The organism is Streptosporangium carneum, from assembly GCF_027922005.1.
GTDB lineage: Bacteria > Actinomycetota > Actinomycetes > Streptosporangiales > Streptosporangiaceae > Streptosporangium > Streptosporangium carneum.
Genome location: NZ_BSEV01000013.1, coordinates 114,924 through 172,594 on the forward strand (window position 1 = coordinate 114,924; position 57,671 = coordinate 172,594).

A 57,671-nucleotide genomic window follows, 5' to 3' on the forward strand; every position below is an offset into this window, starting at 1 on the left:
ATGGCCTCCTTCATCGCCTCGACGTACTCGGCTCGCGTCCACTGGCGGACGCTCGCGTGGCCGTCCGGCACGTCGGTGGCCACGTTCATCGGGAAGACCGCCAGGTCGGCCAGCTGCTCGATCGCGCCCTGCTCGGCCAGCGTGTCGTAGTCGGCGAACCATTCCTCGATGCTCTTCAGTTCCTCGGCGCTCGGCTGGTACATGCTGCCCCTCCTTGTGTCGTACGGCGTACCGTACACTATACGGGACGCTGGCGCTCGTGTAGGACGACGTACCTGTCGATGCGCCAGAGCCGACCCGTCATCAGCGGCGTGGTGCCGAACACCGTCGGCCAGAGCTCCAGCACGACCAGCCCGTACGCGATCAGCGCGAACCCCGCCAGGCCGGTACGGCGAGCGGCGACGTCGGTGTCACGGGAGGCGTGCGTCGGGGGCGCGGGAACCGGGGGAGCGGTGGCCGGTGAGGCCGTTCAGGTGGGCGTATACGACGGCGTGGACGCGGTCGCGCAGGTCGAGTTTGGCGAGGACGCGCGACACGTGTGTCTTGACGGTCTCCTCGCCGACGTGGAGGAGGGCGGCGATCTCGGCGTTGCTGCGTGCGTCGGCCAGCAGGAGCAGCACCTCGCGTTCCCGGGACGTCAGCCGCTCCACTTCCGGAGGGACCACCGGAGGTTCGATGCTGGTGGTGAAGCGGGCGATCAGGCGGCGTGTCACGGAGGGGTCGATCAACGCGTCGCCGCGCGCGGCCACCCGGATCGCGGACGTCATCTCCTCGGGCGGCAGGCTCTTGAGCAGGAAGCCGCTGGCTCCAGCGCGCAGCGCGCGGTAGACGTAGTCGTCGGTGTCGTAGGTGGTCAGCACCAGCACCCTCGTGACGTTTCCCGGCGTGGACAGGATCGTCTCGGTGGCGGCCAGGCCGTCCAGCTTGGGCATTCGCACGTCCAGGACCGCCACGTCGGGGCGGAGTCTCGCGGTCTCGGCCACCGCCTCGTGGCCGTCGCCGACCTCGGCGACACAGTGCAGATCCGGCTGGGTTTCGAGGACCGCGCGCATACCGGAACGGAACATCGCGTGGTCATCGGCGAGCAACACGCGCAGCGTCACGGAGTCTCCATCTCTCGCGGGCAGGAATCGTCTTCCGGACAGGGAACGTCTCACGGACGGAGATCGTCTCGCGGACGGGGAATCGGTTCGGGGCGGAGCGGGTCTCCGCTTTCAGGAACACGGCCGTTCCAGGGGGAAACTCACCTGGACCCGCCAGTGTCGGCCGTCGGGCTGCACGCCGTACGTGATCCGGCCACCGAACAGCGCGACCCGCTGCCTGATCCCGGCCAGGCCGCGGTGCGGTGAGTTCCGCCTCTCACCGTGCCAGGACTGCTCGGCCAGCTGGTTGGTCACGGTCACGACCGCCTCGGTCTCCCGATACTCCAGCTCCACGCCGACGCTCTCGCCCCGGCCGTGCCGCAGGGCGTTGGTGAGGGCCTCCTGCACGATGCGGTACAGCGCGACGTCGAGCGAGCCCGGCAGCTCACGGGGGAGACCGTGAGTGGTCAGCGTGATCGTCGTGCCCGCCGCCCGCACCCCGTCGAGCAACTCGTCGAGGTTGTTCAGACCCGGCTGGCGTCGCGCGGTGTCGGTGTCGTCTCCGTGCAGGATGTCCAGCAGCCTGCGCAGATCGGCCATGGCCGATCGGCTGCTCGACTCGACGGCGGCCAGCGAACGGTGCACCCCGCTGTCAGTCACCCCGCCATCGGCCACCCCGCCATCGGCCACTCCGCCGTCAAGCGGCGCGCCGTCGTGCGCCGTGCCGTTGGAGACCGCGTTCTTGGAGACCGCGTTCTTGGAGGTCGTGCCGTTGGGGAACGTGCCGTTGGGGAACGAGCCGAGCCCGAGCCTGGCCGCGCCCGCGTGCATGCCGATGGCGCTGACGTGGTGGGAGATCATGTCGTGCAGGTCACGGGCGATCGCGCTGCGCTCCTCGGCGACGGCGCGTTGCACCGCCGCCTGCTCGCTGTGGCGCCGCAGCTCGGCCTGCCGCTCCAACTCGGCGATGTGGGCGCGCCTGGCGGTCGTGTACCGCCCGACCAGCCAGGGCAGCAGCGCCTTCCCGACTATCTCGATCAGCAGGCCGGACAGGGCGGGCAGCCCGGCGACGAAGATGAAGTGGTGGCTGGTCAGCAGGTAGTTGCCGGTGAGTCCCGCGGCCAGCGCCGCCAGTGCCGCAAGCGCTTGGGGCGAGCGCAGCCACGCACCGGCCCGGTACCCGGCGACCATCAGGCCGGCCTCGGTCACCTGCCAGGTGACGCCGGGTGCGTTGGTGAACAGGAACGGGGTCACCAGGCAGGCGAGGCCGTGGAGCAGCGCGACGACGCCGGACAGGCGGGCGGGCGTGGCCAGCGCGGCGTCGATCAGCACGATGAGGGCGAGCGCCGTCCAGCTCTGCCAGCGGCCGCACGAGTAACTGTCGATCAGGAGCAGACCGGTGTCCGTCACGACGCACACGCCCGCGACCAGCAAGGACTGGCGGGTCAACGACCGACTGGTGTCGCTGGTCTCACGCGTCATGTCACCTCGGTTCTCTCAGGTCACGCGTGTCCGCGACGTCGACGTGGTCACGCGTGTCCGCGACGTCGGCGTGGTCATGCGTGTGCGCGACGTCGGCCTGCGTTCTCCACCGAGACGGCGTTTTCTCGGAAAGGCGCTTTTCCGAGAAGTGCGCCTTTCCGGGAAAACAGCGTGTCGAATCGCAGGCTACTGCTCCGAGGACGCACTGGCGCGGCAGGCGGGATCGCCGCCCGCTTCGGAGGCGTCGTCCGGCGCTGTTCAGCGCTGTTCCGTGTTGTTTCAGTGTTGCTTCAGAGGCCGTTCTGAGGCCGTCGTGTCCCTCGTACGGGGGATTCGGGTCCCGCCTTCAGGTGACGAAATCCTGAGGCCCGCTGATTAACGTCATGCGGGATGAGAACCTACGGAAACGGCACGCGCGCCCGCGTGGTGCTGCTGGTCCTCGTGGCCCTGCTGACGCTCGGAGGACGGTCCGCGCTGGCCGACGGCGCGCCCACGGGTGAGGACCTCCACGTCGCGCAGACCCTGGGCGCGCGTGAGCTCTCGGTCGTCCTGCGACGTGTCGACGAGGTGCCGGGCCCGTTGCGCGTCGACGTCCTCACCCACGTGGGCACCGCCGCCGGGGCCCTCACCCTGCGGTTGACCCCGACCGGTGTCAGCGCCCGGGCGGACGGCCTGCCGCCCGCGGGCTCCGTGGTCAGCGAGGGCGAACTGGTCCTCGGCTCCACGCCCGGCTCGTACGGGACCACGTTGCGCGTCGACCGCCCAGGGCCGTGGGAGCTGACCGTCGACGACGGTCGGCGGAGCGGGCGGATACCGTTCATCGTGCCCGCTCCGGTCAGGTCGCCCCCCGACCTGGTCGCCTACTCGGGGTTCTCCGCGGCGGGAGGGCTGCTGCTGGTCGCGCTCGGCGTCGCGGTGTGGTCGCGGCGGTGGTGGCCCCCGCTGATCCCGGCCTGCGGTGTGGTCGCGGCCGTCGCGGTCGGGGTGACCGGCGCGTCGCTGTCCCCGCTCACGCCCCTTCCTCCGCAGCCTGGCCTGCAGATCGACGCGACGGTCGACAACGTCGCGGCGCCCTACTCGGGCGGGCCGCCTCCCGCGGCCGGCTACTCGAGGCCGCCGGTGAACATGCTGGTGCGCGCCTCGAAGGCGAGCGCGGGACGCTCTGTCGACCTCGATCTCCTGCTGTCGGACGGCTCGACGGGACGCCCGGTGGACGACCTGCTCGTCCACGACGACGCGCTGATCCACCTGCTGGTCGTCTCGCCGTCGGGCCGGTTGTGGCACCTGCACCCGGTCCAGGCCGGTCCGGGCCACTACCAGGTCAGCCTGGTCGCGGCCGAGCCCGGCCACTACGCGATCTCGGCGGAGCTGGCCAGGCGCGGCGGCGGAGTGCAGCTGATCCGCTCGGCGACCGGGCTCGACGTCGGCGAGGGGCTCCCGACCGCCACGGCGCTCCCTGCTCCGAAGGGCCTGGGAAGCAGGGACGTCGACGGCATCCGGGTCGACCTCGCCGCCTCGACGCTGTCCGCGGGCGTCGCGGGCACGATCACCGCCAGGATCGGCGAGACCGCGGACCTGCAGCCGTGGCTCGGCATGGTGGGGCATCTCATCGTCGTCGGCCCGCTGCCCGACTCGGAACCGGTCGGCGTCGCCGCGGAGTCCGCCCCGATCTGGAGCCACGTGCACGCGATGGCGGCCGTTCCCAGGGGTGTCGGAGGCCGCCCTGACGAGACCGTCGCGGCGTTCGGGCCCGTCGCGCGGTTCACCCACACCTTCCCGGCGCCCGGCCGATACCGGCTCTGGGTGCAGGCGGAACGCAACCACTCGCTCATGACCGTGCCGGCGGTGCTCGACATCACGGCACCGGAAGAAGGAGGACGGCCATCGCCATGACGTCGACGGTCGACGGCCGCCGCCGGACCCTGTGGACGGCCGCCTGCCTCGCCGTCCTGGCGGGGGCGGCACTGTGGCTGCTCTGGCCACGCGGTGACACGGGCCCGACGGTGCTGCGCGGCGGGACGACGCACTACCGGGTGCAGCTCACGGTCGACGCCCCCCGCGCGGGGGCGAACCCCGTGACGGTGAACGTGACGGACCTCCAGGGGAGGCCGGCGACACTGCGGAAGGTCACCGTCGAGCCGGTGATGCCGAACATGGGGCACGCCGCCGAGCCCGTGGACGCCGTGGCCGAGGGACCGGGGAGATACCGGGCCGGGAGCCTCTCCCTGCCCATGAGCGGAACCTGGGCGCTCAACGTGCTCCTGCACGGGCCCACCGGCACCGACCAGACCGCCTTCCCGATCCTGGTGACGAGATGACTCCCGGTGACCGGACGACGCCCCGACGCCCGGCTTCCCTGTCGCCACCCCTGTCGCCACCCTGTCACCCGTCGCTTCCACCGTCGCCCCGGCTCCTTCCGCCACTTCGGCCACAGAGACCTCACCGGCACCACGACCACTGAAGAACCAAGGACCAAGGAGGAAACGATGACCGTCGCCGCCGACGGGGCGCTGCCCGCTCGCGGGCGCGCCCCCGCGTCAGTCCGCACCGCGACCGTGTCCAGGGGGTGGATACCGGCTTTCCTCGTCCTGCTGGGCGCGGCCTTCTCGCTGACCGCCGCGAGCTGGGACATCCAGTGGCACATCGACGTCGGACCCGACACCTTCTTCACGCTGCCGCACCTGGTCCTCTACGCGGGCAGCGCCCTGTCCGGACTGGCCAGCCTGGCCGTGGTGCTGATGACCACCGCGGCGCGGCGGGCGGACCGCGAGGTGGACACCACGATCGGCGGGCGGGCCGTCCCGGTGCTGGGCGGGACCTTCGCCGCGCCGCTCGGCTACCTCGTCTCCGGCGCGGGCTCGGCGGGCTTCCTGCTCTACGGCCTGTTCGACCTGTGGTGGCACAGCCTGTACGGCTTCGACGCGGTGATCGCGTCACCCCCGCACATCGGCCTCATCCTGTCGATCGCGTTGAGCATGGTCGGGGCCGTGATGGTCTTCGCGGCGGCCTGGGCCCACCGCTGGGCCCGCCTCGGCGTCATCCTCGCCTTCACCGTGACGCTGGCCTTCAGCCTGGTGGCCACGCAGGGCCTGGCCGAGATCGACGGCGGCGTGGTCGACCCCGTCTCCGTCGGCGTCACCTTCCTGACGGTGCTGGTGGTGTTCATGGCCGTGGGGTTCCTGCGGGACATCCGCCTCGTCCTGGGGTTCGGAATCGTGTTCGCGGCGGCTCAGGCCCTGCTCTGGTGGTTCTCGCCATGGGCGACCAGGGCCTACGCCGTGGCGGTCGGCCTCCCGATGCGCGACTACGTCAGCCCGGTGCCGCTGGTGCCCGCGGAGATGCCGATGTCCCTGCCGGCGGTCGCCGCGCTGACGTGGTGGGCGGTGTCGTCGGTGGGACGCGACCGGCCCGGGCGTCTGGTGGCGTCGCTCGTGGGCGGCCTGGCCGGGCTGGTCGTGACGGTCTGCGGGCTGACGCAGGCGTCCCTGGTGTACAGGTCCACGCTGCCGACGATCGGGGAGATGCCGCCGACCGTCGTCGCGGGCGTCCTCGTCGGGGCGCTGGCCGGGTTCCTCGGCCGGCGTTTCAGCGCCATGCTGCGCGCGGTCGTCCCCGCCACGCCCCGGGAGGCGTCCGCCGCGTCCCAGCAGGCATCCGCCCCGTCCCAGGAAGGTCGGTGACCCATGATCGCCTTCGGCCGGGTCCCCCGCCCGTCACGCTTTCCCCGGTCAGGGCGAGCCTCCGGCCCGTTGCGGGCGGGTGTGGCGCTGCTGACCGCGATCGGCCTGGTCTTCGCGAGCGCGACGCCCGCCCTGGCCTACCCGCCGGTCGAGACCGTGCACACCGAGCGCGTCCAGGCCGGGCCGTACAGCCTGACCGTGGGGTACAGCACGTGGCCCCTCAGGGCCCTGAGCTCGCTGGACTTCACATTCACCCCCGACGGCGGGATCGACGGCAAACGCGGCGTCCTCACCCTGGTCGGCCCGGACGGGAGCGAGGAGAGAGCCAGGCTGGCCAGGCATCCGCGCAAACGCGAGGTGTGGGGCCTGGACACCTTCGCCGTGCCCTCGGAGGGGAACTGGGTCCTCAGGTTCACCGTCGACGGTCCGGCGGGGCGGGGGGAGGGGCGGACGGCGAGCATTCCCACGCTGCCGCAGCCCGGGCCGCCGCTCGCCCTGAGCTGGGCCGTCGGAACCGTCCCCCTCTGGGCGCTGGTGGCGCTGATCGTGGTCGCCTGGCGCCGTACGGGCCCGGGACGCCGCGATGGGCTACCCGCCGGTAGTAACGCCCGGACTGAGGGGGTAGGTACCTGAGGCAAGCCGGTGACCCGTACCCCAGGGGGATGCACAATGACGGCGCGAATGGGCACGGCGAGGCTCGGTCCTGCCGAGCGGACCGCCGCACTGACGCAGATGACCGCTCAGGAGCTCGACGTGGTGGTGATCGGCGGCGGCGTCGTCGGCGCGGGGGTGGCGCTCGACGCGGCGACGCGAGGGCTGAGCGTCGGGTTGCTCGAAGCCCGTGACTTCGCCTCCGGGACCTCGTCCAGATCGTCGAAGCTGATCCACGGCGGGCTGCGCTACCTGGAGCAGCTCAACTTCGACCTCGTCAGGGAGGCGCTCCAGGAGCGGGCCCTGCTGCTCCAGCGGATAGCCCCCCATCTGGTCAGGCCGGTGCCGTTCCTGTTCCCGCTGACCCACCTCGGCTGGGAGCGGCCCTACGTCGGGGCGGGCCTGGTGATGTACGACTCGCTGGGCTTCTCCTTCGGGTTCACCCGGGGCGTTCCCGGGCACCGGCACCTGTCGCGCAGGAGGGCCCTGCGGCTCGCGCCCGCGCTGCGCCGTACGGCCTTCTCCGGCGCGGTGCAGTACTGGGACGCGCAGGTGGACGACGCCCGCTACGTGATGACCATGCTGCGGACCGCCTCGACCTACGGGGCGCACGTCGCCTCACGGGCCCAGGTGGTCGGCTTCCTGCGGGAGGGGGAGCGGGTCACCGGGGTCAGGGTGCGCGACCTGGAGGGCGGCAACGAGCTGGACGTGCGGGCCCGGCAGATCGTCAACGCCACCGGCGTGTGGACCGACGACATCCAGGAACTGGTCGGAGGCCGGGGACAGATCCACGTCCGCGCCTCGAAGGGCATCCACCTCGTCGTCCCGCGCGACCGGATCCACTCGCTCACCGGGATCATCCTGCGAACCGAGAAGTCGGTGCTCTTCGTCATCCCCTGGGGCCGTCACTGGGTCATCGGGACCACCGACACCCGCTGGGACCTGGACAGGGCGCACCCGGCCGCCTCCCGCTCCGACATCGACTACGTGCTCGAACACGTCAACCAGGTGCTCTCGGTCCCGCTCTCCCGGGACGACGTCGAGGGCGTCTACGCCGGGCTGCGGCCCCTGCTGTCGGGGGAGTCGGAGGAGACGTCCAAGCTCTCCCGCGAGCACGTGGTGGCCCACCCGGTGCCGGGGCTGGTCATGGTCGCGGGGGGAAAGTACACCACGTACCGCGTCATGGCGCGGGACGCGGTCGACGCCGTCGCCCACGGGCTCGACCAGCGGGTCCCGCCGTCGTGCACCGACCGGATCCCGCTGGCGGGAGCGGAGGGCTACCAGGCGCTGTGGAACTCCCGGCAGCGCCTCGCCCAGTCCTCGGGCCTGCACGTGGCGCGGATCGAGCACCTGCTGCAGCGGTACGGCTCGCTGATCGACGAGGTCATCTCGCTGATCGAGAAGGACCCCTCCCTGGCGCGCCCGCTGACCGGGGCGGACGACTATCTCAGGGCGGAGGTCGTCTACGCGGCCACCCACGAGGGCGCGCGGCACCTGAACGACGTGCTGTCCCGGCGCACGCACATCTCGATCGAGACCTTCCACCGGGGGCTGGTGGTGGCGGAGGAGGCGGCGCAGCTGCTCGCGGGACCGCTGGACTGGGACGACGACCAGGTCAAACGCGAGGTGGGCTACTACACCAAGCGCGTCGAGGCCGAGCGGCTCTCCCAGGAGCAGGACACCGACCAGGAGGCCGACGCCATCCGCCTGGGCGCCCCGGAGATCGTCCCGGTCGCCGGCTCCGGGCCGAACCCCGGGTGAGACGTCGCCGTCCTTCTCGGGGGTGTCAACCAGGACGCGCCGACGTCCGGCCGCCAGCCGGAGGCTTCGTCGAACGACCGTTCCCGTCGGTCCGCGACGCCCCGTTCCCGGCTGTCTCAGCGCGTCTCGGGGTGGGCTCGCCGGGCGTAGGCGCGGGCGGCGCGGGCACGGTCGCCGCAGCGGGTGGAGCACCAGTGGCGGCGGCCGTGGCGCAGCAGATAGCGGTTGCAGGGAGGGGAGCCGCAGGCGGTGAGACGCTCGGCGTCGGGGCCGGTGAGAAGGTCGGCCGCATTGGCCGCGAGGGTCGCGAGAGCGTGGTCCAGGATCTCGTGGACGGGACACGGGACCGCGCGGTACGGGCCGTTCTTCTCGTCCCAGTGCAGCAGGGCGGTCGTGGGGACCCTGCTCAGCGCGTCGTTGACGGCGGACAGGGCCGCGGGCAGGGCGGGAAGCGCGGCCACGCGCGCGGCGAACAGCGACCTGAGGTGTTCGCGCAGCGAGCGCAACTGCGTCGCGCACATCTCCTGCACCCCGGCGTCGGCCGGAGCGAGACCGTGCTCCGTGAGCCACCGGTTCGTCGTCGCGGGGGTGCCGAGGAGGTCGACGAACTGCCCGCCGGGCAGCGCGACGGAGCTGTTGACGAAGTCGAGGGCGGGGTACCGCTCCGCCCCCGGCGCGGGCGGCGGCACGGACCCGGCGATCTGGAGCTCCATCATGACTCTCATGGTACGGCTTGCGCTCATCCGTGAGGAACGGCTAGCGTCACGTCACGGATAGATGAGTCTTCATCCGTGAGGAGTTTTTTCGTGGCCGTTGCCCGCACAACCGACGAGCAGTTCTCCGTCCGCGTCCTCGGTGGCCCGACCGCCTTCTTCGAGTACGGAGGGCTGAGGTTTCTCACCGACCCGACGTTCGACGCTCCCGGCGACTACTACGCGCCCGACGACCACCAGAGGTCGGGACGCCCGCTCCTGACCAAGACCGCTCCCTCCTCCGTCACGCCCGCCGACCTCGGCCGTGTCGACGTGGTCCTGCTCTCCCACGACGAGCACCCCGACAACCTCGACACCTCAGGCAGGGCTCTGCTCGCCGACGTCCCGCTCACCCTCACCACACCCGAGGGCGGGCGGCGCCTGGGGAACGGGGCCAGGGGACTGGCCGACTGGGAGCCGGTCGAGCTGGACCGCCCCGGCGGCGGCACGGTCACCGTGACGGGCGTGCCCGCCGTCCACGGGCCCGGCGCACGCGAGGAGGTCGAACCGGTCACCGGCCAGGTCGTCGGATTCGTCCTGACCGGGGAGGGGCTGCCCACGGTCTACGTCAGCGGCGACAACGCCTCGCTCGACGTGGTCAGGGAGATCGCCGAGCGCTTCGGCCCGGTGGACACCGCCATCCTCTTCGCCGGAGCCCCCCGCTTCCCCGTCCTCTTCGACGGTGCGTTGATCGTCCTCGACAGCGCCCAGGCCGCCGAGGCCGCCAAGATCCTCGACGCCCGCCGGGTGGTTCCCGTCCACTGCGACAGCTGGGCCCACTTCACCGAGGGCCGCGCCGAAGTGGTGGCCGCCTTCACCGCCGCCGGGCTGGCCGAGCGTCTGGACCTGGGCGACCCGGCCTGACCGGGCGGGCCGACCGAAAGACCTCTCCTGACGACTTCCGTGCGGGACGGCGTCGTGTTCCGTGCGGGACGGCGTCGTGTGGAGAGGCCTCGGCGACGGGGGCGGCGCCGAGGCCTCTCCTCTCCCGGCTCCGCCCGCCTCGCCGTGGGGAGCCGGGAGCGGGCGTCGCGGCGTCGGGGTGACGCCGTGGCCGGGAGAGCGTGAAGGTCAGACGCTTTCGTCGTCCGTGGCGGAGACGATGTCCAGGGCGGCCCATACGGCGCGGCCGAGTGAGCCGTAATCCCTTACGCCCCACCGATGAGAATGACGGGCGACCAGCCAGAGACCGCGACCGTTTTCCTGGTCGACCGGTATGTCTTCGGGCACGACCGGATTCCACGGCGGTCCGCCGGGATCGACGACCTGAACGTATATCCGGTCCGCCGACGAGGTGACGGTGAGGGTCACCTTGTTTCCGTACGGCCTGCCTTTCGTCGAGTGGACGACCGAGTTCGTCACGAGTTCGGAGACCACCAGCTCCGCCTTCTCATAGGCGGGGTGATCCTCCCCCAGCCATTCACGCAGACGGAAACGGGCCTGGGAAACGACTTCCGGCGCAAGTTCGAAGGTCGCCGCGCCCAGGAGCGTCCAGCGATTCTCTACACGGGACTCCTCAAGATCCATGGATTTCCCTCATCTGGTAATCCGCGTTTTCGGATTCGCCTGACCAGGATGGCAGCGCCTGGTTACAGTCGGTAGTCGAACGAGTTGGAGAAGCAATCAGCGGCTCTGCTGTAACCGCACTTGAACCGCAGGAGGCTCGGATGCCGAACCCCGCCAAGCTCGACCCCGGCAAGTCCCCGATCGCCTACTTCGGCTATGAGCTGCGGAAACACCGCATCGGCGCGGACCTGTCCCAGCGGCAGCTCGCCGCGCGCGTCAACTACTCGATCGCCATGATCAGCAGCGTGGAAAGAGGACAACAGTCGCCAACCATGGGTTTCGCCCAAAAGTGCGATGAAGCGCTCAAGCTCGACGGGGCGCTGGCCCGGATCAAGGAAATGATCGACAACGCGACGGCGAAGCTGCCCACGTGGTTCAGAGCATGGATCGAGGCCGAGCAGAATGCCGAAGTCCTGCGCACGTGGGAGCCCATCATCGTGCCAGGACTGCTCCAGACCGAGGACTACGCACGGGCCGCCATCAAAGGAAAGCCGGGCATATCCGTGGAAAGGCTGGAGCGGAGCGTGGCGTCTCGTATGGAACGCCAGCGGATTCTTCGCCGCGACGATGCCCCCTCCCTCTGGGCGGTTCTCGATGAGAGCGTGCTGTCTCGTCCCATCGGGGACGATGCGGTTGTGGCCGAACAGCTCGATCATCTACTGGAGTGTGCGGATGCACCAAATATCGTGATTCAGGTGCTGCCGATTGAGGCCCGTTCTACCACCGGCCTCCTGGGTGGTTTTATGATTGCGCAAGGTCCGGGAGTCCCGGACACCGTGTACCTGGAATCGGCCATTCGTGGACAGGTTTCGCATGAACCAGCCGATATCAAAGCCGCGTCGATGTGGTACGAGGTGATCCGCGCCGAGGCTCTCCCGCAAAGCAGTTCGCTGAAAATGATCGAGGAGAAGAGGGACCAATGGAAAAGGACGACCTGAGCCGCGAGCTCACCGCCGCCACGTGGGTGAAGTCCTCCCTCTCGGGGGCGAACGAAGGCAACTGCGTGGAGGTCGCCAGGCTGGCCCAGGGCCGGGTGGGGGTCCGGGACAGCAAGGACCACAACGGTCCGGCGCTGGTCTTCGCCCCCGGTAAGTGGGCCGCCTTCGTCGACGGCGTCAAGGGCGGCCACTTCGGCTGACCTTCTGGATCGAGACCTGAACCCTCCTGCGGCCGTCCTCGGTCGCAGGAGGAGGGCCGGGGATGCGGCTGGCGCGAGGCCGGGTCCTTTCGGCGGGTTGCGCGCCGTTCGTCAGCGCCGATCCTCCTCGCCTCACTGCTCGCCGTACCGGCGCTTGGATGGTCACGAGCGTGGGGCGGGCATGAGGGTGGGGCGGGTATGAGGGCTCTTCGAGGTCAAGCGGGGTTGAGACGTCCACGGCTCTTGCGGGTGGTGGCGCAGCGCCCCGCCACCGCTCACGGCTTCAGCTTGAGCCTCTTCCTCGACGCCCCCGGGAACACGACGACCAAGTGCTGTTCCTCCCCTGCGTCGTCGACCCGCACGTAGACACGGAGCCGGTAGCGGCCCTTCCCCGCGGTCGCCAGGTTCGGCATCGGGGCACCCGCGCCCACCTCTCCGCCCTCGCCCCTCTCCGGCACGGTGAGCCGGCCGCTGCGGCTGATGATCGGTACCTCGCTGACCTGATCCCACCCGGCCGTCCGCCGTGGCGGCGCGGTGCGGAAGGCCTTCACCGTGAGGCACAGATTAACGACGTCTGCGACGTGCCCGACGAGCACCGCGCTGCCAGCCACCCCGATGAGAGTGCTGTCGTCGTAGACCTTGTCCATCGCCTGCTCCGCCGCCTCGTCGGCCGCTTCGTCCTCGGGGTCGTGGACCAGATAACCGTGGTCGCCGTCGACGAACAGGAAGTATTTGGCGGTGGCCTGGACGACACCCCTCGTCCGGGGCCACGGATCGCGGCACTTCGCGTTCTCCTCGGCGACGTAGGCGGTGTTCGCCGCCTCCGTCTCCGTGGTCGACCGCAGCAGCTCGGGATTGGTCGCGCCGATGATCTCCGGGCAGACGTAGACGAGGTCCCACGGGTCCGCGCCCCAGGCGGGCCGCGCGCTCCCCGCCCGCGTCAGAATCGCCTTCTGCCCGTCGTGCTCCTTCGTACGGCACAGCGCCCGCCCGTACGCGAGGATCTGCTGGTCCGACAGGCTGTCCGGGAACATGGGCGGGACTCCGCCCTCTGTGCTCCGCGCCCGGCACAGGAACGCGGCGTCGCGTTCCGCGGGTTTCAGGTCGCCGAAGTTGGGCCGGTCATAGCAGTCCATCGACCAGCCGGTGTAGGTGAGGTGCGGAGTCTGCTCCGGGTGGATCAGTGCGATGATCGGCAGTACGGCCACGGCCGCCACCGCGACGCGGATCACGCGCCGCCGCGCGGGCGGAAGGCCCGCCGGGAGGCCCTCAACGGGCAGTTCACGGGCGGTCGCCGCGATCCACACGGTGCTGACGAGTCCCACCGCGTCCACCAAGACCGGCATCGCCAGATTGCCGCTGAAGATCCCTCCGGGGAGAGCGTTGAGCGGGATCACCAGCGCGTAGACACCCACCGACAACCACCCGGCGGCCTGCGTGCCGCGGCTCCACCGGCCGTCGCGCCGCTGCCCGACGACCGTGACGACGGCCGCCGCCACTCCGCTCAGCATCCAGCCCAGTTCGACGATGCCGCCCGATCCAAGCTCGAGGAGGTCGAGTTCGTCGAGCAGTTCGTTGGCCGTCCCGGCCAGCTGGACCGCGAACATCGCTCCGGCCGCCGCGCGCAGCACGCGGGACCGCCAGCGGATGACGAGCAGGTAGAGGACGTCGATCGCGGTCCACAGCGCGAGCTGGAATGCCGTGCCGACCGCGGCGGGGAGCAGCATGATCGAATACCACAGCACGAGGGCGTACGCCACCGCCAGATACAGCAGTCGGCGCAGCGCCTTCGCCCGGCGGTCCAGCGGTCCCCGCGCGGGGGCACGCAGGATCAGCCACAGGAGCGCGGCCTTCACCGGGGCGGCGGCGATCAGAGCCACAGTCGTCGGGGTGTCAAACCCGTCGCGCGCGTAGAACTCCACGTACGCCGACGGCGACCATTCGACGGCCATCCAGAGCCAGGGGTCGCCGAGCACCAGGCCCGCGACCGCCGCCGCAAGGACCAGACCTACTAATCCAATCCTGATAATTCGCCATGAACTATCCGAAAACACGGAACGCGATCTTAGCGCGGCACCGCCGTGCAGGCGGACACAGCGGAATGAGCGGTCCCAGGAGGGATAGACGCTGGGGGGGCCAGGCTCCTCGAACTTGATCGGGGTTGAGCGCCGGAGCGTGCTGCCGATGGGGCGAGGCCGATGTCTTGGGAGAGCTCGCGGCTCTCATCGATCATTCCTGTCGTCGAAGCGAGGTCTCACAGCAGAAGAGCCGCGAACTGAGTTCGGCTGGCCCCTTGGGGCGAGGTGTGAGACCTCCGGCGGCCGTTGGAGGCCGCCGAAGGGTTTGGACAGTACGGCTGACGCGGTGAAGGGGCCTTGAGGAGGTCCCGGAGGATCAGAACAGGTAGGGGAGGCGGCCTGACGTGCCGGGCGGCGGGGTGACGGGTTCCCTGAGCGGGTTGTCCTCGGAGGGCGGGACGGCCGGGCAGCGGGCTCCGGGCGTCGGGAGGGTTCGTGAGATCAGGTAGGAGTCGACGGCCCCCGTGGCGCACGCTCCACGCCCGTAGACGCCGTGCCCCCAGCCCTCGTAGGTGAGCAGCCGTCCCGAGCGGCCCAGCTGGCGGGCCGTGCTCACCGCCCACGGGTAGGTGGTTGCCGGGTCGTGCAGGGAGTTGACGACCAGCAGCGGCGTGTTCGTGTGGACCCGTAGACGGCGCTGCGGGTTGGGGGTCGGGGCCGGTTGCCCGAGGCAGCCGACGGTCAGGCGGAGCGCGATGGGGCTGAACCGCATGTCAGGTGCGATCTTCGCCGAACGGCGCAGGTGCTCGCGGTACTCGCGGTAGTCACGGACGGGCAGCCGATAGTCCAGGCAGAAGATCTGGAGCGGAGAGGGGTAGACGTCCGGCGGCCCGCTGAACGGGGCGGGCGGTGGGCTCGGACGCGGAGTCCGGCCGCTGTCGTTCTCGGCCAGGAACTGGGAGAAGTACTGCCAGTTGGCGGGATCGTAGAAGAGGCCCGTCGCGATCTCGATGAGCGTGAACGCGGCCATCGAGGTGCCCTCCTGCCCCGAGAGGCGCGGCTCGCCGCGGTCGGCGCGGGCCAGCAGCTCCCGCCAGAGCGCCCTGACGTCCCCGTCGTGCTGGAGGCAGCGGCTGTCCCGGTCGCACCAGGCCACGAACTCGTCGAAGGCGTCCTGCACGGCCCAGGCCTCGGTGTCCAGGAAGCTCCGTGTGTCCAGGCTGTGGTCCATGGTGCTGTCGAGCGTGAAGGCGCGGACGCGCTGTGGGTGGCGCTCGGCGTACTGCTGGCCGAGGAGGGTGCCGTAGGAGCCGCCGTAGAAGCTCAGCCTCTCCTCGCCGAGCGCGGCGCGGAAGGCGTCGAGGTCGGCCACGGTGCTGAGCGAGTCGACGTGGTCGAACAGCGGGCCGGTGCGGGCCCTGCAGTCGGCGCGCAGCCGTTCGTTGTAGGCCAGCATTCTGTCGAAGTCGGCCTGGCTTCTCATGATCGGAGGAAGCCCCTGCGTCACCACGTCCATGGAGCAGACCACGGGATGGCTCCGATTGGTGCCGCGCGGGTCGAAGCTGACGAGGTCGAAGCGGCGCAGGAGCTCGGGGCTGAAGAGCTCCGCGCCGTAGAGGACCATCTCCACCCCCGATCCTCCGGGGCCGCCCGCGCCCAGCATGAGCGCGCCGATCCTGGCGGCCGGGTCGGTGGCCCTGTGGCGGGCGACGGCCACGTCGAACGTGCCGCCCTCCGGGCGCTTCCAGTCGATCGGTACGGCGAGCGTCCCGCATTCCACGGCCTGGTTCTCCGGACAGGGAGTCCAGGAGATCACGGCTCCGGCTTCGGCGGTTCGTGTCGTGGCGGCCGCGACCGGCGCGAGGGACGAGAAAGGAATGACGAGGCCCAGTAACAGGGCGGCTAATCGTCGCATGGACTGATGATCAGCCAAATACGAAAAAATGGAAATGGGGCAGAATTATGGGCTTTCGGGCTATTTGTAAGGGTGGCGAAGTGGGTGCCCAAGTCTTCGACACTCCGTGGAACGCCGTGCGGTGTCGGTGCTTCCCGGTCCAGGCCTCCCCGTATTCGCCTCGGGGGGTGAGGCGGGCGGCGAGGTGACAGACGCTTGGGATATCCGAAACCTCGTTGCTGGCCGAAATAACAGTTTTTGTAGTGATGTTTCTCAGCGTGTGTGCTCGTACGCGCGTCCACGACGCGCGTACGAGCGTGGAGAAAGCGGAAGGGATCAGGAAGGGGTCAGAAGGGGAAGGCCCAGCCAGGCGTGCCGGGTAGCCGGGTGCCGAGCTCCCGGAGCTTGTGGAGCCTGTCGGTCTCGTCGGCGGGCGGGACGGCCGGGCAGCTGGCTCCCCGCGCGGGCAGGGTCTGCGAGATCAGGTAGGAGTCGACGGCCTGGGTGACGCACGTCCCTCCTCTGAAGTAGGCGATGTGCCCCCAGCCCTCGTAGGTGAGCAGCCGTCCCGAGCGGCCCAGCTGGCGGGTCGTGCTCGTCGCCCACGGGTAGACGGTGGCCGGGTCGTGCTTGGAGTTGACGACCAGCACCGGCGTGTCCGTGCGGACCTTCAGCCGGTGTTGCGGGTTGGGGATCGGGTCCGGCTGACCGAGGCAGGAGACGACCGGCACGAACGACAGGGGGCTGTAGCGCATGTCGGGTGCGATCTTCGCCATCCGGCGCAGGTGCCTGCCGTACTCGCGGTAGTCGCGGACGGGCAGCCGGAAGTCCAGGCAGAGGATCTGGGTGGGGTTGGGGGTGACCTCCTGCGCCCTGTCGGCTGGCGGGGACATCAGGGGCAACGCCCCCTGAGGCATCGCCCCGCCGCTGTCGAGGGCGGCGAGGAGCTCGGAGAACGGCAGCCAGGAGGCCGGAGTGTAGAAGTAGCCCGTCGCGGCGTCGATGAGCATGAACGCGGTCACCTTGACCTCGGGCTGCCCGGGAGCCGGCAGTTCGCCGCGGTCGGCGCGGGCCAGCAGCGCTCTCCAGAACGCTCTGACGTCCTCGCCGTGCTGGAGGCAGCGGCTGTCCCGTTCGCACCAGGCCGTGAACTCGTCGAAGGCGTCCTGCGCGCCCCAGGCCTCGGTGTCCATGAAGCCCTGCGTGTCGAGGCTGTGGTCCATGGTGCTGTCGAGCGTGAAGGCCCGGACCCGGCGCGGGTGGCGCTCGGCGTACTGCTGGCCGAGGAGGGTGCCGTAGGAGCCGCCGTAGAAGCTCAGTCTCTCCTCGCCGAGCGCGGCGCGGAAGGCGTCGAGGTCGGCCACGGTGCTGAGCGAGTCGACGTGGTCGAACAGCGGGCCGGTGCGGGCCCTGCAGTCGGCGCGCAGCCGCTCGTTGTAGGCCAGCCTCCGGTCGAAGTCGGCCTGGCTCTTCATGATCGGATCGGGCTCCTGCGCCATCAGGTCCGTGGAGCAGACCACGGGGTGGCTGCGGTTCGTGCCGCGCGGGTCGAGGCTGACGAGGTCGAAGCGGCGCAGGAGCTCGGGGCTGAAGAGCTCCGCGCCGTAGAGGACCAGATCCACCCCCGATCCTCCGGGGCCGCCCGCGCCCAGCACGAGCGCGCCGATCCTGGCGGCCGGGTCGGCGGCCCTGCGGCGGGCGACGGCCACGTCGAACGTGCCGCTCGCCGGGCGCTTCCAGTCGATCGGTACGGCCAGTGTCCCGCACTCCGCCGTCGGATCCTCCGGGCAGGGCGTCCAGGAGATCGCGCCGCTGGACTCGGCGGCCTGTGCCGTGGCGGCCGAGGCCGGGGTGAGAAGGGCGAGAGGGGTTACAAGCCCTAACAACAGGGCGGCTAATCGTCGCATGCCTTGATGATCGACTGAACCCGGACAAACGGGGATCGGCCGAAGAGTGGGTCGGCGGCTCCCCCACAGGGGTGATGAGATGGGACTCAGGTCTTAGAACATCCCGGAAAACGCGGTGTACCATCCCCGCCGTCTCCCGGCGTTCGTCCATCCCCGGCCGCCCCGGTGAGGAGCTCTCCCAGGTCCCGCGCCCGTCCGGCCAGCTCCGGCGGCGAGGTGACCTCGAACGCGAAGCCCATCAGCGTCACCCACAGCAGCAGCTCGTCGAGCGAGTTCGAGCCGCTGACCAGCTCGCACGTGCCCTCGTCGAGAGCCTGCACGGCGGCCGTGGTGGCGGGCATGCGTTCGGCGACCTCCTGGGCCGGGGCGTGCACCAGGAACCGGCCCTGGTGGCGGTACGGCTCGCTGGAGATGCCGCGGGAGACGTAGGCCGCCAGGTCGTCGGCCGGGAGCTCCCTCGCGGTGAAGCGGGGGCCGTTGGGGGTGCGCAGGGCCAGGCGGTCGACCCGGTAGGTGCGCCAGTCGGCGCGTGCCAGGTCCCAGCCGACGAGATACCAGCGGCGGCCCGAGTTGACCAGCCGGTACGGCTCCACCGTCCGCGTGGTGGAGCCGCCGTCGTGCGCGCGGTAGTCGAAGCGCAGGCTTTCGCGGGCGCGGGCCGCCGCGGCGATCGCGGACAGCGTGCCCGGCTCGACCGCGGCGGCCTCGTTGCCCATCGGCACGGTCACCGCGCGCAGGGAGGTGACGCGGTGCCGGAGCCGGGCGGGCATCACCTGCTCCAGCTTGGTCAGCGCGCGCAGCGAGGTCTCCTCGATGCCCGTGACGCCGCCGGTCGCCGCCGTGCTCAGCCCCACCGCCACGGCGACCGCCTCGTCGTCGTCGAGCAGGAGCGGGGGCAACTGCGAGCCCGCGCCCAGGCGGTAGCCGGGGGTGCCCGCGGCGGCGTCGACCGGGTAGCCGAGCTCGCGGAGACGGTCCACGTCGCGCCGTACGGTGCGGGTGGAGACGCCGAGACGTTCGGCCAGCTCCGTGCCCGGCCAGTCGCGGTGCGTCTGCAGGAGCGAGAGCAGTTTCAACAGCCGCGCCGACGTCTCCAGCACCTGTGTCCTCCTAGGACGGAACTTGTCCTAATCTCTTTCTAGAGTCTTCCACATGAAGCCGTTCCGCATCGAAATCCCCGAAGCCGACATCATCGACCTGCGCGACCGTCTCGCGCGCACCCGCTGGACCGACGAGCTCCCCGAGGCAGGCCGGTCGTACGGCGTGCCGCTGGCGTACGTCAGGGAGCTGGCCGAACACTGGAGGGACGGCTACGACTGGCGGGCGCACGAAGCGGCGCTCAACGGGTTTCCGCAGTTCACCACCGAGATCGACGGGCAGAACGTGCACTTCGTCCACGTCCGCTCGGCCAACCCCGACGCGATCCCGCTGCTCGTCACGCACGGCTGGCCCGGCTCGGTCGTCGAGTTCCAGCGCGTGCTCGGCCCGCTGTCGGAGGACTTCCACGTGGTCGCCCCCTCCATCCCCGGCTTCGGCTTCTCCGGGCCGACCCGCGAGCAGGGGTGGGACCTCGACCGGGTCGCCCGCGCGTGGGCGGTGCTGATGGAGCGGCTCGGCTACGACCGTTACGGCGTGCACGGCACCGACAGCGGCGCGGTCATCTCTCCCGAGGTGGGCCGGATCGCTCCCGAACGCGTCGTCGGCGTCCATGTCAACGGCGCCCTCGGCTTTCCGGCGGAGCCCCTGGCGGGCCTGACCGAGATAGAGGAGGCTCGGGTGGCGAAGTACCAGGACATGGACGGTTCCGGATACGCCATGATCCAGTCCACCCGTCCGCAGACCCTCGCCTACGGTCTGCATGATTCCCCCGTCGGGCAACTCGCGTGGATCGCGGAGAAGTTCGTCGAGTGGACCGGCGTCGAAGTCGACCGCGACCAGTTGCTCACCAACGTCAGCGTCTACTGGTTCACCGGCACCGCCGGGTCCTCCGCGCGGCTGTACCGGGAGAGCGCGAAGGCCTGGGGCTCGCAGAGCACCTACTCCGCCGTCCCGCACGGCGTGGCCGTCTTCCCCGGCGACCTCGGCGTCCGCCGCGTCGCCGAGCGGGACCACAACGTCGTGCACTGGGCGGAGTACGACCGGGGCGGGCACTTCCCGGCGATGGAGGTGCCCGAGCTGCTTGTCTCCGACATCCGGGAGTTCTTCCTCAAGCGGCTCTGACCCGCGCGGCCTCTGGGGCGGTGACGTCGTCGGCGCGCCGTACCTGCTCTGGCTGCCGGTCAGGCCCGGCCTGCGGCGCGGCTGAGCGGTGCCGCCATGGGGACGCGCCACCACGGCGGCACCGCTCGGGCGCGGTCAGTCGACGACGCAGAGCCTTCCGTTGAGAGCGAAGCTCACGGGGGCGGGCACGGAGCCGCTGTAGGAGGCGGTGAATCCGACCTGGGTCGTCGAGCCGACGGGGATGACCTTGTTCCACTGCTTGTTCGTGCCGGTGAGTCGTGCGCCGCTCTGGGTCCAGTCCGCGGACCAGCCGGAGACGAGCTGCGTGGTCGAGGCCGGGTAGTCGACCGTCAGCCTCCAGCCGTCGATCGGGGTCGTGCCGATGTTACGGACGGTGATCTCCGCGTTCAGCCGCGAACTCCACGTCGCCGCGCGGTACGACACCGTGCACGACGGGCTCGGGGTGGGGAAACCCTCCCCGGAGAGGGCGGACAGCGGGTCGGACGGCTGGCTGACGTTGTCGGCCTCGTCCTTCGCGACCACGACGTAGGTGTAGCGCTGCCCGGTGACCAGGCCGGACTCCATGAAGATCAGGTAGCTGGAGGGGGAGACCGTGCCGACCCTGGTGTAGGCCGTCGCGGTCTCGCGGTAGACGTCGTACGCCGTCACCGCCACGTTGTCGGTCGACGGCTGCCAGCAGAACGAGACGCCCTTGTAGTCCGGCAGGCAGGCGTCACGCAGGCCGGTCGGCTTGGACGGCGGCACGTGGTCGCCCGGCTCGGGGCTCGGCGAGGAGGTCGGGGTCATCCCGCGTACCGCGGCCACCGTGATCAGGGTCGAGGGCGGGCTGACGTTCCCCGCCGAGTCCCTGGCCACGACGTACATGGTGTACAGGCGGCCCAGGTCGCCCGAGAAGCCGCCGACCGTGCCGGTCGTGGTGGCGGCGAGGACGAAGCCCTTGGCGTCCAGGCGGTACAGGTCGTAGCCGGCGACCCCGGTGTCGTCCGACGAGGCGCTCCAGCAGATGGAGGCGTAGCCGGTTTCCCTGGATGCGGCCTTGGTGGGGGCGAACGGCACCGGGCAGGGCCGCAGCCCGGCGGGACGTGTCGGTGGTCTGGTGTCGTCGGCCGCTCCCGCCGCACCGGCCGCGTACGCGACGTCCTTCGCCGGGACGGCGGCCAGGGCCGCCTCTCCAGCTGGGACGATCACCAGTGCGGCGGTGAGTAACGCCAGGGTGATGATTCCGAAGGTGAGGAGGACCGCCCCGAGGGCTCGCCTGCCGAGTTGCATGATGCTCCTGTCGAATCGTTTCGGCGTGCCCCCGCAGCGATTGTGAACCATTTTTGACATCCCGTAAAGCCGTGATTTCACAGGACGATAAAAGCGCAGGTGGGCGGCGACGGGCAGGTGGGAACGGCCATGCGGAGACTCTTGGCGCGCTGCGGCGAGAACTGGCCGCAATTGCCTCTGGTGTTCCGTGCGTGAAATCCAGTAGATTAACTCTTTCTGCCTTTGCCTGTTGATTCTGTTTTTCAGGGACAGGCGGCAGGAGAGGCGAGGGCGGTCGGGCCGCCGAGCGACCTACTCCACCCACCACCAGCCATCGCCCAGGTCCCGGACGGGAAAGCCGAAGTCCCCGGCCGCGGTCTGGATCACCGTCTCCGCGGTCGGCGGGTCGACAGACGGGCGCCCCCCTTCCGGTCTCCGTGCGCCAGGAGTCTTCGAAGACCGGAAGGTGGAGAACCTCTCCCTGCCGCCGTACGCAGCCGTTCATCGACAGGGCATTCGCCGGGTGTCGAGATCGGGCGTCAGCCGCTGTCCTCAGGGTGTTCGCGGCCGGCGACCCGCACCCCCCAGCGCTTTCGCAGCCACTCGATCCCTTCGTAGAGCAGCCAGACCGTGGGAGCGGCCAGGAGGGCCGAGCCCCACCCCTGCCTCACCGCCACGTCGAAGAACGCCATGACGGTCAGCGCGCTCAGCGGTGTCCAGGTGCGTGCCTGGGAGGCGAGCATCCAGCACATCCACCGGTGCAGCGTCTCGACGGTCCCGCGCCGTCCGGGGGCTCGCAGCTCGCAGCGGAGCCGCCAGACCCGGCTGAGCTGCTGGGCGGCGTACAGCACCTGCATGACCCGGGTCGCGCGCACCGCCGCCAGGTCCCACAGCTCCGCGCCCAGCTCCTCGGCGTAGCGCTCGCGGTGCGCGGCGGGCAGTATCCGCACCGTCAGGCCGACCAGCCGCCGCGCGGACGGCGCGACAGCGGGGCGTTCCGGCTCCTCCCGCGGGTCTTCCGGGGCGGGCGGGTCGCCCTGGGCGCGTCCGGCGGCCAGGGCGACGAGGTCGAGTGTGAGGCTGTGGACCAGGACGCGGGCGACGCCGAGATCGCGATCGAGCTCGCAGGCGTGGTCGGCGGCGAGGTCACGGGTGAGGTCGCGGTCGAGGGCGCGGGCGAGCAGGCGGGCCCGGTTCAGGGCGTGGTCGACGGCCCGGTCCGAGACGGAGGTGAGATCGAGGTCGAGGGTCAGGTCGCGGGCGAGGTCGCGGGCGCGGTCCAGGGTGCGGACACGGGTGAGGTCGAGGGCCCGGTCCAGGGCGCGGTCGAGGGGATGGTCGAAGGCGCGTCTGCGGGCGCGGTCGCGGGCGAGGAGAAGCGCGTGGTCGAAGGCGCTGTCGAGGGCGCGGTCGAGGGAGAAGGCGTGGTCGAGGGCGCGGCCCAAGGAGGGTTCGTTCACGTGTCACCGCCGGCGAGCCTGTGCCGTAGGGCGGGCAGCAGCCTGCCCACCCTGGTGTGAGCCTGGGCCAGGGCGATGCGCGCGCGTTCCGCGCCGTCGGGGGCGAAGCGGTAGTAGCGGCGGCGGGGCCTTCCCCGCTCCTGCGGCTCCGCCTCCTCCCACCGGGACTCCAGCCAGCCGATGCCCTCCAGGCGGGCGAGGATGGGGTGGATCGTGCCGCTGGGCAGTCCGGCGGCGGCGCAGATCTCCAGGCCGTACATCTCGCGGGCCGGGGCGTCGAGCAGTGCTCTCAACACGAGCTGGGTAGGCAAGGTCATTCGTGGAGCAACACCCATGCCATAAGTTTATCTCTACCTAGCCCCTTGGTAGAGAACAATCGGAAAGTGTCACCTCGGAGACCGGTGAAGGGGGCGGCGCGGGAACCGGTCGCGCCTTCCTGCGGCCATGGGCGCGCCCCGCGTCGCCGTACGCCCCGGTGATCCGCACACGTCAGGCGTCGCCGTACGGCGTCGGCGGTCGTCTTCGCGCGGCGTCGCCGTACGGCGTCGGCGGTCGTCTCCGTGCGGCGTCGCCGTACGGCCCGGCAGTCGAGCACGAGTCAGGACGAACGTGAATTCGGCGACCGATCGCAAATCAACCGGCTGATCACGATGATTCATCGCTCTTCACCGCCGAACGCGTTTTTTCCGTCTGGTGCCGGTGTTCGGAGAGTCGTGGTGGATTCGACGTCGTCGCACCCCCGGCGCGCAAGTGGTTGCACCTGGCTTCGTAAAGCCCAGGCCAAGCACGGATCGGCGCTTTGAAGCGGCCACTACGTTATTTCACAACGTTGCCCGTTGAATGGCCGGTGAACGCTGAAATGCGATCCGTGCGGGCGATTTCGGTGAAAGGCTCGTATGCGTATGCCGTCGATGAGATTTCCCAGTCGTTCCATGACCGTGGCGACCGGTCTGGCGCTGACCGCTTCGGCGCTGGCGTACGGTGCGGGCGAGATCGACGCCCGCCTGTCCTCCGCGCTGTCCGCCGGTCTCGTGGCGGGAACGGGATATCTGGCGCTCACCGCCGTGCGCTCGGTGCTGCGCGTGTCCCGGCGGGGCAACGCGAGGACCAAGCGGACGGGCAGGGCGACGGGCAGGGCGCTCGCCCGCCTGGAACGCAAGGTCGGCTCGCTGGAGAGCGCGAGCGGCACGCGGCACGCCGAGTGCGTCGGCGCCGTCACCAGGTCACAGGATCTGATGGAGCGCGGATTCACCCGCGTGGGCAAGGAGTGCCGCTCCCTGGAACGGGAGATCCAGCGTTCGTACGTCCAGCTGGAGGCGCTCGCCGACCTGAGGGCGCTCATCACCCCCCGCGCCCCGCTGCCCCCGCTCAGAGGGTGGGCGGCGTCACCGGACGTGCTGCGGACGATGGTCGCGTGGATCCTCAGGACCCGGCCCCGGACGATCGTCGAGTGCGGCAGCGGGTCCTCCAGCGTGTGGCTCGGCTACGTCGCCGAACGGATCGGGGCGACGATCGTGGCGCTCGAACACGACGCGCGCTACGCGGAGGCGAGCCGGGACCTGGTCCGCGCGCACGGGCTCTCCGCCGTCGTCGAGGTGCGTGACGCGCCCCTCCAGCCCTGGGAGAGCGAGGAGGAGACCTACCTCTGGTACTCCAGGGACGCCCTCGCGGACGTCGCGGACGTCGGCCTGGTCTTCGTCGACGGGCCGCCGGGCGACACGGGTCCCGACGCGCGCTATCCGGCCCTGCCGCTCCTGCTGCCCCGCTGCTCGGAACAGGTCGCGATCTTCCTCGACGACGCGGCCCGTGCGGGGGACAGGGCGGTGAGCGACCGCTGGGCCGCTCACTTCCCCGAGGTCGTCCGGACCAGTCACGCGGCGGAGAAGGGCCTGGACGTGTTCGTCAGGAGCGGCGCGTGAGCCCTCGTCGTGAGCGACCCGTCAACCCTCGCCGGGACTCCGCTCCCAGGCGGCACGCGGACGGCGGGCCCGAGGCGGCCCCGCCCGCGCTCGGATGCCACATCGGGTTCGAGGCGAGCCCCACGTCGCCGGCCGGGCTGTGCGAGGGGATCGAGGTGACCTGGGCCGACCTGGACGCCCTGCCCGCCGACCACCTGATCGCGACGGAGGAGCAGGAGAGCTTCCTCCTCCTGGCGAGGACGCCCGCCGACCTGCGGCGGGCGGTGCCGTACTCCGACATGCTGCCGCGCTCCCGCGCGCTGACAGTGATCGTCGCCGAGTCCCCGCCGTGGCGGCCGGCGCCGGTGCCCGCCGTGGACGGCGCCGCGTTCTGGCGCACGCTGCGCGACGTCCGCGTCCGCAGGGGAGGAGAACGGCGTGCCCGCGACTCGGCGCGGGCTCCCGCCCCCGCCTGGCGGATCGATGTGACCTTCGGCAGAGCCGTGCCCGCGGGCGACGTCCTGCGGGCCGTCGCCAGGGGGATGGGCGGCCTTTCCCGTGAGACGCTGCTCGCCCCGGTGGTCTCCCTGTCGGGGGTGGGCGCGGGCCAGTGGCGTCCCGGAGATCCGAACGTCACGCTGGCCCCCGTCTCCGGTCCCGTCCCGGCCAGGCGCGACGCGCCGGGATGCGATCTCTCCCTCCGTTCCCTCCCTCTCCCTCGGGCCGGGGCGGACACGGTCCGTACGGCGAGCCCGGACGCGCCCGTCCCTCAGGGCGGGGCGGACACGGTTCGCACGGCGAGCCCGGACGCGCCCGCCTGGCAGCCGGGCGGACCGCCTCCGATCGACCGGCTGGAACCCGGCCTCACCCCCGACCGCCTCGCGACCGCCCCTTCCGGTCCCGGCCGCCTCACACCCCCCGGCCCGTTCTCCGACCGTCTCGTCGCCGGACGACCCCGGTCCGCCCCCCTCGCTCCCGGCTCCCGGGCTTCCGACGAGCCCTTCGAGCCCCTGCCCGGCCACCTGACGCCCGGTCACCTGACGCCCGACCATCTCGCGCCGATCGACGAGCGGTCGATCTGCCCCATCGGGTTCCTCCCGGAGGCGGACGGGCCCGTGGGCGAGCTGGTCGAGCGGTCCGGGGCGTACGAGGTGGTCGTCGCAGACGGCGACGTCGTGCGCGTCCCGCTGTCCGGATCCCTCACGGACGCGGACGTCGCCCGCATGCGCGGGCTCACGGGCGTCGCCGTCGACCTCACGGCGGGCTGGAGCGCCCCCCTCGGCGTCGCCCGTGCCGTCTGCGGTCTCGCGGCCGCGGGCGTCCCCGTGCTCGCCGAACCGGCGGCGGCGTGGCGTGACCTGCTCGGCGGCGAGCTGGCGGCGCTGCTGGACGGCTTCACGGCCGAACGGCTGTCCGACGCCCTCGACCGTGAGCAGCACAGCGTCAGGCTGCGCAGGTGCGCGCTCGCCCTGCACGGTGTCGCGGGCAGGTGGCGCGGGCTCGCCGCCGCGGGGGGCGTCAGGCCGCGGGCCCCGCGGACGGTCTCGGTGCTGCTGTGCACCCGGCGGCCCGACATGGTGGCCTTCGCGCTGGAGCAGGCAGGCAGGCAGCGGGGGCCGGAGGTCGAGGTGCTCCTGACGCTGCACGGCTTCCCCGCCGACCACCCGGACGTCGCGTCCGCCGTCTCCGCCTACAAGGGAACGATCACTGTGATCGAGGCCGACTCACGCCTGGTGTTCGGAGACGCCCTCAACCAGGCGGCGGAACGGGCCCGCGGCGCCTACCTCACGAAGATGGACGACGACGACTGGTACGGTCCCGAGCACCTGTCGGACCTGCTGCTCGCCCACCACTACTCCTCCGCCGACCTGGTGGGGTCCGCGCCGGAGTTCGTCTACCTGGAGCGGATCGGCGTCACCGTACGGCGCGTCCTGACGACGGAGACCTACACCGGCGTCGTGGCGGGCGGCACCATGCTGATGTCCCGCGCCGCGTTCGACGACGTGGGAGGGTTCCGGCCGATCCCGCGGACCGTGGACGGCCAGCTGCTGCAGTCGGTCTCCGCGGCCGGAGGAAGGATCTACCGCACCCACGGCCTCAACTACATCCTCCGGCGCAGGGAGGCCTCGGGCCACACCTGGCAGGAGCCCATCAACGCCTTCCTGCGGTCGTTCCGGCGGCAGTGGAGAGGGCTGCACGCCAATCCGCTGATGGAAATGGAAGGACTCTCCGCGACCGGAGAGACCGGAGAGCACGACGAGGCATGAAGGTGTCCACGATGAACATGCAGGGCGCGCGCGTCCATCCGGCCAGGGGGCCCCAGCCGCTGATCCGGCTCAACGACTTCGGCGCGGTGACCCCTCCGGAGCTGGGAGCGTGGGTTCCCGGACGCACCGTGAGCGTCGTCATCCCCGCCTTCCGGAGTCACACCCTCCCGCTGACCCTCGCGAGCCTGGCCGCGCAGAGCTACCCCGGCCACCTGATGGAGGTCGTCGTCGTCGACGACGGGAGCGAGCCCGCGCTGCGGCTGCCCGAGATCGTTCCCGAGCGCACCCGGATCGTGCCCAGCCGCCCCGGAGGCTGGGGCCGCGCCTGGGCCTGTCAGACAGGGGCCGACGTGGCGGAGGGCGAGGTGATCCACTGGCTCGACGCCGACATGGTCGTCTTCCGCGAACAGGTGGAGGCGCAGATGCGCTGGCACCACCTGGCCGACTACTTCACCGTGCTCGGCAGGCTCAAGATGGTCTCCGCATGGAAGGAGAGCCTCAGCCCCGCCGAGGTGCACGCCGCGGTGAGCGCGGGCGCCGCGGAGAAGCTGTTCGACGCGGAGGGCGACGTCTCCGAGACCTGGAGCAGCGAGTACATCGAGCGGACGAGGGACCTGCGGGAGGCGGGACTCGACGCGTTCAAGGTCCACGTCGGCGCGAGCGCTTCCCTGCCCGCGTCGCTGCTGCGCGCCGCGGGAGGGATGGACACCTCCCTCGTGCTCGCGGAGGACACCGAGCTGGGCTACCGCCTGGCGCAGGCGGGCGCGGTCTTCGTGGCCGACGGGGAGTCCCGCAGCCGCCACCTGGGGGCGTCCACGGTGATGCGCAGGGAGCAGGAGGTCAAGCGGCACAACTGGGTCTTCCTCGCCAACAGGGTCCCCAGCTACCGCTGGCTGCGCAAACCCCCCGCCAGGCAGTGGGAGGTCCCGTTCGTCGAGATCGTGGTGACGGTGGGGGACGCGTCGTACGAGCAGGTGCGCGCCACGGTCGACGGGTTCCTGGGCGGCTCGACGTCCGACGTCCAGGTCGCCGTCGTGGGGCCGTGGTCGGCCGTGCCCGGCGGTCGCCGGGCCCCGCTCGACGACCCCTTCGTCGACCTGCGGCTCGTCCACGAGCTCTACGCGCACGACGGCAGGGTCCGCCTGGTGGAGGGCGTCGAGGAGACGCCCTTCCCCGCGCCCTTCCGGTTCGTCTGCCCGCCGGGCTGGGTGCCCGGGGCCGACTTCCTGAACCGGCTCGTCCGGTTCGCGAACGAGGAGGGGTACGGGCTGGTCTCGCTGGCGCTCGCGGAGGTCGCCGGAGGCGACGTCAGGGGAGGAGCCGGCGGGAACGGCGGGGTGGTCACGGCCAGACTCGAACGGACCGCGGCCCTGATGCGGGCGCGGACGCTCCGGACGGGCCGCGGCCCCGGTGACGCCCCGGACTCCGGGACCTTCACGGAGGACCTCGTGGACGCGACCTTCGGGACGCAGTGGCTCGACGGGAAGACCTGGGGGCTGCTGGCGACCGAGGAGGTCGCCGAGAAACCGTCCCGGGTCTCCGACAAGGCGAAGCGGTGGAAGAAGAAGGCGCTGCGCTGGAAGCGGAAGACGATGCGGCTGCAGGGCAGGCTCGACCGCGCGCCGAGGCGACGCCTCGGACGGACGCTCAGGCGAGGGCTCAGGAGGGCGCTCTCCGTCGCGGGCATCCGCAGGAGCAGGCGGTCCCGTTCCCGAGGGGGGAGCCGTCCGGGATGAGAACCGATGTGACGATGTCCGGCCCGACGATTTCTCGTCCGCTTCAGCCATGGGGGTTGACGTCTTGCCTGGTCTGAGTGTGATTGTTCCGATCTACGATGTGGAGCCGTACCTCGAGGCCTGCCTTGAGTCGCTGGCCTGTCAGACGTGGCGGGACATCGAGGTCGTCATGGTCGACGACGGGTCGCCGGACGCCAGTGCGGAGATCGCCGCAGGGTTCGCCGAGCGGGACGGGCGGTTCGTCCTCGTCAGTCAGGCGAACGCCGGGCTCGGCGCGGCGCGCAACGCCGGTCTGCGGGCCGCGTCGGGGGAGTTCCTCGCCTTCGTCGACAGCGACGACATGCTTCCGCCGTACGCGCTGGAGACCATGGCGGTCACCCTCGCGGAGACCGGGTCCGACCTCGTCACCGGGAACGTGCACCGGTTCAACGGGCGGGGCGCGTGGCAGTCGAACATGCACAGGGAGGTCTTCGCGGAGCGGGCCGCGCGGACTCACGTCACCCGCAGGGAGATCCTGCTGCGGGACCGCCTGGTCACCAACAAGCTGTGGCGGCGGTCGTTCTGGGAGAAGCACGCGTTCGACTTCCCCGAGGGGGTGCTCTACGAGGACACCTCCGTCGCCCTGCCCGCCCACTTCCTCGCCGCGGCCGTCGACGTGCTCGCCTGCCCGATATACCTGTGGAGGGAGCGCGACGGCGACTCCCTGTCGATCACCCAGGACCGCACGCACGTCAAGGGCATCGAGGACCGCTTCGCGTCGGTCATGTCGGTGCGGCGCTTCCTGCTCGGCAACGGGCGTGCCGCGCACGTGCCCGCGTGGGACCTCACCGTGCTCGACGGCGATCTGCCGGTGTTCCTCCCCGCTCTGGAGAGGGCGGGGGAGGCGTTCCGCGAGCGTTTCCTCGACCTCGCCCGCGACTACCTCGACGCCGTCGACCCCCGGGTGTTCGCGCGGCTCCCCGCGCCGAAGCGGGTCAGATGGCAGCTGGTGCGGGAGCGTCGCCTGCCCGAGCTGCTCGAGTTCATGGAGTGGGAGAGAACGGTCCCACCGGAGGCCCGGGTCGTCAGACGCCTGCGCCGTCACCACCTCGCGGCCCCGGTGCCGCTGCGCCCGAGGACGACCCGGCTCAGCCGCGAACTGGAGCCGAGGCAGCGGATCGACGACGTCCGCTGGGAGGGTGGAAGGCTCAGCGTGCAGGGCAGGGTGACGCTGAGATACCTCAGCCCGCAGGAGCGCAGGCACCAGTTCGTGTTCGCGTGGTTCGTGCGGGAGGACACCGGGCGAGGGATCAGGGTTCCCGTCACCGCGTTCAGGACCGTCTCGCTCGTCTCCAGGGACTCGGAGGACTGGTGCGGTTTCCGGTTCGCCGTCGACGTCGACAGGCTGGGCGAGGAGGAGGCGACCTGGCGGGTGGATCTGTGGGTCGTGCACCGGGGCCTGCTCAGGCGTGAGCGCCTGAGCAGGCCGGACCGGTCCGGGGACGAACCGCTCGAACACCACAGGTCCCAGCGGGGCGTGCGGGTCTGGCCCCACTGGACGGAGGCGGGGGAGTTCCGCGTCCGGGTCGAGCGGGAGAGGGCCAGGGCCACGGCGTGCACGCCGGACGGCGACCGGCTGCTGCTGTCGGGACGCGTTCTGGAGGACCTCGGGCCCGACCCCGTCCTGCTGGTGTCCCGCTCGGAGGGCGGGATCGTCCACCGGTATCCGATCAGCGTCTCCGGTGAGGGTTTCAGGGTCGCGGTCGACCTGGAGGGGCCGTTGTCATCCCGGCTGCCCGTGCTGCCCGCCTCCAGCCCGGAGGCCGGGATCCTCGACACGACCGCCGAGTGGCGCTTCGAGGTCGAGGGCGCGGGCCCCGTCGGGGCGGGCGCGGAATGCCGTCACGTCCACGCGGGCCGTGACCTCGCCGTGGGCGCCTCCGCCTCCGGAGCCCTCGTGCTGAGGGAACACGCCTCCGCCTTCCACGTCCAACGCGCCGAGTGGACCGGGGAGGGCGACCTGGAGCTGACCGGGACGGCCGTCGGCGAGGGGCCCGCGCACCTGGTGGTGACCTCCCGCAACCGGTCCGACGAGCACCTGTTCCCGTTGCGTCTGTCCGGCGGGCGCTTCACGGTCACGGTGACGCCGCGCGAGGTCGCCTCCCTCGCGGGACGGCTGCCGCTGCCCTCCGGCACGTACGGCATGGCCGTACGCTCAGAGGGCCGGGCGCGACGGATCGTGTCCGCCCTGGACGCGCCGGTGGCGCACGAGTCCCCGCGCAGGAGGCTCGTCCTCGAGACAGGACCCGACAGGCTCCCCACGCTCACCGTCGGCGGCGATCTGAGGGGCGAGGCGCAGGACCTCAAGACCAGGAGGGCGCTGCGCGACCGGCTCTACCCCCGCACGCGTGTCGAGGAGCCGCTCCGCGAGGCCGTCTTCTTCGACAGCCACGGCGGCAGGCAGTTCTCCGGCGACCCCCGGGCGGTCTACGAGGAGCTGCGGCGCAGGGGAACGGAACTGGAGTTCCTGTGGCACGTCAGGGACGGTCAGGTGGCGCTGCCCGAGGTGGTCGCGCCCGTTCCGACGTCCGTGCGGGAGCACTTCGATGCGCTGGCGACCTGCAGGTACGTCGTGACCAACACGTATCTTCCCAAGTGGTTCCGGCGCAGGGAGGGGCAGGTGGTCGTGCAGACCTGGCCGGGGGCGACGCCGAAGCGCGTCGGCTTCGACGTCGACAGGGGGCCGCTGGACGACCCCGCCCACCGGGAGAGGCTGGCCGGGGAGGTCGGGCAGTGGAGTCACCTGGTCTCGCCCGGCCCGTGGTGGACGCGGGTCCTGCGGGACGCCTTCCGCTTCGAGGGGGAGGTGCTGGAGACGGGGAGCCCGCGCGACGACGTCCTCGCCCGTCCCGGGCCCGTGGCGGCGATCCGCGAACGCGTCGGCCTGCCCGAGGGGAAGAAGGTCGTCCTGTACGCGCCGACCTGGCGTGACGACAGGTACCACGGCAGGGGCCGTGCCAGGTTCGACCTGCGCCTCGACCTGCACAGGATGTGGACGAGGCTCGGCGCGGACCACGTGGTCATGGTGCGCAGGCACCCGAACACCTTCGACCGCGTCCCCCGCGTCGGCGCGGACTTCGTCTTCGACGTCTCGGCCTACCCCGACATCCAGGACCTCTACCTGGTCGCGGACGTCCTCGTCACCGACTACTCCTCGGCGATGTTCGACTTCGCGGTCACCGGGAGGCCGATCCTGCTGTACGCCTACGACCTGGAGAGCTACCGGGACGAGGTGCGGGGCTTCTCCTTCGACCTCGAGGCGCGCGCGCCGGGGCCGCTGCTGCGCACGACCGGCGAGGTCGCCGAGGCGATCCGCGACCTCGACCGGGTGGTGGCCGAGAACGCGGCGCGCTACCGCGACTTCACGGCGGACCTGCGCCCGCCGGCCGACGGCGGAGCCGCCGCCAGGGTCGTCGACCGGGTGTTCGGCCACCGTGCCGGAATCGACATCCCCCGCCAGTCCCGCAAGGCCATCCACGACCACCCGCGCTGACCGCAGTCCCGTGCGACGGGTCAACGGGTACGGCTCCCACGGTGGGGCAGCCGCGTCATGCGGTGTCAGGGCGTCGTCCGCCCGCCCACACCGCGCCCGGAGACGGCGAGCCGGGATCACTCCTGGCTCGGCCGTGTCCTGCGAGGGGTGCGCGGAAGGCCGGACGTCTGCGGACACTCCTCACGGGTGAACCTCTTCGCCACAAGAGGACCGTCGACTCAAAGGATTCACCACAAGAGGACCATCGGCTCAAAGGGTCAACAAGCTGAAGGATGATCTCTTTGGATGGGAATTGATGGTGTTTATACCTTGTGTAGCTATTTGTCGTATATGGGTGGGTATCCCAAGCCTGCGCACATGAATACCCCTTCGAGGCGAGGCAAATGCTCTTGTCGTTCGCCGGAAAGGAGCGGTCGTGCTTGGCAAACGCTCATTCATCCTGGGGTCAGCGCTTGTCGCCTCTCTCGCGCTTCCTCAGGGCTTCGCCGCGGAGGCCTTGGTCGCCCCGTCCCGGGCGAATCCAGGGGCGGCCCCGCTGGAACCGCAGGATCCGTGCGACGGCAAGGGGCACGGCTGTCAGCCGGGCATCACCCAGGGCCAGCTCGACGGCCATCGCTGCATTCCGCCCAATCCGCATGGCCACGGAGACTCAGGCCTGCCGGACTTCGGATATGGCTACTCCATAGGTTACTCACAAGGCTGGGCTCACGAGAAGTGCGACGAGAAGGGGCGGTGGATAGACGAGAACGGCAATGGTGACGGTGACGAAAACGGCACCGGCGATGAGAACGGCACCGGCAACGGTGACGAAAACGGCGCCGGCAACGGTAGCGGCGATGAAAACGGAAATGGCAACGGCGACGGCGTCGACCATCACGGTTGACAGCCGCTGACCTTGAAAGGCCGGGTTGCGGCAGCGCGGCCTTGCCTCTGAAGATCATTGGCGGTCGTTCCCGGGAAATCCTTCCGAGGACTTCCCGGGAACCGCCTGAGCCGGTCGGAGACGTGCCACCGATCGTCGGGCCGGCTCCGGAGAGCTCGGGCGCGGTGCGGACGGCACCTCGCCCGAGGCTCACGTCGAAGCGGGTCCAGGACGTGCCTTCCGATCAGGAGCGCCCAATCCCGCGACGCCGCCGGACGTCACCGGGTCAGTGCGAGAAGGCCTGGAACTCGGCTGCTCGCAGCTGGTCCCTGGTCGCGCTCGCGGTGGCGCAGTCGGTCGAGGAGTTGGGGTCGTTGTCCTGCTCGCCGGCGTAGAGCGGGTTGCCGGTGCACTGGGTCGAGACGGCCCGCAGGGTCAGGTGGGTCGCCTTGGTCGTGGGGATCTTGAACGACTTGATGAGCAGGTCGGCGCCGCGCGGGCGGGGCAGACGGGTCTGGAAGGCGTCCGCGGGGCTGGTGTAGACGACCGAGTACGACGCGGGGGAGGAGCAGTCCTTCCTGGTCGCGTCACAGGCCAGGACCTCGAAGGAGCGCAGGGCGGTGAAGCGGTTCTGGCCGCCGGGGTCGGCGGGGTCGTTGATGTTCGGCCGCAGCAGGGCGCTGACCTGGACCCTGCGGACCGGGACCGGCTCGGTTCCGGCGAGGTCGACGGTCACGGACCTGCCCTTGACCGGTCCGGTGAGCGAGGCCCAGTTGGTCGCCTCGGTCTCGTCGATCAGCTTGGCCTGGTTGACGCCGTCGCCCGAGGCCGTCGCGCCCAGGGCGGCGGAGGCGTGGTTCTTCGGCAGCGCCAGCGGCAGCGGCAGCTTCCCGCCGGGCGGCACGGTGAGCTTGAGGCGGGTGTGGCCGAACCCGTTGCCGACGACCAGGAAGGTGTAGCCGCCGGGGGTCAGCTCCGCGGTGTCGCCGAGGGGGGTCGCCGGGTCGGTGTCGGCCACCGGCACGGCGCGGCCCTCGTAGTCGCCGACGTAGAGCCGCAGCGCCGCGCCCTTGGTGTCGAACAGCGGCTTGAGCTGCACCTTGCCGTTCCTGCCTGCGGGGTTGACGAAGCTCGGCGTCGGGTCGGGGTCGCCCGCGCCGTTGCTCGCCGCGCCCTCGCCGAGGCCGTGCTCGGCGAACGCCCGCCACATGACGTCCTTGTCCCTGCCGCCGAAGCGGATGGCGTCGGCCGCGAGCAGCGCGTCGCGGTGGTCGACGTAGCTGACGGCTCCGGAGGCCATCAGCAGCAGGGCGTCGAAGGAGACCTGCGCCCAGCGGCGGTTGCCGGGGCAGCGCTCGAGCGGGGTCCTGCCCTCGGCGCACGCCCGCTGCTGGGCCGCCGTGCCCTTGCCGTACTTGTCGATGAAGGCCTTGCGCACGTCGTACTGGGTCGCGGTCCAGATCTCGCCGTCGGCGTGCACCTGCTGGCCCACGAGGTCGTAGGCGATGTCGCTGTAGTTCAGCGGGGAGGTCGACATGTCGTAGTTGCGGATGCCGGCCTTCTTGTCGCCGGTGACGTAGCCGCCGGTGACGTACGGCGTGTCACCCGCGGGGCGGAAGCCGTTCTCGAAGAGGTACTCCATGGCGAACAGGTCGGAGGTGCTCTCGTTCATGGCACCCGCCTGGGCGCCGTTCCACCCGGCGTCGGGGCCGCCGACCATGCGGCCCGAGATCGCGTGGGTGTACTCGTGCCCGATCACCGACATGTCGTAGTCGCCGTCGACGCACGGCGCGTAGAACGAGCCCGCGATCGGCTGCCAGAGGTACATGTTGGTGATCGGCGCGACCCCGTCGGGGCCGGTGATCTGGTTGGCGTTGTCGCGCACGGTGAGGTCCCGCGCGCCCGCCTGCGCGTTGCCCTGCTCGGGGTCGCCGCCGAGGCCGCCGCGGGCGCCGTTGTCGTTCTGCATGTTCCACGCGGTCTCGGTGAAGCCGAGGCGGTAGGACCAGTCGTGCATCCGGTTGTGCATGACGTGCAGGTTGGCGATCGCCGCCTCGAGGTCGGCCTCGCCGGGCTGGTCGAACGCGGCCGGGTCGCACTTGGCCGTGTACCACTTGTTGGTCCACGGGTAGGCGTACTCGCGGCTCGGGGTGAGCACGTTGCTGCGGGTGCCGACGGTGTAGGGGTCGCCGCTGGCGCGGTTCTCGAACGTCTTGGCGGCGTTGCCGAGGCTGGTGCCGGTCGGGGTGTCCGTGGTGTGGTCCACGTCCCACGCCTTGCCGGTCGCGGGGTCGCCGACGGGCGCCTGGCCGCAGCCGGGACCCGGCTTGAGGCACCAGAGCGCCCGGGTGTCGGCCGAGGAGTAGTCGGCGGGCGGGTTGGCGGGGAAGCCCTTCCAGCGCGGGTTGTCGGGCTGGAGGTCCTCGGCCTCGAAGTCGTGGTCGACCAGGTTCTCGCGGGTCAGGATCTCGCCGCTGACCGCGTCCACGTGGGTGGTGTACGCGGCGGCCTCGCCACCGCCGCCGCCGATCAGGGTGATCTGGAAGGCGTTGTGCGTCCCGTCGGGCGCGGGCACCGCGACCGCGGTGGCCTTCTTCAGGCTCGCGGTGGCGAGGTCGATCCCGCCGTCCTTCGCCGCGATCTCCAGCGCGCGCTGCTCGGTGATCCTGGCCGCAGGCGGCGGCGCCGTGGAGCGTGACAGCGTCGAGGTGACGTGGAGGACCTTGCCGCCCGTGACGCCGACCGCCACCTGCCCGTCGACGCCCGCGGGCAGGTCGCCGAACCTCTGCCTCAGCAGTACGGCGTGGCCCTCCCCGATGGGGTTGACCGCGACCTTCTCCAGGGCGTCGACGTCCTGGGCGGACAGGCCGAAGAGGGTCTCGTTGGCCTTGAGGTAGGCGCGGGCGGCCTGTTCGGGGTCGGAGCCGAGGCCTTCGGCGAGCGCCGCGCCGCCGTCGGAGGCGCCGGTGACGACCGCGGGGGTGCCCAGGGCGTTCCAGCGGATCGTCGCGGCGGCGGCGGCCTTCGACAGGAGGGCCGGGGGCGCGACGCTGCCCCGCCGGTTGTCCAGGTCGGGCTTGCCGTGCTCCTCGGCCTGGAAGTCAAGGGTTCTGGGGGACTGCCCACCGGGTTGACCCTGGGCGATTCCCGGGAGGGGAAGTGCTAGCGCCGCTGTCGCGGCCGCGATGACGGTGATGCGTAACCAGGGTTTGGTCGACACCGATCCTCCTGCGCAGAGATGGCCGTCGTTGGCCATGCCACACGTGGGTCACGTGTGTTGCGCAAGAGGTAACACTTACCCAAGTGCCCTGACAAGATCTTGTAAAGGCTGATATGTCCGTGTAATGGGGCGTCTCGAAGCCGGAACCATCGCCGGCTCCGAGACATCCCCGAGGCGAGAAGCCCCAGGTCACGCCGGTCAGGAGAACGGGATCCAGGCCTGGTCGGCAAGGCCGTTCATGTCGCTGACCTTGAACCCCGTGTCGGAGAGCGTCCAGAGGCTGTCGCCGATGACGAGCGAGCGGCGGACGCTCGGGTCCCAGGCGGCGAAGCGGCTGTTCCTCTCGGGCTTGGGCGCGGGGTGGACGACGGTCCCCGTCCTGGTGACGGAGGAGTCGTCGATCTTGAGGACCAGCGCGGAGCCGCCGGTGTTCGCCGTGCCGTCCCAGGTGTTCAGCGGCAGGACGGCCATGCCGGTCTTGGCCCAGTACAGGAAGGCGTGCGGGTCCCACTCCGCCTCGGAGCCCGAGTCCTTGCGGAAGAACTGCGACAGGCGGCGCGGGTTGGCGGGGTCGGCGACGTCGAAGAGCGAGACCTGGGTGCCGAGCGTGCGGCCCTTCTCGCTCGCCTCCTGGCCGATGCCGATCAACCGCCCGTCGCCCGCGGGGTGCAGGTAGGCGGAGTAGCCGGTGATCTTCAGCTCGCCGGTCTTCCTCGGGGCCGCCGGGTCGCGCAGGTCGATCGTGTAGAGCGGGTCGACCTGCTTGAAGGTCACCACGTAGCCCATCGGGCCGATGAACCTGACCGAGTAGATCCGCTCGCCGTCACCCAGGCCGCCGATCTCGCCGACCTTCGCCAGCGTGTCGTTCTTGAGGACGTAGACGGCGCTGGAGCTGTTCGTCCCGCTCTCCGAGGTGGTGGCGACCCGCAGATGGCCCTCGTACTCCGACATGGAGTACTGGTTGAGCAGCCTGCCGGGCACCTTCCCCGAGGAGACGTAGCGGGGCGCGCCGGGCGCGGTGATGTCGAACCGGTGGACCTGGGTCTCCTGGGGCGGCTGGGCGGGCGTCGGCTCCGAGGGGTCGGGCTCGGGGGAGGCGGTCTCCGACGGCGTCGAGGAGGGCGTGCCCTCGGGGGTCGGCGGCACGGACGGCGGCACGGACGGCGGCACGGACGGCGGCACGGACGGCGGCACGGACACGGTGGGGTCCGGCTGCGTCGGCTCGACCTGCGGGGCCTGGCCCGTGCTCGTGGGCTTCGGCGTGCCCTGGTCCGTGCCGGCGGACGCCGGGGCCTCGCTGGGCGTGATTACGTCGTCGACGGCGAGGTCGACCGGCCTGGGCCACCACCACCAGCGCGGGTTGCTGGCCACGTACAGGCTGGAGCCCGTTCCGTAGACCGTGTCGCCGTCCGCGGCGATGCTGATCGGGGCGCTGTCGGTGATCCCCTGCGACAGGTCCAGGGTGTGCACGGTCAGCATCGAGCCGCCGGTGTACTCGTCGGGGTGGCTCACCTGCTCGCACCTGACCGACCCCGTCGTGGTCACGCCCTTGGCGTCCGTCGTCTCGAACGTCGGCAGCCACGCCTTGAGCGGCGCCTTCTTCACGGCCTCCGCGTTCGTCAGGGTCCGCTTCCGCTCCGAGGCGTCGGGGCCCGGGTCGGGGAAGGGGATGTCAGGCTGGGTGCGCACCACGAGCCGCACCGTCGAGCCGACCATCCTGGCGTCCACGTGGGATCCGTTCGGGGTGAGCGAGCCGATCACCTTCGGCTCCCCGGCCAGGTCGACGAGAACGTAGCGGGGGCCGGGACTCGGCGCCCGCTTGGCCACCGCGCCGTAGGGGATGACGCCGCCTCCGGAGAACAGCACCAGCGCCCTGTCCCCGCTGATCAGCAGGTCGGCGGGGGCCCACGCCTGCTCGGCGTCGACGAGCCTGAGCGTGCCGGTGACCTTCCTGGTCGCGGCGTCGACGATCCGCAGCACGCCGCGGTTCACCGTGATCACCCGGTCGCCGTCGGTCTTCACCAGGTCGGGCTCGTCGACCCCGGCCTCGTGCGTGTTCGTCGTCGAGTGCTCCTGCCCCGACCCGACCCCCACCTTGGCCTGGGTCGGCGAGACGTCCGAGCGCGCCTCGGCGAACATGATCTGCGGGTTTCCGAGCCCCCACGGCCCCACGTTCTTCGCCGCCGCGGCGCGCAACCCGGCCAGCATGTCGTCACAGCCGGTGTAGGAGACCAGCTTGACCTTCCCCAGGTCCACGACCGGCGTCGTACGGCTCGCGCTCGGCCCCGCCTGCGTGGAAGTGCACCCCGTGGCGAGCAACGCGGCGGCGAGGGTGGCGGCGCCTGCCGTACGGATGGATGTCCTCATGCCCCTACCACGGTTCGGCGTCGCGTCCGGTTCACCCCGTTACCGACCGGTAGTCAGCGGCGTTCGACCGGAATATTCTTCGAGCATGGCTGTCACTCTCGGAGCAACCCGGACACTCGACCCGACCATGATCGAACGCGTCGTCCGGCAGGTGACCTCCAGCGGCGGGACGCAGACGATCACCGCGCCGTTCACCGGGGAGGTCCTCGCGGAGCTGCCCCTCTCCACGGCGGAGGACGTCCGCGCCGCCCACGCCAAGGCCCGTACGGCCCAGCGCGCCTGGGCGGCGCTGCCCGTGCGCGAGCGGGTCGCGCCCTTCCTGCGCCTGCACGACGCCCTCCTCGACCGGCGCGAGGAGATCCTCGACGTGGTCCAGTGGGAGACCGGCAAGGCCCGCAGGCACGCCTTCGAGGAGGTGCTCGACGTCGCGGGCTGCACGCTCTACTACGCGCGGCGGGCCCCCGGCCTCCTCGCCCCCCAGCGCAGGGCGGGCATCTTCCCGCTCGCGACGAAGGCGATCGAGACGCGTCAGCCGAAGGGCGTCGTGGGGCTGATCTCCCCGTGGAACTACCCGCTCTCCCTCGGCGTGCCCGACGTCGTCCCCGCCCTGCTCGCGGGCAACGCCGTCGTCCACAAACCCGACACCCTGACCGCGCTGTCCACGCTCTGGGCGATCGACCTGCTGGTCTCCCTCGGCATGCCCCGCGACATCTGGCAGGTCGTCCTCGGCGACCCGGCCGAGATCGGCGAGCCGTTGATCGACGGGTCCGACTACGTGGCGTTCACCGGGTCGACCAGGGGCGGCAGGAAGATCGCCGAGGCGGCCGCCGCGAGACTGATCGGCTGCTCCCTCGAGCTCGGCGGCAAGAACCCGATGGTCGTGCTCGACGACGCCGACCTCGACGTGGCCGCCCAGGGCGCGCTGCGCGCCTGCTTCACCAACGCCGGGCAGCTGTGCATCTCCATCGAGCGGCTCTACGTCCACGACGGCGTGTACGACGCGTTCGTCGACAGGTTCGTCCGCCAGACCCGGAACATGAAGCTCGGCTCCGGGCTCGACTGGGACGTGCAGATGGGCTCGCTCGCCTCCCGGCGTCAGCTCGACGCGGTCGCCGCCCACGTGGACGACGCCGTCGCCAAGGGGGCCAGGCTCCTGACCGGCGGGAAGGCGCGCCCCGACGTCGGCCCGCTGTTCTACGAGCCCACGATCCTCGCCGACGTGGACGAGAGCATGGACCTGTGCCGGGAGGAGACCTTCGGCCCCGTCGTCTCCGTCTACCGCTTCCACGACGAGGAAGAGGCGGTCGCCAAGGCGAACGACACCGCCTACGGCCTCAACGCCTCCGTCTGGACCCGTAACCTGGCGCGCGGCCGGGCGCTGGCGTCCCGGATCAAGGCGGGGACCGTCAACGTCAACGAGGGGTACGGCTCGGCGTACGCCTCCTACGACGCCCCCATGGGCGGCATGAAGTCCTCCGGGCTCGGCCGTCGCCACGGGACCGAGGGCCTGCTGAAGTACACCGAGGCGCAGACCGTCGCCAGCCAGGCCTCCTGGCTGGGCTTCGAGCCGATCCTCGGCATGACCTACGACAAGTACGCCGACACCCTCGCGGGGTTGCTCAAGGCCATGAAGAGGCTTCACCTGAAGTGAGCCCGCCCCCGGCGGATCGCGGGCCCCGATCCGGGGCCTGTTATCTCATGCCGGGGGGTTGCGGCAATGGCATGGTCTCGGGTTAACGTCTTGGGGACCGAACGCGGGAGCCCGGCGCACCGGGCTGAGAGGGCGGCTGAAACGGCCGTCGACCGCTTGAACCTGACCGGGTAATGCCGGCGTAGGGAGTAGTTGTCCCATGGTTTCACCTGCCCAGAGTTCGTTTTCGCCTGCCCGCAAGACCTATCTCGTCGGTTCGCGCCCGGACATCCGCGTGCCGATGCGGGAGATCCCGCTGACCAACGGATCCACCGTCGTCCTCTACGACACCTCGGGTCCCTACACCGATCCGGCGCACACCGCCGACCTGGAGAAGGGCCTGCCGCCGCTGAGGTCGGCCTGGCGTTCCCCGGACGACACGGCCTCCTGCGGCGGGACGGGTTCCTGCGGCGGGACGCTGGCCGAAGGCCGTTCCTCCACCGGAGCCCTCACCCAGCGGGCCCGCGCCAGGCGCGGGGAGATCACGCCGGAGATGGAGTTCGTCGCGTTGCGCGAGGGCGTCACGCCGGAGTTCGTCCGCGACGAACTGGCGTGCGGCCGGGCCGTGCTGCCCGCGAACGTGAACCACCCGGAGAGCGAGCCGATGATCATCGGCCGCAACTTCCTCGTGAAGATCAACGCCAACATCGGCAACTCGGCCGTCACCTCCTCGATCGAGGAGGAGGTCGACAAGATGCGCTGGGCCACCCGCTGGGGCGCCGACACCATCATGGACCTGTCGACGGGACGGCGGATCCACGAGACCCGCGAGTGGATCCTGCGCAACTCCCCGGTCCCGGTCGGCACCGTGCCCATCTACCAGGCGCTGGAGAAGGTCGGCGGCAAGCCGGAGGCGTTGACCTGGGAGGTCTTCCGCGACACGGTGGTCGAGCAGTGCGAGCAGGGCGTCGACTACATGACGGTGCACGCGGGCGTGCGCCTGGCGTACGTGCCGCTGACCGCCCGCCGCAAGACCGGGATCGTCTCGCGGGGCGGCTCGATCCTCGCGGCCTGGTGCCTGGCCCACCACGCGGAGAACTTCCTCTACACGAACTTCGCGGAGCTGTGCGAGATCCTCGCCTCCTACGACGTGACCTTCTCCCTCGGCGACGGGCTGCGTCCCGGCTCCATCCACGACGCCAACGACGAGGCGCAGCTCGCCGAGCTGCGGACGCTGGGAGAGCTGACGAGGATCGCCTGGGAGCACGACTGCCAGGTCATGGTCGAGGGGCCCGGCCACGTGCCGATGAACAAGATCAAGGAGAACGTCGACCTGCAGATGGAGATCTGCTCCGAGGCGCCGTTCTACACCCTGGGCCCGCTGACCACCGACGTCGCGCCCGGCTACGACCACATCACCTCGGCCATCGGCGCCGCGATGATCGGCTGGTACGGCACCGCGATGCTGTGCTACGTCACCCCGAAGGAGCACCTGGGCCTGCCCGACCGCGACGACGTCAAGGCGGGCGTGATCGCCTACAAGATCGCAGCCCACGCGGCCGACCTGGCCAAGGGGCATCCCGGAGCCCAGGCCTGGGACGACGCGCTGTCGGACGCCCGCTTCGAGTTTCGCTGGGAGGACCAGTTCAACCTCTCCCTCGACCCGGACACCGCGCGCTCCTTCCACGACGAGACCCTCCCCGCCGCCCCGGCGAAGACCGCGCACTTCTGCTCGATGTGCGGTCCGCACTTCTGCTCCATGCGGATCACCCAGGACGTGCGCGCCTACGCCGAGCGGAACGGCCTGACGGACGGCGAGGCGCTGACGGCGGGGATGCGGGAGAAGGCCGAGGAGTTCCGCCGCGAGGGCGGCCGGGTCTACCTCCCCATGCCCGCGCTCCCCGGCGAGGAGTAGCACCGCGCGTCGCACCCCGGCCCGGCGGCCGGGGTGCGACGCGCCGGGGGCTACCTACCCGATCGGGTGATGTGCGGCGATCGCGGCCTGACCAGCATGGGAGGAGATCGTGGGGGAGTTCGAGCACCCCGCGCAGGCCGTTTCCCGACGGAGGGAGCTGTCAGATGGCTCAGGAACGACCCGAGGTGCCGCGTGAGCGGTGGCGCCAGTTCTTGGACGACGTGACGAGGCAGTACGAGGGCTCGGATGTGACCATCGAGGTGCTGGACTCGTCGTTCGGCGACCTGACGCAGACCGAGAGGCTTCCTCTGGCCTACGTCGAGTACGACGAGAAGGACGACATCTTCTCCGTGGGGGTGGGCGGGCGCGACGGACGCTATCCGGTGGTGCTCCGCCACGGCATCGAGCGGCCCCAGAGGATACTCTCCGACGTCGTCTCGCCCGACACGCCCCGAGCCTTCGACGTCGTGGACGCGGAGGGCACACAGACGATCATCACGATCCACCGGTCTGCCGAGCAGGGCGGCGGGTGATCGGCCGGCTTGTCACAGTCGTCGCCGAGCCGCGACATGACGGTGTGACATGGTCGAACGCGCCGGGCGGGACGGGCCTTCAGAGGCCGCCGGTCGCCCGGAGGTTCTGACCGGTCATCCAGCGCCCGTCGGGGCCGACCAGGAAGGCGACCACGTCGGCGATGTCGGCGGGCTCGCCGAGCCTGCCGAGCGGGGTGACGGAGGCGACCCGCTCCAGGGCCTCGGCCGGGTTGGTGCTCCGCAGCAGGTCGGTGTCGGTCGCCCCGGGCGAGACCGTGTTGACCGTTATGCCGCGCGAGCCGAGCTCCATCGCCGCCACGGCGGTCAACTGCTCGATCGCGCCCTTGCTGGCGGCGTAGGGCGCGTTGCCCGGCGCGGGACGGACCGTGTTGACCGTCGAGATGTTGACGATGCGGCCGCCGTCACGCATGCGCCGGGCCGCGTACCGCGTCGTCAGGAAGGTCGTCTTGGCGTTGCCCCGCATCACGTCGTCGAACACGGCCTCGTCGGTGTCGGCGATGGACGCGACCTGAAAGCTCATCGCGGCGTTGTTCACCAGGATGTCGAGCCCGCCCAGGCGCTCCTCGGCCAGCTCCATCAGCCGCTCGGCGGCCCCCGGCTCGGCCAGGTCGAGTTGGATCCCGTGCGCCCCCTCGACCGTCGCGGCGATCTCCGCCGCGGCCGCCGTACTGGAGGCGTAGTTGAACACCACCTCCGCGCCGTCCCGCGCCAGCCGTTCCACGATCGCCCTGCCGATCCCCCGTGACCCGCCGGTCACAACCGCCGCCCTGCCCCTGAGTCGCATCACGACAGCGTTCCACCCGGCCGCCCCCGCGACAAGATCGCGCCCGTGCCGTCAAGGTCAGGCCGGTCGATCGCTGACGGCCTCCCCTGAGCCGGTACGGCGGCGCTCTTCCTCGGCGTGCACCGCCGTACCTCTTTGCGTGCGGTCCGGGAAGGAGGGGTCGGGCCGCACCATGCTCCAGTCCGCCCCCGGTTGATCGGTGGCTGCCGGGTGGTGGCCGAGTGTGTTCTCAGCCCGCGTACCGTCACAAACCTCATACCGCCGGGTCAGATCTTCGTTGAGGTGATAATCCTGTGCTGACATGCCTCTGAGGGGCGTCATAGGCTGTTACGTGCAGGCTTTGCGCGCCAGGACGTAGATAGCGGGGTGAGAAGCCCTGTCCCAGTAGGAGGTCTACGGTGCTGATCCGTTTCCGGACGGCCAATCATCGGTCCATCCGCGACGAGTACGAGCTGTCGCTTGTCACGACTGAGTTCGACGAGGGTGCGGGACGCACGACCGGCCTCAAACACCGGGGGCGCGACATCGCCGCGCAACCTGTGCTGGGAGTGTTCGGAGCCAACGCCTCGGGCAAGTCCAACCTCCTCAGTGCGTTTCGGCTCATGCGCGACGCGGTGCGGGACTCTTTCGCCGACTGGGCCAAGACGCCCGATACGGTTCCCCGGCAGCCGTTCAAACTCGATCCTGCGTCTCGTGAGGAGACGACCCTGTTCGAGGTGGACCTCGCGCTGGGCCGAGAAGCCGTCCGGTACACCTACGGCTTCGAGCTGTCGGACGAACGGGTGGAGGCGGAGTGGCTTCATGCCTATCCGCACGGCCGCCGCAACATCTGGTTCGACCGGGAGGCGGACCGTCCTGAGGCTGAGGGGGGCGAGTTCGTCTTCAGGGGAGAGGGGTTCAAGGGGGAAAAGGACTCCTTGGTCAGGCTGACCCGCCCGAACGCCCTGTTCCTGTCCGTCGGCGCGACCCTCAATGATCCGCAATTGTCGGCGATTCACCGGTGGTTCCTCAACAATCTGTGGTTGGTGACACCGGGAAGAGATCTCAGCGCTCGCGTCGACTGGACCAAGCGGCTCCTGACCCGCTCCGATCAGAACGATGACCACCATCGGCGGATCACGAAGCTGCTGCAATCGGCTGACCTGGGAGTGACCCGTCTTGACACCGACCCGGAAACCGGCGAGATAAGACTGTGGCATCGGACACCGGACGGTGGAGAGACACCGCTGGACTTCCGTACGGAGGAATCCCTGGGCACTCATGCCTGGTTCGCCTTCCTGGGGCCCATGATCACCGTGCTGGATCAGGGAGCGGTCCTGCTGGTGGACGAGCTGGACTCAAGCCTGCATCCCACACTCGCGGCGGAGGTCGTGCGCGTCTTCCAAGATCCCGCCTCCAACCCGCATGGTGCACAACTGATCTTCACCACGCATGACGCGACCCTGCTGGGCAGCGAGGTGCTCGACCGGCCGCTCAACCGTGACCAGGTGTGGATCACGGTGAAGCGGCGCTCAGGGGAAACCGAGCTGTATCCGCTGACGGAAGCCAAGCCTCGCAAGGAGGAGAACCTCGAACGGGGCTATCTGCGCGGTCGTTACGGCGGGGTGCCCCGAGTCACCGCCGGAAAGATCGTCCGTGAACTGTCCAGGCAAGAGACGAAGGCGACAGCGTGAGCAAACGGGCAGAGAAGGGGCAGGGATCCGTCCACTGACATGTGGCGGCTCCTGGTCTCACTGGACATCGTCGAACAGCGAGGCGGGCAGAGGTAAGCCCGGAGAGACGGGAGCTCTCTCGCTGTCGATGATCGGGCACGGTACCGGCACGAAGGTCAGCCGGAGCCGCCGGGGGAGATCAGGCCGGTTTCGTAGGCCAGCACCACGGCCTGGACGCGGTCGCGGAGGCCGAGTTTGGACAGGATGTGCGTGACGTGGGTCTTCACCGTCGTCGGGCTGAGGGTCAGCCGGTCGGCGAGTTCGGCGTTGCTCAGGCCGGTGGCCAGCAGACGCAGCACCTCCAGCTCCCGTGGCGTCAGCTCGGACAGGTCGCGGTGCGGAACGGCCTTCGCCTCGTCGCGGCGGGCGAAACGCTCGACCAGGCGGCGGGTGATGGACGGCGCGAGCAGGGCGTCACCGGAGCGCACCAGCTGCACCGCGGCCACCAGGTGCTCGGGCGTGACGTCCTTGAGCAGGAAGCCGCTGGCGCCCGCGGTGAGGGCGGTGTAGACGTAGTGGTCGAGGTCGTAGGTGGTCAGGATGAGCACGCGGGTCCCGTCCGCGCCGCCGTCCAGGATCCGCCGGGTGGCTTCGAGGCCGTCCATCCGCGGCATCCGGATGTCCATGAGCACCACGTCGGGCCGGGTGCGCCGTACGGCCTCGACCGCCTCGGCCCCGTCGGCCGCCTCGGCCGCGACCTCGATGCCGTCGGCGGTGAGGATCATCCGGAATCCGGTGCGGACCAGCGCCTGGTCGTCGGCGATGACGACGCGCAGCGGCCCGCTCACGCCGTCGTCCACGGAAGGCGGGCCGTGAGCCGGTATCCGCCGTCGGCCCTCGGACCGGCGTCCAGGCTTCCGCCGTACACGGTCAGTCGCTCGCGCAGTCCGATCAGCCCCCGGCCGTTGCCGGTCCGCGACGGGGCGGCCCGCGTTCCGCCGGTGTCGGTGACCTCGATCTCCAGCCAGTCGCCGTCGTGTCCGATCGCGACGGACGCCGCCGCGCCGGACGCGTGCTTGATCGTGTTGGTCAGAGCCTCCTGTACGACGCGGTAGGCGGCCAGGTCCACACCGGGAGGCAGTGTGCCCGGCGGCGGCGACAGGGTGACGCTCACCGGTGTCCCGGCGGCGCGGACCCGCTCCACCAGGGTGTCGAGCCGGTCGAGTCCGGGCTGCGGCTCGAGCTCGTCGTCCGCGCCGCCGTAGCGTCCGCCGTCCGGACCAGCGAGCAGGCCCATGACGTGGCGCAGCTCGGCCATGGCGGCCCTGCCGCTGGCCTCGATCGCGAGCAGGGCCTCCTCTGACAGCTTCGGCTCCGTGCCCATCACCTTGCGCGCCGCACCGGCCTGGATCACCATCACGCTCACATTGTGGGTCACCACGTCGTGCAGTTCCCCGGCGATCCGGGCGCGCTCCGCCTCGACGGCCCTGCGCGTGGTCTCCTCCTGGGCCCGTTGAAGTTCGGCGAGCCGACGCCGGCTCGCCCTGAGCTGCTGCTGCCAGAAGTGGACGAGGCTCGCGGCGACCCCGGCGCCGAGCAGCACGACGAAGGGTCCCAGCCAGTTCGGCAACTGGGGGGCGACGTCTCGGAAGGCGGCCCCGGTCAGCACGGCGGCGAGCACGAGCCCGGCCACCGCCAGCACCCGGTTGCGACCGTGCGCGACGACGCTGTAGGCCGCGACGGCGCAGGCCAGCACGGTGATCCAGGTCGCGCCCTCGTGGATGGTCAGCGCCGCGGCCAGCACCGTCCAGAAGGCGACGAGCGGATAACGGCGTCTGAGCGCCAGCGGCAACGCCGTCAGCACCACCAGGATCAGGGGCGGCTCGTAGATCTGGGGCTCGGCGAGCACGGACGGGGGGAAGACAGGGACCTTCCTCGCGTCGCCGTCCTCGAAAGGGGGGAGGACCGGTTCGGACGGCCGCACGACGACGTCCGCGAACGGGGAAGTCCGTAGCTGCAGGGAATCGAGCAGCACCGAACGCGGTCGTTCGACGTCGCCGTGTTCCTCGCCGGGCAGGTGCGCCGCCGCGACCACCGCGACGACGGTCAGCACGACCGCCAGCAGCACGTCGGCGGCGACCGCCCGGCGAGACGGCCTGGCGGGTTCCCCCGCCGGACGCAGCGCGTCCAGCACGTACCGCCGCCACAACCACCGTTCAGATGCCGCCACCGGCACATTGTCGCCTCTGCCCGCTTCGGTCCACATCCGTCGCGGAGACCATGACGTGCTCCCCGGGGAGTACATCGCGGGAATGACAGCGCGCCGGTTCGTTCCCAGGAGGGACCCGATGTCGGTGCGACGGCCGACGCGCGTGGACACCGGCCGCGCCTAGCTTCGTTCCCGTCATCGGGCCGCCCACGGGGACCTCCCGGCCGGGCGGTCGGCCCGACCGAGAGGACGGAAACGCCATGGACCATGTGACCGAGCAGGAAGGCGCCGCCGCGACGACGCCCGCGTCCGGGGACGAGTACGGCGGGGCGGACGCCGTGGCGGCGCGCTCCGGCAGGAGAGGGCCGAGAGCACGCGGCCGGACCCTCAGGGGCGGCCTGGCCGCCGCGGCCGCCGGTCTGCTCGCTCTCGCCGCGTTCGCCTCCCCCGCGTCCGCCGCCCCCGGCTCCGAGTCGGCCTCCTCCGCCTCCTCCACGCCCGAGCCGGCTACCGCCGCCTCCCCGGCCCCCACGACGGCCCCTACGACGGCCCCCACGACGCCCCCTACGACGGTCCCCACGGCGGCGTCCCTGCCCGCGCCGACCGGTCCCCACACGGTCGGCGCCACGTTCCTGTACCTGAAGGACACCTCCCGCCCCGACCCCTGGGTCCCCGAGGTGAAGGCGCGGGAACTCATGGTCTCCCTGTGGTACCCGGCGAAGAAGCCGCAGGGCGGGCGGCGGGCGCCGTACATGACGCCGCAGGAGTCGGAGGCCCTGCTCAGGAGGGAGGGGGTGACCGGCGTGCCGTTCGACATCCTCAGCAGGACGCGGACCAACGCCTTCCTCGACGCGAAGCCGACGGGTCGCAGGCGCGGCCTGCCCCTGGTGGTGCTCTCCCCGGGCTACACCAAACCCAGGAGCACACTCACGGGCCTCGCCGAGGACCTGGCGAGCAGGGGCTACGTGGTGGTCGGAATCGACCACACGTACGAGAACTACGGCACCTCCTTCCCCGACGGGAGAGTCACCCCGTGTGCCGCGTGCGAGGTCGACGACGGACCGGACTTCGGCAGGAAGGCGGTGGAGGGCCGGGCGGCCGACGTCTCCTTCGTGCTCGACGAGCTGACCGGACGGCACCCGAAGTGGAGGGGCGCCTCCCTGATCGACCCCTCCAGGATCGGCATGTCGGGCCAGTCACTGGGGGGCGCGAGCGCCCTGGCCGCCCTGCTGAAGGACGACCGGATCCGCGCCGGGATCGACACGGACGGCACCACGTACGCCCCCATCCCGCCGAGCGGGCTGGCGAAGCCGTTCATGTTCTTCGGCTCGGAGGGGCACGGCCCGGGAGGGGCACCCTCATGGGAGCGCGACTGGAAGCTCCTGACCGGGTGGAAGCGCTGGCTCGTGCTGGCCGGGGCGGAGCACGCGTCCTTCACCGACCTCATCCTGCTGGCCGACCAGTTCGGCATCGAGCACAGGACCACGGTGCCCGGAGCCCGCTCCCTGGAGATCACCCGAAGGTACGTCCGCGCCTTCTTCGACCTGCACCTGAACGGCAGGCCGCAACCCCTGCTGGACGATCCCTCGGCCCGCTACCCCGAGGTCAAGCACTGCTCGACGGACACCAGGACCTGCGCGTAGGGTCACGATCCGGTCAGTCTTCACCGCCCGCCGCACCCGCCTGCCGCCCCTGATGATCCACGAGCGAAACGCGGCTTGTGCATTCAAGATTGCATGCATCTTGCATGCTATCGTGGTGGCGTGGGAATCATACAGATCAGGGACGTCCCTGACGAGACCGAGCGGACGTTGAAGGCGCGGGCCGAGCGCGAGGGCAAGTCGCTGGCGGCCTATGTGCGCGACCTGTTGAACGAGGAGGCGAGCACCCCGACGATGGACGAGGTGATGGCCAAGGTCGCAGCCGACGAGCCGGTGCCGTACGACCCCGACTTCGTTCGTGAAACGATGCGTGAGGGCCGCAGGTGAGCCTGGTCGTGGACGCCTCGATCGTTTTCCGCCTGCTGGCCAACGTGAAGGGCGACGATCTTCTTCGGCAACGGCTGGCCCGCAAGGTGCACGCTCCGGCGTTGATCGACGTGGAGATCGCTTCGGTGGTGCGGGGACATGTGATCACCAGTAAGCCGGAGGTGCGCATCTCCGAAGGGCGGGCCCAGGTCATGCTGGAGCGCTACGCCCAGCTGAAGATCGTCCGGCATCCGATGCTTCCCCTGCAGGCGCGGGTGCTGGAGTTGAGGAACAATCTCACCGCCTATGACGGCATGTACGTGGCACTCGCCGAACTGCTGGGGGTGCCACTTCTCACCGACGACGCCAAGTTCGCCGGCTCCACAGGGCATCGGGCCGAGATCCACCGTTACCCGCCACCACTGGTGTAGATCGTTCTACGATGCGCCGCGCGAGCGGAGGGCGCCCGCTTCGCGACCGCAGGCATCTGCTCGATCACGTGGGCCCGCGGGAGTGCTTTGTCTCGCGGGCCGTTCCACTGCTTTCGCCCTGCGGCGAGCCGTTTTCTGTCAGGCAGGGCCGAGCAGGTCCCAGCGGTTGCCGGCGATGTCGAGGAACACGGCGATCCGTCCGTAGGGCTCCTCGCGGGGCGGGGTCACGAACTCGACGCCCGCGGCCGTCATCCGCTCGTACGCGGCGTCGAAGTCGTCCACCCGGAGGAAGAACCCCACCCGCCCGGCGACCTGGTTCCCGACGGCCGTGGCCTGGTGTTCCCCGTCCGCGCGGGCGAGCAGGACGCCCGTCTCCGCGCCCGGCGGGCGGACGACGACCCATCGCTTCGGCCGGCCGTCGTTCGTCAGGGACGGTGAGTCCTCGACCAGGTCGAAGCCGAGGACGCCGACGAAGAACTCGACGGCCGGGTCGTAGTCGTCCACGACGATCGTGAACAGGTCGATTCGCACGACTCCCGAGCCTAGGCCTGTTTTGTGGATCTTTTCGCCTACTGCGGTCGCCCAGGCGGCGGCGTCAACCGGTCATGGCGTTCACAGCCGGGTGGACGGCTGCCTGGAGTGTCGTGTGTGGCCGTTATCCGGAGGACCGTTGAATCGGCGGCGCGCCGACCCCGGCGGACACGGCCGCGACCTACCCAGGAGAAGTGGCGATTTGGTGGGGATTCGACCAGTATCGCGGGTGTGATCTGGAACGTTGAGGAGTTCGTGGCGGCGGCGGGTGTGACCGTCGAGCAGCTGGCCGCCTACGTCGACGGCAGCCAGCGGGGCCTGCCGCCCGTCGTGGGGCGACGCCCGCCGGGCGAGCTGGCGGAGCGACTCGGACTCGCCCGGTGGATCCGCGAGGGCGGGATGACCCCGGAGGCCTACGCGGAGTTCCTGGCGACCTACCTGGACGAGGGCACCAGGTTCCACCACCCGGGCTACCTCGGCCACCAGATCGCCGCGCCCGACTTCCCCGCCGCGCTCGCCGACTTCGTCCACGGCGCCGCGAACAACCCGATGGCGGTCTACGAGATGGGGGCCGCCGCCGCGACCGTCGAGTTCGAGGTCCTGCGCTGGATGTTGGACAAGGTCGGGTACGGCGAGGCGGGCGGCGGCGTGCTCACCCACGGGGGCTCGCTGGCCAACCTCACGGCCCTGCTGGCCGCGCGGGCGGCGGCCGTACCGGACGCGTGGACCGACGGGGTGCCCGGCGACCTCGCCCTGCTCGCGCCCGAGTCGGCGCACTACTCGCTCACCCGCGCCGCCGCGATCCTCGGCCTGGGGGAGCGGGCGGTCATGCCGCTGGACGTCGACCCCCTCGGCCGCGTCGACGTCGCGCGGCTGCCCGCCGCCCTTGACCGGGTACGGCGGGCCGGACGCCGGCCGATGGCCCTGGTGGCCGCGGCCTGCGCGACGGCGACCGGGCTCTACGACGACCTGCGGGGGATCGGCGAGTTCTGCGCGGAGAACGGCCTCTGGTTCCACGTGGACGGCGCCCACGGGGCCTCGGCGCTGCTCGCCGAGGAGCACCGGGGGCTGCTCGACGGCGTCGAGCTCGCCGACTCGCTCATCTGGGACGCGCACAAGATGCTGCGGACCTCCAGCCTGGCGGCGGCCGTGCTGACCAGGCGCGAGGGCGACCTGGACGCCGCCTTCCGGCAGCGGGCGAGTTACCTGTTCTACGGTGACCAGGGCTTCGACCTGATCGGCAGGACCGTCGAGTGCAGCAAGGCGGAGCTGGGCCTGAAGGTCTTTCTCAACCTGGCCTGGCGCGGTGAGCGCGGCCTGGGCGACTACGTCGCAGGGCGGTACGCGGCCGCGCGCCGTCTGTGGGAGCTGGCGGGGGAGCGGCCGGGGTTCCGTCTCCCCTACGAGCCGGAGAGCAACATCGTCTGCTTCAGGTACGGCACCGGCGACCAGGCCGCGATCAGGGAGCGGCTGACGGAGGACGGCGCCTTCCACCTGTCGTCCGCCGAGGTGGGCGGCGTTCGCCATCTGCGCGTCAGTGTGATGGCGCCCGCGACGGACGACAAGACGCTGGAGGCGTTGCTCGACCGGATCTGCGAGATGGGGGGTGGGAGATCCGGCTCCGGCGTGTGACCCCGGCAGGGGAAGGACTCAGCGGGTCGTCAGATGGTGACGCAGACGTTGCCCGTCACGGGCTGGTTGTTGCCGTCGTAGAACTTCGCGCACCACAGGTGGCCCGGCCAGGCGATGGCCCACGGGTAGGAGTCGTACGGCTCTCCCCAGCCCCAGGACTTGGTGGGGCTGTTGTCCGACCAGCCGTACGGCCCGAAGAGGTTGAAGTGTCCGTACTTGGAGCCCTGGGCGCTCCACGCCTGCACGTGGTTGACCTGGCAGTTGTTGCCGTAGGGCACGTAGTAGACCCGGACGGTGATCCCGTCGTCGGTCTGCGACTTGGAGCCGGGGCAGCTGACCAGTGCCTTGGACGGCTTCGCCACCTGGGCCGCGGCGGGGGCGGCGAGAAGCGCGAGACCGGCGAAGGCAACCAGCAGACCGACGATGATTTTTCGCACAAGAACCTCATTTCCTTCTCCGAATGGGGATGTGTAGGTAAAAGTACTTGTCTCTTTTGTTGCTTATGAGCAGCAATAGCGACAAAAATCATCGTTTTCCTGCCAGGCATTCGATGGAATCGTCTCCACTTGTTTGTGCACTCCCATATTTTGGTTTGCGGCGTTTCCGCTTTTCGCTTTCCGTGACGCTCCGCCGATCTCCGCGCTCCGCGCCCCCGCTTCCCGGTCCCCGTCGGGCGCGGAGAGGCGACACTTGGCCGTTTCATCCTGATCACCGATGGGTTGCCCTGATATACCGTCGGGGCCATGAGCGAACTCGACAGCCGCCTGCGCGCGGTGTGCGATCTGGCCGTCGCCCAGATCCGGGAGATGGCCGGCAGGCACGAGTACGACGGCCAGGTTCAGGATCTCTCCCCCGCAGGGGTGCGGGCGGGCCTGGCCGCGCTCGGTGAGGGGCCGCTGCCCGAGGACCTCCACGACGCGGCGCACCTGCGGACCTTCGAGGAGGCCGCGCGGGTCCAGTTCGAAGAGCTGGAACTGCACAGGCGCAGCCCGCTCCTCCACCTGGAGAGCCTCGACCTCGCCACCTACGACCGCGAGTACGCCCCCGAGGCCGAGCGGGCCGCCGCCAAACGCGCCCATCTCTCCCTCTGGCCCGAGGCCGTGGACAACGCGATCGCCTCCCTCGACCGGCTCAGCGCCCCCGTCGCGACCGCGCTGCTCGGCGCCGTGCGCGGCCTGGCCTCCGGGGTGCCCGCCGACGCGGACGATTCGGTGCGCGAGGCGGCGCTGAAGGCCCACGCCCGTCTGGTCGAACACGTCGAGGAGGCCTCTCGCTCCGGTGACCCCGACGCCTCCCTCGGGGCGGAGGGGCTGGCCAGGCTGATGGGGACGGGAGAGGGGCTCACGGTCGACCTCGGGAGGCTCGCGGAGCGGGCGGACGCCGAGCGCGACCGGCTGCTGGCGATGCTCGCCGAGTCCTGTGACCGGCTCGGCTTCGAGGGCAGGGCGCCGCTGGACGTCGCCCGCGAGCTGGTCAAGGACCACCCCGGCGCCGACGGCGTGGTCGACGCCGCCAGGGCGGGCGCCGAGCGGGCGATCGCGTTCACCCGCGAGAAGGACCTGGTGCCCTACCACGACGGTGAGTGCCTGGTCGGCGTCGCGCCCGAGTCGCGCAGGTGGGCCATGGCGATGATGAGCTTCTCCGCGCCCGGCGAGCCCGACGGCCCCTCGTGGTACCACGTCACCCCGCCCGACCCCTCGTGGCCCGAGCGCGACATCGAGGAGTGGCTGGAGGTCTTCAGCGCGACCACGCTTCCGGCGATCAACGTGCACGAGGTCGCCCCGGGGCACTTCTCCCACGGCCGAGCCCTGCGCCACGCCCCCTCGGACGTCCGCCGCACACTGATGTCGCTGGCGTTCGCCGAGGGCTGGGCGCACTACGCGGAGGAGCTCTGCGTCGAGGAGGGCTTCGCCCCCGAGGACCCGCGCTTCGAGATCGGGGTCTGGCTCGAGGCGCTCATCCGGGTGACCAGGCTGGCCTGTGCCGTGGGCGTGCACACCGGCGCGATGACCGTCGAGGAGGGCGCCCGCCGCTTCGAGGCCGACACCCATCTCGCCGGTCCCGCGGCGCTGTCGGAGGCGGCGCGGGCCACCTTCGACCCGACCTACGGCCGCTACACCTGGGGAAAGCTGGAGATCGCCGACCTGCGCTACCGGGCCAGGGCCGAATGGGGCGCCGGATTCACCCTCAAACGCTTCCACACGGCCATGCTCGACCTCGGCTCCCCGCCCCTCGGCCTGCTCGGCAACGCCCTGAAAGGCTAGCCGTACTCGCCGACCCGGACCGAGCGGACGCCGGGGGAGAAGCTCGCGAAGGACTGCTCCCAGCGCTCGCCCGGCCACAGGTAGGTGACCCGGCCCTCGGCCGGACGGTAGGCGGCGGTGTAGAGCGTGCCCAGCCATCCGTCGTAGTCGGTCTGGTAGAGCGGCGGCCTGAGGAAGTCCTCGGCCGCCGCGGTACGGCGCAGCGCGACCAGCCGTTCCCCGGTGCGCGTGATCCTCTCCTGTTCAGCGGGGACGGGACGGTCCTGGTGGTTTGTCGTGCAGGTCTCCTCGGCGCGGGTCGCCTCGCGGTCGGGGCCGACGTGGACGGTCATCGCCTCGTTCCGGTCGACGAGGGTGAGGTTCTGCGGGTGGACGACCGGCAGGTCGCGAAGTCTGTCCCACGCCTCGGCGGCGGTGGCGCAGGTCTCCAGGAGATGGCGGACCACCAGCGGGCAGGCGAACCCGGGCCCGTGGACGGGGCGCCCCCCGAAGGTCAGGGAGACCGCCAGGCCCGCGTCGTTCATCCCGTCCAGCAGTCCCCAGAGCCCCTCAGCCATGCCGATCACGGGGCGCAGGAAGTGTGATCGGTGGATCGCCTCGGGGGACTCGTCGGGGTGCAGGTCGTAGTTGCGGACCAGCGCTCCGTCGATCACGGTCTGGCTGCAGCCGGTGAAGATCGGCTTGAAGATCGTGTGGGTGAGGACGGCCGCGCCGTACGGGTGGTCGAGGGAGTCGGCGAGCCGCTCCAGGACCGGGACGAGCTCGGGCATGTGCCGCCGGAAGGTCGCCAGCGCCGCCGCCGCGCCCTCGTCCGTCAGCGACTCCGGCGCGACCAGGCCGAAGACGCGCCGCCAATCGGCCCGCGCCCGAGCCGCCCACGCCTGTCCGCCGTCGCCGACGTCCACCGCGTGGAACGTCAGAGTCCTGACCATGAGAGCTCTCCCTCCGCCGATGCCCTCCCACCCGTCGCAGGGCCTGTTGTAGGGCCTGCCACGGTGTGAGGGTCAACGTCCGTCGCCGACGTTCGGCGGCGGCCCGAGGAGGAGGGCGGCCAGAAGGCCGGTCGGGCTCGGCCCGGGTCAGCGGTCGACGGCGGTGGCGCCGCCGTCGACGACGAGGTGGGCGCCGGTGACGAAGGACGCCTCGTCGCTCATCAGGAACCGCACGGCCGCCGCCACCTCCTCGGGACGGCCGAGGCGGCCGAGCGGAGACTTCCTCTCGAAGGAGCTCAGGAGGCCCGGGTCGCCGTCGACGGCGCCGGTGAGCATGGGGGTGTCGACGTAGCCGGGGCAGACCGCGTTCACCCGGATCGGCGTCAGCTCGTGCGCCATGGACCGGGTGAGGCCGAGCAGTCCCGCCTTGGAGGAGCAGTACGCCGGGACGAGGCCCTGTCCGACCAGGCCCTCGATCGACGAGACGCCCACGATCGCGGAGCCCTCGTGCCGCCGCAGGTCGTCCAGGAGGGCGCGGGTCAGCAGGGCGTGGGCGCGCAGGTTGACGTCGAGCACGGCGTCCCAGGCCGCCTCCGTGAGGTCGGCGACCGGGGCGGGGCCGACGACTCCCGCCGCGTGGACGAGGCCGCCGATCGAGCCGAGGACGTCGCGGGTCGTGGCGATCGCGGCGGGGAAGGCGGAGGCGTCGGTGACGTCGACGGCGACCGCGACCGAGGTCGCGCCGTTCATCGCCGCGAACGACGCGGTCTTCTTCGCGCCCGCCTCGTCGCGGTCCCAGATCGCGACGGGACGCCCGGTCTCGGCGAGGGCCAGTGCGCAGGCCCGTCCGATCCCGGACGCGCCGCCGGTGACGATGACTCCCGTGCCCGGCATGGCCCACCTCCGTGATGTGTGCTGTGCCTCACTCCGGTCCGCCGTCGTCCGCCGCCTGGTCGTCGCGGCAGGGGAGGGCGGGTCGGGCGAGCTCTTCTGCGGTCCGTGGGACCGTAGGCGGTCTGTCCCCGCTTTCGGCCGGTGAGTAACCGCGCGGGCAAGCGCCGATAGACTGGGAAAACCGCTGTGTTTCCTTTGGGGGTCTTGTGTCTGAGTTCGACACGGTCCTCGTCGTCGACTTCGGTGCGCAGTACGCGCAGCTGATCGCGCGACGGGTGCGTGAATGCCACGTCTACTCCGAGATCGTCCCGTCGACGATGCCGGTCGAGGAGATGATGGCCAAGAAGCCCAAGGCCATCATCCTGTCCGGCGGCCCCTCCTCGGTCTACGCCGAAGGCGCGCCCGTCGCGCCCCGGAGCCTGTTCGAGACCGGGGTGCCCACCTTCGGCATCTGCTACGGCTTCCAGGCCATGGCCCAGGCCCTCGGCGGCCAGGTGGCCAGGACCGGCGTCGCCGAGTACGGCGGCACCCGCCTCGAGGTGTCCCAGGAGGGCGTGCTCTTCGCCGGGCTGCCCGCCAGCCAGTCGGTCTGGATGTCCCACGGCGACAGCGTCGCCGCCGCCCCCGAGGGCTTCCTCGTCACGGCCGCCACCTCGGAGACGCCGGTCGCCGCGTTCGAGCACCCCGAGCTGGGTCTGTACGGCGTGCAGTTCCACCCCGAGGTCCTCCACTCGGAGCACGGCCAGGCCGTCCTGAAGCACTTCCTCGACGCGGCGGGCTGCCGTCCCTCGTGGACGATGCTCAACATCGTCGAGGACGCCGTCGAGGCGGTCCGCGCCCAGATCGGCCCCGAGGGCCGGGCCATCTGCGCACTGTCGGGCGGCGTCGACTCCGCGGTCGCCGCGGCCATGGTGCAGCGGGCCATCGGTGACCGTCTCACCTGCGTGTTCGTCGACCACGGACTGCTGCGCAAGGGGGAGGCCGAGCAGGTCGAGCGCGACTTCGTCGACGTCACCGGGGTCAAGCTCAGGGTGGTCGACGCCCAGGAGCGCTTCCTCAAGGCCCTTGACGGCGTCACCGACCCCGAGGAGAAGCGCAAGATCATCGGGCGCGAGTTCATCCGGGTCTTCGAGGACGAGCAGCGCGCCATCCTCGCCGACGGCCCGGTCGACTTCCTCGTCCAGGGCACGCTCTACCCCGACGTGGTCGAGTCCGGCGGCGGCACCGGAACCGCCAACATCAAGTCCCACCACAACGTCGGCGGGCTCCCCGACGACCTGCGGTTCACGCTGGTCGAGCCGCTCCGCGCGCTGTTCAAGGACGAGGTCCGCCGGGCGGGCGAGGAGCTCGGGCTGCCCGCCGCGATGGTCTGGCGTCAGCCGTTCCCCGGCCCGGGGCTCGGCATCCGCATCGTCGGCGCGGTCACCCGTGACCGTCTGGAGATCCTCCGCGAGGCCGACGCCATCGCCCGCGAGGAGCTCTCCCGGGCCGGTCTCGACCGTGAGATCTGGCAG

The 57,671-nt window shown here is 71.0% G+C and carries 46 protein-coding genes and 1 riboswitch (2 of these 47 cut by a window edge); of the genes, 24 read left to right on the top strand and 22 right to left on the bottom strand.

Annotated features, from left to right (window positions below; all coding sequences use genetic code 11):
• From PKF00_RS25885 to PKF00_RS25895, 4 genes are all read right to left on the bottom strand, one after another.
• Positions 1 to 203: the 5' end (the start) of a nuclear transport factor 2 family protein gene (locus PKF00_RS25885; protein ID WP_271220229.1), read on the bottom strand. It extends 223 nt beyond the left edge of the window; the window shows 203 of its 426 coding nt (coding positions 1-203); it begins with the start codon at positions 201 to 203; its stop codon lies beyond the left edge, outside the window.
• A gap of 35 nt (positions 204 to 238) precedes the next feature.
• Positions 239 to 382, bottom strand: a complete 144-nt coding sequence (locus tag PKF00_RS44525) for a DUF6653 family protein (RefSeq protein ID WP_309298435.1) — start codon at positions 380 to 382, stop codon at positions 239 to 241.
• A 28-nt stretch (positions 383 to 410) separates the two neighbouring features.
• Positions 411 to 1,103 (bottom strand): response regulator, encoded by a 693-nt coding sequence (locus PKF00_RS25890; protein ID WP_271220230.1) that lies wholly within the window; start codon positions 1,101 to 1,103, stop codon positions 411 to 413.
• Between the two features lie 111 nt (positions 1,104 to 1,214).
• A complete protein-coding gene (locus tag PKF00_RS25895) occupies positions 1,215 to 2,564 on the bottom strand; it encodes a sensor histidine kinase (RefSeq protein WP_271220231.1) in 1,350 nt (449 codons plus the stop codon).
• Positions 2,565 to 2,954: 390 nt separating this feature from the next.
• Here PKF00_RS25895 and PKF00_RS25900 point away from each other — a divergent pair, with 390 nt between their 5' ends.
• The 5 genes from PKF00_RS25900 to PKF00_RS25920 all read left to right on the top strand — a co-directional run bounded on the left by PKF00_RS25900 (position 2,955) and on the right by PKF00_RS25920 (position 8,656).
• Positions 2,955 to 4,457, top strand: a complete 1,503-nt coding sequence (locus PKF00_RS25900; RefSeq protein WP_271220232.1) for a DUF8832 domain-containing protein — start codon at positions 2,955 to 2,957, stop codon at positions 4,455 to 4,457.
• The gene (locus PKF00_RS25905; RefSeq protein WP_271220233.1) at positions 4,454 to 4,882 is read left to right on the top strand and encodes a FixH family protein; all 429 of its coding nucleotides are present in this window, start codon (positions 4,454 to 4,456) and stop codon (positions 4,880 to 4,882) included. The genes PKF00_RS25900 and PKF00_RS25905 overlap by 4 nt, the downstream gene beginning before the upstream one ends.
• A 168-nt stretch (positions 4,883 to 5,050) precedes the next feature.
• Positions 5,051 to 6,244 (top strand): hypothetical protein, encoded by a 1,194-nt coding sequence (locus tag PKF00_RS25910; RefSeq protein WP_271220234.1) that lies wholly within the window; start codon positions 5,051 to 5,053, stop codon positions 6,242 to 6,244.
• 3 nt (positions 6,245 to 6,247) lie between these two features.
• Positions 6,248 to 6,877: a hypothetical protein gene (locus tag PKF00_RS25915; RefSeq protein WP_271220235.1), complete on the top strand. Its 630-nt coding sequence runs from the start codon at positions 6,248 to 6,250 to the stop codon at positions 6,875 to 6,877.
• A 36-nt stretch (positions 6,878 to 6,913) separates the two neighbouring features.
• Positions 6,914 to 8,656, top strand: coding sequence for a glycerol-3-phosphate dehydrogenase/oxidase (locus PKF00_RS25920; RefSeq protein ID WP_271220236.1), 1,743 nt, complete (start codon positions 6,914 to 6,916; stop codon positions 8,654 to 8,656).
• A gap of 116 nt (positions 8,657 to 8,772) precedes the next feature.
• Here PKF00_RS25920 and PKF00_RS25925 read toward each other — a convergent pair whose 3' ends face one another.
• A complete protein-coding gene (locus tag PKF00_RS25925; RefSeq protein WP_271220237.1) occupies positions 8,773 to 9,372 on the bottom strand; it encodes a CGNR zinc finger domain-containing protein in 600 nt (199 codons plus the stop codon).
• Between the two features lie 90 nt (positions 9,373 to 9,462).
• Here PKF00_RS25925 and PKF00_RS25930 point away from each other — a divergent pair, with 90 nt between their 5' ends.
• Entirely contained in the window at positions 9,463 to 10,272 is an 810-nt protein-coding gene (locus PKF00_RS25930; protein ID WP_271220238.1) for an MBL fold metallo-hydrolase, read from the top strand.
• 207 nt (positions 10,273 to 10,479) lie between these two features.
• Here PKF00_RS25930 and PKF00_RS25935 read toward each other — a convergent pair whose 3' ends face one another.
• The gene (locus PKF00_RS25935) at positions 10,480 to 10,935 is read right to left on the bottom strand and encodes an ATP-binding protein (protein WP_271220239.1); all 456 of its coding nucleotides are present in this window, start codon (positions 10,933 to 10,935) and stop codon (positions 10,480 to 10,482) included.
• 140 nt (positions 10,936 to 11,075) lie between these two features.
• On the opposite strand from PKF00_RS25935, the gene PKF00_RS25940 reads away from it, so the two are divergent.
• Positions 11,076 to 11,912 (top strand): helix-turn-helix domain-containing protein, encoded by an 837-nt coding sequence (locus PKF00_RS25940; protein ID WP_271220240.1) that lies wholly within the window; start codon positions 11,076 to 11,078, stop codon positions 11,910 to 11,912.
• Positions 11,894 to 12,112: a DUF397 domain-containing protein gene (locus tag PKF00_RS25945; RefSeq protein ID WP_271220241.1), complete on the top strand. Its 219-nt coding sequence runs from the start codon at positions 11,894 to 11,896 to the stop codon at positions 12,110 to 12,112. The genes PKF00_RS25940 and PKF00_RS25945 overlap by 19 nt, the downstream gene beginning before the upstream one ends.
• Before the next feature lie 275 nt (positions 12,113 to 12,387).
• Here PKF00_RS25945 and PKF00_RS25950 read toward each other — a convergent pair whose 3' ends face one another.
• The 4 genes from PKF00_RS25950 to PKF00_RS25965 form a co-directional block, all read right to left on the bottom strand.
• A complete protein-coding gene (locus tag PKF00_RS25950) occupies positions 12,388 to 14,064 on the bottom strand; it encodes a hypothetical protein (protein WP_271220242.1) in 1,677 nt (558 codons plus the stop codon).
• 442 nt (positions 14,065 to 14,506) lie between these two features.
• The gene (locus PKF00_RS25955) at positions 14,507 to 16,045 is read right to left on the bottom strand and encodes an alpha/beta hydrolase (protein WP_271220243.1); all 1,539 of its coding nucleotides are present in this window, start codon (positions 16,043 to 16,045) and stop codon (positions 14,507 to 14,509) included.
• A 326-nt stretch (positions 16,046 to 16,371) separates the two neighbouring features.
• On the bottom strand, positions 16,372 to 17,931 hold the full coding sequence (locus PKF00_RS25960) for an alpha/beta hydrolase (protein WP_271220244.1): 1,560 nt from the start codon (positions 17,929 to 17,931) through the stop codon (positions 16,372 to 16,374).
• Positions 17,932 to 18,017: 86 nt separating this feature from the next.
• Positions 18,018 to 19,031: a helix-turn-helix transcriptional regulator gene (locus tag PKF00_RS25965; RefSeq protein ID WP_271220245.1), complete on the bottom strand. Its 1,014-nt coding sequence runs from the start codon at positions 19,029 to 19,031 to the stop codon at positions 18,018 to 18,020.
• A gap of 52 nt (positions 19,032 to 19,083) precedes the next feature.
• Here PKF00_RS25965 and PKF00_RS25970 point away from each other — a divergent pair, with 52 nt between their 5' ends.
• Positions 19,084 to 20,151: an epoxide hydrolase family protein gene (locus PKF00_RS25970; protein ID WP_271220246.1), complete on the top strand. Its 1,068-nt coding sequence runs from the start codon at positions 19,084 to 19,086 to the stop codon at positions 20,149 to 20,151.
• Positions 20,152 to 20,286: 135 nt separating this feature from the next.
• Here the strand turns inward: PKF00_RS25970 and PKF00_RS25975 are convergent, their stop codons facing one another.
• The 3 genes from PKF00_RS25975 to PKF00_RS25985 form a co-directional block, all read right to left on the bottom strand.
• The gene (locus PKF00_RS25975; RefSeq protein WP_271220247.1) at positions 20,287 to 21,441 is read right to left on the bottom strand and encodes a cellulose binding domain-containing protein; all 1,155 of its coding nucleotides are present in this window, start codon (positions 21,439 to 21,441) and stop codon (positions 20,287 to 20,289) included.
• Positions 21,442 to 21,959: 518 nt separating this feature from the next.
• Positions 21,960 to 22,880 carry a hypothetical protein gene (locus PKF00_RS25980; RefSeq protein WP_271220248.1) on the bottom strand — a complete coding sequence of 307 codons (921 nt, stop codon included), beginning with the start codon at positions 22,878 to 22,880 and terminating at the stop codon, positions 21,960 to 21,962.
• Complete coding sequence (locus tag PKF00_RS25985; protein WP_271220249.1) at positions 22,877 to 23,197, bottom strand: helix-turn-helix transcriptional regulator; 321 nt, start codon at positions 23,195 to 23,197, stop codon at positions 22,877 to 22,879. The genes PKF00_RS25980 and PKF00_RS25985 overlap by 4 nt, the downstream gene beginning before the upstream one ends.
• A gap of 615 nt (positions 23,198 to 23,812) precedes the next feature.
• On the opposite strand from PKF00_RS25985, the gene PKF00_RS25990 reads away from it, so the two are divergent.
• The 5 genes from PKF00_RS25990 (at position 23,813) to PKF00_RS26010 (ending at position 33,196) form a co-directional block, all read left to right on the top strand.
• Positions 23,813 to 24,799, top strand: a complete 987-nt coding sequence (locus PKF00_RS25990) for a class I SAM-dependent methyltransferase (protein ID WP_271220250.1) — start codon at positions 23,813 to 23,815, stop codon at positions 24,797 to 24,799.
• Positions 24,796 to 27,045, top strand: a complete 2,250-nt coding sequence (locus tag PKF00_RS25995; RefSeq protein ID WP_271220251.1) for a glycosyltransferase family 2 protein — start codon at positions 24,796 to 24,798, stop codon at positions 27,043 to 27,045. Before PKF00_RS25990 ends, PKF00_RS25995 begins: the two co-directional genes overlap by 4 nt.
• 11 nt (positions 27,046 to 27,056) lie before the next feature.
• Positions 27,057 to 28,781, top strand: a complete 1,725-nt coding sequence (locus PKF00_RS26000; RefSeq protein WP_271220252.1) for a glycosyltransferase — start codon at positions 27,057 to 27,059, stop codon at positions 28,779 to 28,781.
• Positions 28,782 to 28,860: 79 nt separating this feature from the next.
• Positions 28,861 to 32,313 carry a bifunctional glycosyltransferase/CDP-glycerol:glycerophosphate glycerophosphotransferase gene (locus PKF00_RS26005; protein ID WP_271220253.1) on the top strand — a complete coding sequence of 1,151 codons (3,453 nt, stop codon included), beginning with the start codon at positions 28,861 to 28,863 and terminating at the stop codon, positions 32,311 to 32,313.
• 415 nt (positions 32,314 to 32,728) lie between these two features.
• Positions 32,729 to 33,196, top strand: a complete 468-nt coding sequence (locus PKF00_RS26010) for a hypothetical protein (protein ID WP_271220254.1) — start codon at positions 32,729 to 32,731, stop codon at positions 33,194 to 33,196.
• A gap of 265 nt (positions 33,197 to 33,461) precedes the next feature.
• Here the strand turns inward: PKF00_RS26010 and PKF00_RS26015 are convergent, their stop codons facing one another.
• A complete protein-coding gene (locus PKF00_RS26015) occupies positions 33,462 to 36,395 on the bottom strand; it encodes a M36 family metallopeptidase (RefSeq protein ID WP_271220255.1) in 2,934 nt (977 codons plus the stop codon).
• Between the two features lie 198 nt (positions 36,396 to 36,593).
• Positions 36,594 to 38,762, bottom strand: coding sequence for a beta-propeller domain-containing protein (locus PKF00_RS26020; RefSeq protein WP_271220256.1), 2,169 nt, complete (start codon positions 38,760 to 38,762; stop codon positions 36,594 to 36,596).
• Positions 38,763 to 38,847: 85 nt separating this feature from the next.
• On the opposite strand from PKF00_RS26020, the gene PKF00_RS26025 reads away from it, so the two are divergent.
• The 3 genes from PKF00_RS26025 (at position 38,848) to PKF00_RS26035 (ending at position 42,840) form a co-directional block, all read left to right on the top strand.
• Complete coding sequence (locus tag PKF00_RS26025) at positions 38,848 to 40,413, top strand: succinic semialdehyde dehydrogenase (RefSeq protein WP_271220257.1); 1,566 nt, start codon at positions 38,848 to 38,850, stop codon at positions 40,411 to 40,413.
• A 93-nt stretch (positions 40,414 to 40,506) separates the two neighbouring features.
• Positions 40,507 to 40,618, top strand: a riboswitch (TPP riboswitch).
• A complete protein-coding gene (gene thiC / locus PKF00_RS26030) occupies positions 40,613 to 42,307 on the top strand; it encodes a phosphomethylpyrimidine synthase ThiC (RefSeq protein ID WP_271220258.1) in 1,695 nt (564 codons plus the stop codon). (Overlaps the previous riboswitch by 6 nt.)
• Positions 42,308 to 42,471: 164 nt before the next feature.
• A complete protein-coding gene (locus tag PKF00_RS26035) occupies positions 42,472 to 42,840 on the top strand; it encodes a DUF5335 family protein (protein ID WP_271220259.1) in 369 nt (122 codons plus the stop codon).
• A 79-nt stretch (positions 42,841 to 42,919) separates the two neighbouring features.
• Here PKF00_RS26035 and PKF00_RS26040 read toward each other — a convergent pair whose 3' ends face one another.
• On the bottom strand, positions 42,920 to 43,645 hold the full coding sequence (locus PKF00_RS26040; protein ID WP_271220333.1) for an SDR family oxidoreductase: 726 nt from the start codon (positions 43,643 to 43,645) through the stop codon (positions 42,920 to 42,922).
• 398 nt (positions 43,646 to 44,043) lie between these two features.
• On the opposite strand from PKF00_RS26040, the gene PKF00_RS26045 reads away from it, so the two are divergent.
• Positions 44,044 to 45,318, top strand: a complete 1,275-nt coding sequence (locus PKF00_RS26045) for an AAA family ATPase (RefSeq protein WP_271220260.1) — start codon at positions 44,044 to 44,046, stop codon at positions 45,316 to 45,318.
• Between the two features lie 155 nt (positions 45,319 to 45,473).
• On the opposite strand, the gene PKF00_RS26050 is transcribed toward PKF00_RS26045, so the two are convergent.
• Positions 45,474 to 46,145, bottom strand: coding sequence for a response regulator (locus tag PKF00_RS26050; protein WP_271220261.1), 672 nt, complete (start codon positions 46,143 to 46,145; stop codon positions 45,474 to 45,476).
• Positions 46,142 to 47,527, bottom strand: a complete 1,386-nt coding sequence (locus PKF00_RS26055) for a sensor histidine kinase (protein ID WP_271220262.1) — start codon at positions 47,525 to 47,527, stop codon at positions 46,142 to 46,144. The genes PKF00_RS26050 and PKF00_RS26055 overlap by 4 nt, the downstream gene beginning before the upstream one ends.
• A gap of 239 nt (positions 47,528 to 47,766) precedes the next feature.
• Here PKF00_RS26055 and PKF00_RS26060 point away from each other — a divergent pair, with 239 nt between their 5' ends.
• From PKF00_RS26060 to PKF00_RS26070, 3 genes are all read left to right on the top strand, one after another.
• The gene (locus PKF00_RS26060) at positions 47,767 to 49,149 is read left to right on the top strand and encodes an alpha/beta hydrolase family protein (RefSeq protein WP_271220263.1); all 1,383 of its coding nucleotides are present in this window, start codon (positions 47,767 to 47,769) and stop codon (positions 49,147 to 49,149) included.
• Positions 49,150 to 49,269: 120 nt separating this feature from the next.
• Entirely contained in the window at positions 49,270 to 49,494 is a 225-nt protein-coding gene (locus tag PKF00_RS26065; RefSeq protein ID WP_271220264.1) for a FitA-like ribbon-helix-helix domain-containing protein, read from the top strand.
• Positions 49,491 to 49,904 (top strand): type II toxin-antitoxin system VapC family toxin, encoded by a 414-nt coding sequence (locus PKF00_RS26070; RefSeq protein WP_271220265.1) that lies wholly within the window; start codon positions 49,491 to 49,493, stop codon positions 49,902 to 49,904. Before PKF00_RS26065 ends, PKF00_RS26070 begins: the two co-directional genes overlap by 4 nt.
• A gap of 138 nt (positions 49,905 to 50,042) precedes the next feature.
• Here PKF00_RS26070 and PKF00_RS26075 read toward each other — a convergent pair whose 3' ends face one another.
• Positions 50,043 to 50,435, bottom strand: coding sequence for a VOC family protein (locus PKF00_RS26075; protein ID WP_271220266.1), 393 nt, complete (start codon positions 50,433 to 50,435; stop codon positions 50,043 to 50,045).
• Between the two features lie 231 nt (positions 50,436 to 50,666).
• Between PKF00_RS26075 and PKF00_RS26080 the strand changes: the two genes are divergently transcribed.
• Entirely contained in the window at positions 50,667 to 52,067 is a 1,401-nt protein-coding gene (locus PKF00_RS26080; RefSeq protein WP_271220267.1) for a pyridoxal phosphate-dependent decarboxylase family protein, read from the top strand.
• Between the two features lie 29 nt (positions 52,068 to 52,096).
• Here the strand turns inward: PKF00_RS26080 and PKF00_RS26085 are convergent, their stop codons facing one another.
• A complete protein-coding gene (locus PKF00_RS26085) occupies positions 52,097 to 52,504 on the bottom strand; it encodes a hypothetical protein (protein ID WP_271220268.1) in 408 nt (135 codons plus the stop codon).
• Positions 52,505 to 52,810: 306 nt separating this feature from the next.
• On the opposite strand from PKF00_RS26085, the gene PKF00_RS26090 reads away from it, so the two are divergent.
• Positions 52,811 to 54,331, top strand: coding sequence for a DUF885 family protein (locus PKF00_RS26090; protein WP_271220269.1), 1,521 nt, complete (start codon positions 52,811 to 52,813; stop codon positions 54,329 to 54,331).
• Here PKF00_RS26090 and PKF00_RS26095 read toward each other — a convergent pair.
• Together PKF00_RS26095 and PKF00_RS26100 are read right to left on the bottom strand one after the other, a co-directional pair.
• Positions 54,328 to 55,263, bottom strand: a complete 936-nt coding sequence (locus PKF00_RS26095; protein WP_271220270.1) for a C45 family autoproteolytic acyltransferase/hydrolase — start codon at positions 55,261 to 55,263, stop codon at positions 54,328 to 54,330. The two genes, PKF00_RS26090 and PKF00_RS26095, sit on opposite strands and share 4 nt — an antisense overlap.
• A gap of 147 nt (positions 55,264 to 55,410) precedes the next feature.
• Positions 55,411 to 56,157 carry an SDR family NAD(P)-dependent oxidoreductase gene (locus PKF00_RS26100; RefSeq protein ID WP_271220271.1) on the bottom strand — a complete coding sequence of 249 codons (747 nt, stop codon included), beginning with the start codon at positions 56,155 to 56,157 and terminating at the stop codon, positions 55,411 to 55,413.
• A 167-nt stretch (positions 56,158 to 56,324) separates the two neighbouring features.
• On the opposite strand from PKF00_RS26100, the gene guaA reads away from it, so the two are divergent.
• Positions 56,325 to 57,671, top strand: partial view of a glutamine-hydrolyzing GMP synthase gene (gene guaA / locus PKF00_RS26105; protein WP_425582355.1) — the 5' portion only. 243 nt of this gene lie beyond the right edge of the window; only the first 1,347 of its 1,590 coding nucleotides appear in the window; its start codon is at positions 56,325 to 56,327; the stop codon falls past the right edge of the window.

Bases quoted from the DNA above. Each gene is read 5' to 3' on its own strand.
- PKF00_RS25990 (WP_271220250.1), top strand. From the start codon at position 23,813: ATGACCGTGGCGACCGGTCTGGCGCTGACCGCTTCGGCGCTGGCGTAC.
- PKF00_RS25910 (WP_271220234.1), top strand. From the start codon at position 5,051: ATGACCGTCGCCGCCGACGGGGCGCTGCCCGCTCGCGGGCGCGCCCCC.
- PKF00_RS26020 (WP_271220256.1), bottom strand. From the start codon at position 38,762: ATGAGGACATCCATCCGTACGGCAGGCGCCGCCACCCTCGCCGCCGCG.
- PKF00_RS25985 (WP_271220249.1), bottom strand. From the start codon at position 23,197: ATGACCTTGCCTACCCAGCTCGTGTTGAGAGCACTGCTCGACGCCCCG.
- PKF00_RS25920 (WP_271220236.1), top strand. From the start codon at position 6,914: ATGACGGCGCGAATGGGCACGGCGAGGCTCGGTCCTGCCGAGCGGACC.
- PKF00_RS25975 (WP_271220247.1), bottom strand. From the start codon at position 21,441: ATGCAACTCGGCAGGCGAGCCCTCGGGGCGGTCCTCCTCACCTTCGGA.
- PKF00_RS25925 (WP_271220237.1), bottom strand. From the start codon at position 9,372: ATGATGGAGCTCCAGATCGCCGGGTCCGTGCCGCCGCCCGCGCCGGGG.
- PKF00_RS26040 (WP_271220333.1), bottom strand. From the start codon at position 43,645: ATGCGACTCAGGGGCAGGGCGGCGGTTGTGACCGGCGGGTCACGGGGG.
- PKF00_RS25895 (WP_271220231.1), bottom strand. From the start codon at position 2,564: ATGACGCGTGAGACCAGCGACACCAGTCGGTCGTTGACCCGCCAGTCC.
- PKF00_RS25955 (WP_271220243.1), bottom strand. From the start codon at position 16,045: ATGCGACGATTAGCCGCCCTGTTACTGGGCCTCGTCATTCCTTTCTCG.
- PKF00_RS26060 (WP_271220263.1), top strand. From the start codon at position 47,767: ATGGACCATGTGACCGAGCAGGAAGGCGCCGCCGCGACGACGCCCGCG.
- PKF00_RS26100 (WP_271220271.1), bottom strand. From the start codon at position 56,157: ATGCCGGGCACGGGAGTCATCGTCACCGGCGGCGCGTCCGGGATCGGA.
- PKF00_RS25960 (WP_271220244.1), bottom strand. From the start codon at position 17,931: ATGCGACGATTAGCCGCCCTGTTGTTAGGGCTTGTAACCCCTCTCGCC.
- PKF00_RS26095 (WP_271220270.1), bottom strand. From the start codon at position 55,263: ATGGTCAGGACTCTGACGTTCCACGCGGTGGACGTCGGCGACGGCGGA.
- PKF00_RS26025 (WP_271220257.1), top strand. From the start codon at position 38,848: ATGGCTGTCACTCTCGGAGCAACCCGGACACTCGACCCGACCATGATC.
- PKF00_RS25905 (WP_271220233.1), top strand. From the start codon at position 4,454: ATGACGTCGACGGTCGACGGCCGCCGCCGGACCCTGTGGACGGCCGCC.
- thiC (WP_271220258.1), top strand. From the start codon at position 40,613: ATGGTTTCACCTGCCCAGAGTTCGTTTTCGCCTGCCCGCAAGACCTAT.
- PKF00_RS25950 (WP_271220242.1), bottom strand. From the start codon at position 14,064: ATGGCCGTCGAATGGTCGCCGTCGGCGTACGTGGAGTTCTACGCGCGC.
- PKF00_RS25970 (WP_271220246.1), top strand. From the start codon at position 19,084: ATGAAGCCGTTCCGCATCGAAATCCCCGAAGCCGACATCATCGACCTG.
- PKF00_RS26090 (WP_271220269.1), top strand. From the start codon at position 52,811: ATGAGCGAACTCGACAGCCGCCTGCGCGCGGTGTGCGATCTGGCCGTC.
- PKF00_RS26035 (WP_271220259.1), top strand. From the start codon at position 42,472: ATGGCTCAGGAACGACCCGAGGTGCCGCGTGAGCGGTGGCGCCAGTTC.
- PKF00_RS25945 (WP_271220241.1), top strand. From the start codon at position 11,894: ATGGAAAAGGACGACCTGAGCCGCGAGCTCACCGCCGCCACGTGGGTG.
- PKF00_RS25915 (WP_271220235.1), top strand. From the start codon at position 6,248: ATGATCGCCTTCGGCCGGGTCCCCCGCCCGTCACGCTTTCCCCGGTCA.
- PKF00_RS25900 (WP_271220232.1), top strand. From the start codon at position 2,955: ATGAGAACCTACGGAAACGGCACGCGCGCCCGCGTGGTGCTGCTGGTC.
- PKF00_RS26000 (WP_271220252.1), top strand. From the start codon at position 27,057: ATGAACATGCAGGGCGCGCGCGTCCATCCGGCCAGGGGGCCCCAGCCG.
- PKF00_RS25935 (WP_271220239.1), bottom strand. From the start codon at position 10,935: ATGGATCTTGAGGAGTCCCGTGTAGAGAATCGCTGGACGCTCCTGGGC.
- PKF00_RS25940 (WP_271220240.1), top strand. From the start codon at position 11,076: ATGCCGAACCCCGCCAAGCTCGACCCCGGCAAGTCCCCGATCGCCTAC.